Origin of the sequence: Mesorhizobium sp. (genome assembly GCF_965229135.1) — a bacterium.
In the GTDB taxonomy this organism is placed as follows: domain Bacteria; phylum Pseudomonadota; class Alphaproteobacteria; order Rhizobiales; family Rhizobiaceae; genus Mesorhizobium.
Genome location: NZ_OZ245860.1, coordinates 3856583 through 3910731, shown reverse-complemented (window position 1 = coordinate 3910731; position 54149 = coordinate 3856583). Strand labels below are relative to the sequence as shown.

The window sequence follows — 54149 nt, the reverse complement described above, 5'->3', positions numbered from 1 at the left end:
CTCTTGGGCGTGGCCCTCGGCCTTGATCTCGTGCGACTGCGTTCCGTCCGGCGAGATGATAAGCCCCGCGAAGGCAAGCCTGTCGCCCGTGATCATCGCATGGCCGGCGATGGGAGTGCGGCAGGAACCATCGAGCGCCGCCAGGAAGGCGCGTTCGCAGGCCAGCGCCTGCCCGGTCGGCACGTCGTGGATTGCGCCCAGCATCGTTTCCACCTCGCGGTCGCCGATGCGGCTTTCGATGCCGATGGCGCCCTGCCCCGGCGCTGGCGGAAAAATGTCGAGCGGCATCAGGTCGGTGGTCAGATGTTCGAGCCCCAGCCGCTTCAATCCGGCATAGGCCAGGATGGTGCCGGCGGCGATGCCCTCTTCCAGCTTGCGCAGGCGCGTCTGCACATTGCCGCGAAACATCACCACGTCGAGGTCCGGCCGCAGCCGCCGGATCAGCGCCTGCCGCCGCAGCGACGACGAACCGACGATGGCACGCTCCGGCAGATCGGCAATGCTGCGTGCCGCCTTGCCGATAAAGGCATCGCGCGCGTCCTCGCGCGGCAGGAAGGCCGACAGTTCCAGCCCGTCGGGCAATTTCGTCGGCATGTCCTTGGACGAGTGCACGGCAATATCGATGCGACGCGCCAGCAGCGCCTCCTCGATCTCCTTGGTGAACAGGCCCTTGCCGCCCGCTTCCGACAATGGGCGGTCCTGGATGCGGTCGCCGCTGGTCGTGATGACGACGATTTCGAAGGCGTTTTCAGGCATGCCGTGCGCGGCCATCAGCCGAGCCTGGGTTTCGCGCGCCTGTGCCAGTGCCAGCGGGCTGCCGCGTGTTCCTATTCTCAAGAATGTTTGCATGGCGCGCGGTCCGTGATAACCCCCGGCGAGCGAGGCCTTTCCGGTTTCTCCTACCGGGGAAAGCCCGGCTATACAATCATCGAGGACAGCGACCAATTGATCCGCGTTCTGGGCATCGAGACGAGTTGTGACGAGACCGCGGCCAGCGTCGTGGAGTTGGAGGGCGATGCCGCGCCCGAAATCCTGTCCAACATCGTGCTCAGCCAGATCGAGGAACACGCGGCATTCGGCGGCGTCGTGCCGGAGATCGCGGCGCGCGCCCATGTCGAGGCTCTGGACGGCATTGTCGAGGCGGCGCTCGCCGATTCGGGCATCGATCTCGCCGATATCGATGCGATTGCCGCGACCGCTGGGCCTGGTCTCGTCGGCGGCCTGATCGTCGGGCTGATGACGGCCAAGGCGATCGCCGCGGCCGCGAACAAACCGCTGATCGCGATCAACCATCTCGAGGGCCACGCGCTGACGGCAAGGCTGACCGATGGGCTGTCCTTTCCCTATCTGCTGCTCCTGGTCTCGGGCGGTCACACGCAGATCGTCGCGGTGCGCGGTGTCGGCGACTACCAGCGCTGGGCGACGACCATCGACGACGCGCTTGGCGAGGCCTTCGACAAGACGGCCAAGATGCTGGGCCTGCCCTATCCCGGCGGCCCCAATGTCGAGAAGGCGGCAGAGCGCGGCGACGCCAGGCGTTTCGCCTTCCCGCGCCCGATGAAGGGTTCGGCGCAGCCGGATTTCTCCTTCTCGGGACTGAAGACGGCCGTGCGCCAGGCCGCGACGGCGATCGCCCCGTTGAGCGGCCAGGACATCGCCGATATCTGCGCCTCGTTCCAGGCGGCGGTGGCCGATGCGCTGGGCGATCGCGTCTCGAGAGCGCTGACGCGTTTTCGCGAAACATTTCCTGATACGGCGAAGCCGGCTCTGGTCGTGGCCGGCGGCGTCGCCGCCAACAAGACGATCAAGGCGACGCTGGATACACTGTGCCGTGATAACGGCTTCACCTTTGTCGCGCCACCTTTGAAGCTTTGTACCGACAATGCCGCCATGATCGCCTGGGCCGGCATCGAGCGGCTGCGGGCGGGCCTCGCGGATGAGAACGGCAGTGATTTCGTGCCACGCTCGCGTTGGCCGCTGGACAGCATCTCGGCGCCGATGGTGGGCTCGGGCCGGCGCGGAGCGAAAGCATGAACGGCCGCGATTCGGCTGGATGGCGCGTTGCTGTCCTGGGCGGTGGCGCCTGGGGCACGGCGCTGGCGCTGGCCATGCTGCACGCCGGTCATTCGGTCCGGCTGTTCGCGCGCGACGAGGAAACCGTGGCGTCGATACGCCGGGGCGAAAACCCGCGCTACCTGCCCGGCATCGCCATCGAGCCTGGCATGGAGGCGACAAGCGACCTCGGGACGGCCCTCGACGGCGCTGACTGCGTGCTGGCGGTGACGCCGGCGCAGTCGCTGCGCGCGGTGCTGGCGGGCGCGAAGCCTCATATGCCAAGGGGCGTTCCGATCGTTCTTTGCGCCAAGGGCATCGAACGCGACACCGGCGCGCTGCTGTCGGCCATCGTCGAGGAGATCCTGCCGGAGAATCCGGTTGCCGCCCTGTCGGGCCCGAGCTTTGCCACCGACGTCGCCAAGGGCCTGCCGACGGCAGTGGTGGTTGCCGCCCGCGACAACGGCCTGGCCGCGAACCTTGCCGCCCGCTTCTCGGCCCAGAACCTGCGCTGCTATTCGAGCGACGACCTCATTGGGGTCGAGATCGGCGGCGCGCTGAAGAATGTCTTTGCCATTGCCGCCGGCGCGGTCTCGGGCGCGGGGCTCGGCGCCAGCGCCCAGGCGGCGATGGTGACGCGCGGCTTCGTCGAACTGCGCCGCATCGGCACGGCCTTCGGCGCCAGGCCTGAAACGCTGATGGGGCTTTCGGGTCTTGGCGACCTGATGTTGACCTGCTCGTCCGCGCAGTCGCGCAATTTCGCCTATGGGCTGGCGCTCGGACAGGGCAAGCCCCTGGCCGGGCTGCCGCTGGCCGAAGGCGTGCCGACCGCGTCGATCGCCGCCCGCATCGCCGCCGGGCGCGACATAGACGCGCCGATCATCGCCGCGGTATCGGCGATACTGGACGGCACCATCACGATAAGCCAAGCTGTGTCCACATTGATGACCCGGCCGCTGAAGACTGAAACCGACGCCTGAAGCACGATCCCGGATCAGCGGTCTGGATCGTGCTCCGCCTGAATATGGGAGTTTGAGAGAATGCTGTTTGCTTTGCTGTGCAAGGACAAGCCCGGAAGCCTGCAGGTGCGGCTCGACACGCGGCCCGAGCATGTCGCCTTTCTGGAAGGACTGAACGGCGAAAAGAAGCTCGCCTTCGCCGGTCCGTTCCTGGACGCCGACGGCAAGCCCAATGGCAGCCTGGTCGTCGTCGAGGCGCCCGACATGGCCGCTGCGAAGGCTCTGTCCGCGGCCGATCCTTATGCCAAGGCCGGACTGTTCGAGAGCGTCGATATCCGGCAGTGGAACTGGACCTTCAACAAGCCGGCGTAATGCCTCGTCACGCCGGCTTGACGCCTTGTCACGCCGGCGTGACGTTTGTTTAGCCGCTCGGGCGGCGGCGGTGACGCCCAGTGAATGACGACAGGACAACAATGATGAACTACTGGCTGTTCAAATCGGAGCCGTTCAAATTTTCCTTCGACATGCTGAAGGCGAAGGGCAAGGACGGCACGCAATGGGATGGCGTGCGCAACTATGCGGCGCGCAACAACATGAAGGCGATGCGGATCGGCGATCTCGGCTTCTTCTACCATTCCAACGAAGGGCTCAACATCGTCGGCATCGCCGAGGTCTGCGCGCTTGCCCATCATGACACCACCGCCGACGACCCGCGCTGGGAATGCGTCGATATCCACGCCGTCAAGGATGTGCCGACCCCGGTGACGCTGGAACAGGTCAAGGCCAATCCCAAGCTTGCCGATATGGCGCTGGTCCGCCTGGGGCGGCTTTCCGTGCAGCCGGTGACGCCGGCCGAGTGGAAGGAAGTCTGCCGCATGGGCGGCCTGACCCCCGCTCCGTGACCGTACTCACCCCGATCAGCGCGAAGAAATTCATCCTCGACAACACGGCGCTGATGGCGCCGCCGCATGTTCCGGAGATCCGACTGCATCTGGCCGACGAAGCCCATGATCTATGGCAACGCACGGAGGATGAACTCACCGAAATCGGGCTGCCACCGCCCTTCTGGGCGTTCGCCTGGGCCGGCGGACAGGGGCTTGCCCGCTATGTCATCGACCATCCCGCGACGGTGCGGGGAAAGCGCGTTCTCGATTTCGCGTCCGGCTCCGGTCTGGTCGCCATTGCCGCCGCCGGCGCTGGCGCCGCGGAGGTGACCGCCGCCGACATCGACCCGTTTTGCGAGACCGCGATACGCCTCAATGCCGAAGCCAATGCCGTCGGCATCGGATTTGACGGCACCGACCGCATCGGAACAGACGCCGGCTGGGACGTGATCCTGGCTGGTGATGTCTTCTATGACAAGTCCTTCGCCGATCTGCTCATGCCATGGTTCGCGACGCTGAAGGCACGCGGCGCCGAAATCCTCGTAGGCGATCCCGGCCGCTCCTACATGCCCAAGGCGGGCCTTGAGCCGCTGGCGGTCTATGAAGTGGCGGTGACGCGGGCGCTGGAGGATTCCCTCGTCAAGCGCACCACCGTCTGGCGCTTTGCTTGACGCCACCGCCGAACAGGCGTTCCATCGCGCACCCTTCGGGAGGGGGCATTCATGGATTTTTCAGCGGTAAACTGGGTGGCGGTGATTGTCGCCACGGTCGTGGCCTGGCTGTTCGGCGCGGCCTGGTACACGGCCCTGAGCAAGCCGTGGCTCAAGGCTGCAAAACTTGACCCGTCGACCATGAAGAAATCGGCGCTGCCCTACGTCGTCAGCTTCATCGCCGAACTGGTGATGGCAGGCATCATGGCCCTGGTCGTCGGTGCCATGACGGGCGGTGAGCCGACCTTCGTCCCGGGCCTCGTCTTCGGCCTTGTCCTCTGGCTGGGGTTCGTGATCACCACGCTGTCCGTCAACCATCGCTACGGGGGGTTCGGCTGGGAGCTGACCATCATCGATGGCGGCCACTGGCTCGGCGTGCTGCTGATCATGGGCGCGGTGATCGGCTGGTTCGGAGCGGCTGCAAGCTAGATAGCGGCGTCGGTCCGCGTCTTGGCGACTTCCTCGAGGATCCACTCGCGGAAAGCCACGATGCGCGGGTCGTTCGCCTCGGTCTTGGGATAGACCAGGAAATAGGCGAACTCCGCCGCGACCTTGATGCCGAGTTGAAAAGGCCGGACGAGACGGCCCTCCGAAAGGTCGTTCGCCACCATGGCAAAATCGGCGAGCGCCACCGCATTGCCGTCGAGTGCGGCCTGGACCGCGTCGGTGGAGGTTCCGAATACGACGGTGCGGCTGTCGTCGAAATCGTCGATGCCGGCCGCCGCCATCCACATGCGCCAGTTGGGCCACGTTACGCCCTGCCGGGCCCATTCGATGTGGGCAAGCGTATGGTGGAACAGGTCGCGCGGCTCGTTGAGCGGCGGCCCGGACGCCAGCAGGCTGGGGCTGCATACCGGAATGATGATGTTGTCGAACAGGCGATGTGCGCAAAGACCCGGATACTTGCCGGCGCCGAAGCGGATGCCGACATCGACGTCGTCGAGATCGAAATCCCGCAATCCATAGGCGATATCGAACCGCAGCTCGATGCCCGGCTTCTGCTTGCGAAAATCCTCGACACGCCGCATCAGCCATTTTGCCGCGAACTGGGCGTCCAGCGTCACTTTGAGGAATGCCGTGCCGCGCGTCATCTTGTGCGCCCGCGAGACGGCCCGGCCAAGCAGGTCGAGCGCCTCGGTCGAAGCCTCGAACAGCACAGCGCCGGCTTCCGTCAGCCGGATCGTCCGGCTGGTGCGGGTGAACAGCACGATGCCGAGCTGATCCTCGATTTCCTTGATCTGGTGGCTGACGGCGGCGGGGGTCAAGCCGAGCTCGTCCGCGGCGCGCGTGAAATTGAGATGCCTGGCCGCTGCTTCCAGCGTCCGCAGGGCACGGGTTCCCGGCAACAGACGCGCCATCAGAACTGGCTCGAACCAAGGGAGATCACTGTGCCTCTATCTTCAAAGGAAACTTGATGATCGAGCAAGAACTACTCGTTTCCCGTTTGAATTTCAATCGATCATGATGAGGCAATCGAACCACTATCAAACCGGATTTGATATCCGGATGAAACGGAAGTTACCATGGCACACATCGCTCTGCGGCTTGGAAATGTCCAGCCGAACCGCCTGAACGCGGTGTTTGAGTGGCTTCGGCAGGCAAAGGTTGCCGCCAGCCTTCCACGACAGGATGTCGAGGATCTGTCGGACAGCCAGTTGCGCGATATCGGCGCCCGTAGGCAGGACGTCTCGCGCGCCCTTGACCGGGAAATCGGTCGCCTGGGCCTGCTCGACATCGGCTGGCAGCGGCCTCGGAGGTAAGGGGCAGTAGGGAATAGGCATTGGAGAGAGAATCCTACTGCCTACTGCCTACTGCCTACTGCCTACTGCCTACCTCACGACCTTCACCACCGTCCGATCCGACAGCAGCGGCAGCAGCCGCGCCATGGTGCGCGCGCTCACCGCGACGCAGCCTTGCGTCGGCGTGAAGCCCTGCCGCGCCAGATGGAAGAAGATGGCGCTCCCGCGCCCGCGTCGGCGCGGCGAGATGTTCCAGTCGAGCACAAGGCAGACATCATAAAGTGGGTCGTCGCGCAGCATCCGTTCGTGGCTGGCGCCATAGGGGATTTTCACCGGACGGTTGTAGTTGCGGTCCTCGGGCACCTCGCACCAGCCGAGTTCGGGACCGATAGGCGACATCCCCAGGCGGGTTCTACGCCCCCCAGGGAAATGATCGCCCCGAAAATATCCTGACAGGATCCGCATCGCCGCAAGCGGCGTCGCGCCATCGCCTTCACGCTTGTCGGCCGAAATGCCGCCATGCCCGAGCGCGCATGGAAACACCAGCCCGCCGGCCTGCAGGAACCCCTGCGTGGGGTGGCCGGGACGGGCCCGCACGGTAAGCAAACGCAGTCCTTTTCGCAAAATTGCGCCGGCTGCATTGCGATCGTGTTTTTTCTTGTATGATCGTGCCACGGAACAAATCACTGTGATCGGCTATTGTGTCGGCCAGCTTCCGCATAAATACGCAGCGGTCAACTGAATTTACTTTTCAAAACAACGGATTGATCCATGACTTCACGCACCATTCTGATCGTCGACGACGATGACGACCTGCGCGGCACCCTCGTCGAGCAATTGTCCCTCTACGAGGAATTCGATGTCTTGCAGGAATCAACCGCGGCAAAAGGCGTCACCGCGGCGCGCGGCGGCCTCATCGACCTGTTGATCATGGATGTCGGCTTGCCCGACATGGATGGCCGCGAGGCGGTGAAGATACTGCGCAAGGGCGGCTACAAGGCGCCCATCATCATGCTGACCGGTCACGACACCGATTCGGACACCATCCTCGGCCTCGAGGCCGGCGCCAACGACTATGTGACGAAGCCGTTCCGCTTCGCGGTCTTGCTGGCGCGCATCCGCGCGCAGCTGCGCCAGCACGAGCAAAGCGAGGACGCGACCTTTTCGGTTGGCCCCTACACCTTCAAGCCGAGCCAGAAGCTGCTGCTCGACGCGCGCGGCGGCAAGGTGCGGCTGACGGAAAAGGAGGCCTCGATCATCAAGTACCTCTACCGCGCCGATCAGAAGGTGGTGACGCGCGACGTGCTGCTCGAGGAAGTCTGGGGCTACAATTCGGGCGTGACCACGCACACGCTGGAAACCCATGTCTACCGCTTGCGCCAGAAGATCGAACGCGATCCTTCCAATGCGGAAATTCTTGTGACAGAAAGCGGCGGCTACAAGCTGGTTCCTTAAACATTTCATTATCCAATGGGCGGCCGGGCGGGGACGCTTTTCGGGTACGATCCTGGTGCTGGGGCGGCTTGGATCGAACTCGTAGAGGAGGAGTCGGACTGTCGGTTCGGGGACATAGTTAGATGGCGCTGGATGACGATATCCGCATCCTGTCCGCCGTGGGGCTCTTCCAGGGTTTCACGCAGGAACAGCTGCGCCTGCTCGCCTTCGGCGCCGAGACAACCCTGCTTCAGGCCGACCGCAAGCTTTACCGTGAGGATGACGAAGCCGATTCAGCCTATGTCGTCGTCAGTGGTCTCATCGTCCTCTACCGCGAGCACAATGGCGAGCGCATCCCGGTCGGCACCGTCGGTCCCGGCGCGATGCTGAGCGAACTGGCATTGATCGCCGACACCAGGCGGCTGACCAGCGCTTCGGCCGCGAACGATTCGGAAGTGATCCGGCTCAGCAGGAAGATGTTCCGCCGCATCCTGGAGGAATATCCCGAGATTGCGGCCCAACTGCACCAGCGCATCTCCGAGGACTTCCAGGCGATGATCCGCCGCATCGAGGAACTGGCGCCGCGGTTTAGTTAGGGCAGTAGGGAAAACCAACCGCGCCGACACGTATGCCTTGCCCTAGTCCAGGTTGAACCGCGCGATCACCGGCACGTGGTCCGAAGGGCGATCCCAGCCGCGTGCGAGGCGCAGGATCTCATAGCCTGCAAAGCTCGGCACCAGGTTTGGCGAAGACCAGACATGGTCGAGCCGCCGGCCGCGGTTCGACGCTTCCCAGTCCTGCGCCCGATAGCTCCACCAGGTGTAGAGCTTCTCTTCGGGCGGCACGTTCAGCCGCATCAGGTCGACCCAGTTTCCGGCCAGGCGCATCGCCTCGAAGTTTTCGGTCTCGACCGGCGTGTGGCTGACAACGTTGAGCAGTTGCTTGTGCGACCAGACATCGTGCTCCAGCGGCGCGATGTTGAGGTCGCCGACCAGGATCGAGCCGGACACCTCATCATGTTCGGCGCGGATGGCATTCATCTCGGCGACGAAGTCGAGCTTGTGCTTGAACTTCCTGTTGATGACCGGGTCCGGCTCGTCGCCGCCTGCCGGGACGTAGAAATTATGCACCAGGATCGTCTTGTCGCCGGCTTGCACCGTGACCGACAAATGCCGGCTGTCCTCGATCTCGCAGAAGCGGCGCTTTTCGACGATTTCGATCGGCCTGCGCGCCACTGTCGCCACGCCGTGGTAGCCCTTCTGGCCATGGAAGGCGATGTGCTCATAGCCAAGCTTTCGGAAGGCCTTTTCGGGAAACAGTTCGTCGGGAACCTTGGTCTCCTGCAGGCAGAGCACGTCCGGCGCCTGCTCGATGATCAGGCGCTCGACGATGGGCATCCGCAGGCGAACGGAATTGATGTTCCAGGTGGCGATGGAAAAGGGCATGGGCGGAATCCGAAGTGGCGCGGCACCCGTCAGGCCGATGGCCTGGGAGGGGCGCGACGCCTTTGAGAGGCTGGCCCGGGAAACTGCCAGCCACACGCGGCAAAGACAAGCTACGCCGCGCCGTTGACGGCGCCCCATGCCCGAAAGGAGGCGCGAAGGCAGCACTTTCCACAACTATCGCGCGGACGCCATGCATGTCGCACAAGGCGACTTCGGCCGTGGACAGCGACGGGCAGGGGACAGTGGGCCAGGCGCCTGATTGGGCGCCTGGCCCAGGCGGCGGCTTACCGGTTGGAGCCTTTGGTGTTGAGCTCGCGGTTGGCGGCGTAGTCGATGGCGAAGGTGTCGGCGGCGAAGCTCACGCCTTCCTTGACGTTGAAGATCATCACCGTCGTGTCCTTGCCCTGCGCGTCGGTGATGGTCCACTGGCGCAGTTCATAGGATTTCGGATCGAACATCATGGTGATCCTCGAATTGCCGAAGACATTCTTGTCCGCAAGCTGGATCGTGGTCAGGTCGTTCTCTTCCTTGACGCTTTTGACGCGGTCGCCGGAGAGGTCGATCCGGTCCTCGAGCAGCAGCTTCAGCGGCGTCTTCGACAAGGGATAGAGGTCGGACGTGTTCAGTTTCTTGTTGAGGATGACCACCGACGTGCCGTCCGAGATCACCCTGAAATTCGAGGCCCCGTCATAGTTGAAGCGAATCTTGCCTGGCCGCTCCAGGAAGAACTTGCCGCCGGTCTGCTCACCCTTGGGGCCGAACTGAACGAACTCGCCGCTCATCGTCTTGACCGAAGAGAAATGGTCCGCGATCTTCTGGGCCGCCGCGGGCACCGCGGCTTGCGCCGACGCCAGCAACTGGAAGCCCGGCACAACGTTAAGCGCGGCGGCGCCCGCTACCATCACGCCGAGGCCAAGCAGCCTGCGGCGGGTCGGGGTGAAATCGCCTGTGGCGGGAAGGTCGTTTTTCATGCCGGTCACTTTCGTCTGGTTCGTAAGGCGGGTCGGTGCATGAGCCCCCACTAGGGCTGAAGTTTGGCAGCCACGCGACAGCCTGTTCCTAGCAACGCACGGAATAGGCCAAAGTTTCCGTTTTCCGCGCGCTCCTATACCCCGTGGGCCTCGTCAGAACTTGTCCTCTTCCGTCGGCACCAGGATTTCGCGCTTTCCCGCATGATTGGCCGGCCCGACAATGCCTTCCTTTTCCATCTTCTCGATGATCGAGGCGGCCCGGTTATAGCCAATGCCGAGGCGGCGCTGGATGTAGCTGGTCGAAGCCTTGCCGTCGCGCAGCACGACGGAAACCGCCTGGTCGTAGGGATCGTCGGAATCCTCGAAATTGCCGCCGCCACCGCCGCCGGAGCCGGCCTTGCCCGACGGCTCGTCCTCGTCCTCGCCATCATCCTCGGTGATGGCGTCGAGATATTCGGGCACGCCCTGGAGCTTGAGATGGGCGACGATCTTCTCCACCTCCTCGTCGGACACGAAGGGGCCGTGCACGCGCTGGATGCGGCCGCCGCCGGCCATATAGAGCATGTCGCCCATGCCGAGCAGCTGCTCGGCGCCCTGCTCGCCCAGGATGGTGCGGCTGTCGATCTTCGACGTCACCTGGAAGGAGATGCGGGTCGGGAAATTGGCCTTGATCGTGCCGGTGATGACGTCGACCGACGGGCGTTGCGTCGCCATGATGACATGGATGCCGGCCGCGCGCGCCATCTGCGCCAGGCGCTGCACCGCGCCCTCGATGTCCTTGCCGGCGACCATCATCAGGTCGGCCATTTCGTCGATGATGACGACGATGTAGGGCATCGGCTCGAGATCGAGGTCCTCGGTCTCGTAGATCGCCTCGCCGGTCTGCCGGTCGAAGCCGGTCTGCACGGTGCGCGAGATCTTCTCGCCCTTCTTGTCCGCCTGGCTGACGCGCGCATTGAAGCCGTCGATGTTGCGCACGCCGACCTTCGACATCTTGCGGTATCGGTCCTCCATCTCGCGCACGGTCCATTTCAGCGCCACCACCGCCTTCTTCGGATCGGTGACGACCGGAGTCAGAAGATGGGGGATGCCGTCATAGACCGAGAGTTCGAGCATTTTCGGGTCGATCATGATCAGGCGGCACTCTTCCGGCCTCAGCCTGTAGAGCAGCGACAGGATCATGGTGTTGATGGCGACCGACTTGCCCGAACCGGTGGTGCCGGCGACCAGCACGTGCGGCATCTTGGCGATGTCGACGATGACGGCCTCGCCATTGATGGTCTTGCCGAGCGCCAGCGCCAGCTTGGCCTTGGTCGTTTCGAAATCGCGGCTGGCCAGGATTTCCCTGAGATACACTGTCTCGCGCTTGGCGTTGGGCAGTTCGATGCCGATGGCGTTGCGGCCGGGCACGACCGCGACACGGCAGGCGATGGCGCTCATCGAGCGGGCAATATCGTCGGACAGGCCGATCACCCGCGACGATTTGATCCCGGGCGCCGGCTCCAGCTCATAGAGGGTGACGACCGGACCCGGGCGGACGGCGATGATCTCGCCCTTGACGCCGAAATCCTCCAGCACGCCTTCGAGCAGGCGGGCATTCTGTTCCAGCGCGTCCTTGGACAGGCTGGCATCGCGCACGACATTCTTCGGTTCGGACAGGAAATGCAGCGATGGCATCTCGAACGTCTCGGAGCCGATCAGCGACGTCTGCGCTTCGCGCTGGACGCGGGCGCCAGGAGCTGGCCGGGGCGCGGGCGCCTCGACGCGCGTCGCGGCATCCGAGCGGAACTGCTGGACCTTCGCGGTGGGCGCGGCGCGGCGCGGGCTGGGCTCGGGCGCGAAATCGTCGTCGTCCTCGCCATCGAAGACATCGGAATCGTCGGGATCGATCGAAGCGCTGCGGTCGTTGACCATGGCGGCGAAGAATTCCGGCTCGACGCGGGCGCGGCCATCCGCGCTCATTCGCGATTCGGCGAACTCCGCCGATTCGACCCGTTCGGCGGCGCGGCGCCAGGCGCTGGGCCGCGCCTCCATCTGGGGCTCGAGCCCGTCTTCCTCCATGCGGCGCGCGGCACGCCGGCGCAGATAGGCACGCAGCGACAACCACCAATGGGTAACCGCGCCAAGCGCCAGCATACCCCCATTGTCGTCATCCTCGTCACGTTCGAACAGCACCTCGTCCTGGTCGCGGGGGTCGGCGGCTTCAGGCTGCTCGAGGACCGCGAAGCCGTTCTTGCGCGCAATCAGCGCCGCACCATAGGCAAACAGCCATACGGTGGGCGACGCGAGGAGCACCGCAATGATGCTGGCAATGATGCCTGTCGGGTAGCCGCCGATGGCGAGGCCGGGGATCTTGAGCACCATGTCGCCGAACACGCCGCCAAGGCCGGTCGGCAACGGCCAGGTCTTGGGCGGCACCACGCAGCCGGCGATCGCGGCGGCAAGCAACGCGAAGCCGAACCAGCCGAACCCACGCTTCGGCAGCTTGTCGACGCCCCGGGCGGTGAACAGCAGGAACCCCCAGACCACCGCCGGAACCAGGGCCGCGACGGCGGCCAGGCCGAAGAACTGCATGGCGAGATCGGAGAAAACCGCGCCCGGATAGCCCATCGCGTTGGTGACGATATTGGCCGTGGCGTGGGAGAAACTTGGGTCGGCGACATTCCAGGTGGCGAGGCTTGCCACTCCGAAGGCGACAAACGCGAACAACGCAGCGCCGACCAGCCGACCGACCTGGCGCCGGGCGAATGCCTGGATGCCGTGCCCCGTATCGGTCAGCGCGAGCGGTGCTGAAGCCCCTGAACGCATGCTCTTCCCCGTCAGTGATTGCCTGGCCAGGGCGCATGACGCACCCCGGCAGATTCGGACGTCAGACTAAGCGCGTGAAGGTTAAGGGCGCATTAACTATAAGGCCGCCGATAGCTGTCCCCGCGGCACGGAGATTTCGCGGACCCGGCGCCTCATGAAAATGGCGGGCACCGCGGCCCGCCATCCGTTCATGTGGCTGAGGCGTGTTACTTGCTGGCACCGCCAAGGGCTCGCACATTGGCGCAGAACTCGGCATGAGGCTTGCTCATCGCCGCGTCGTTGCATTCCTTCATCATGGCGTCCTGCTTCTCCTTCGGCATGGCCATGAAGGCCGTCTTGAACTCTTCCATCGGCTTCATGGTTTTCATGCCGGAATCGGTGAAGAACGGCGCCATGTTGTCAGGTTCGTCGAGAGCGCCGGCAAATGCCACGCCGCCGACCATGGAAAGAGCGAGCGCTCCCAGACAGATATTCTTGATGTTCATGGTGTGGTTCCTTCCCTGTTGTTTGAACGAGCGCCGAACGACGATCGCCCTCACAGTTCGGAACCGATGCCGCCGATGTTTCACAGCGCCGCCCGATGAAATGACTTATCAAGCGAACGTGATCGGACGCGCGTTGCCGGCACTGCCCCCGGCAAAAAAGAGGCCCGGACAGGTCCGGGCCTCAATGCGTGAGCACCTTTCGGGAGCGTCACGACGGGATTACTGGGCAATTCCAGGGGTGTTTCCAGGAATTGCGTCGATTGACAAGGGACCGGCGGGAGGAGGGTTCCGCCGGCCCCTTGGCGAAGGAGGCCTTATGGCACCACTTCGCCATGCTGGCTGATGTCGAGGCCTTCGACTTCTTCCTGCGTCGTCGGGCGCAGGCCGACCAGGGCCTTGACGATGTAGAGGATCACGAAGGTCGCGATCGCCGTCCACAGGATGGTGAAGACGATACCGTAGAGCTGGATGGCGACCGAGCCGCCCTTGCCGGCCGGGTTGATCAGCGGATCGGCGAGGGCGCCGGTGAGCAGGGCACCGACGATACCGCCGACGCCATGCACGCCGAACGCATCGAGCGAGTCGTCATAGCCGAAGATGTGCTTCACCTTGACCGCCGAGATGTAGCAGATGACGCCCGCAAGGATGCCGATGATGAAGGCGCCGGTCGGGTTGACGAAGCCGGAAGCAGGCGTCACGGCGACCAGGCCCGCGACGGCACCGGAAATGATGCCCAGCACCGAAGGCTTCTTGGCGATGATCCATTCCGCGAACATCCAGGCCAGCGCCGCGGCAGCGGTGGCGACCTGCGTGTTCAGCATGGCGGCGCCCGCAAGGCCGTCGGCCGCCAGTTCCGAACCGGCGTTGAAGCCGAACCAGCCGACCCACAGCAGCGAAGCGCCGATGACCGAGTAGACGAGGTTATGTGGCGCCATGTTGGTGGTGCCGTAGCCTTCACGCTTTCCGAGAACCAGCGCGCAGACCAGGCCGGCAACACCGGCGTTGATGTGGACGACCGTGCCGCCCGCGAAGTCGAGAACGCCTGCCGAGCCGAGGAAGCCGCCGCCCCATACCCAGTGCGCGATCGGCGCGTAGACGACCAGCAGCCACAGCGCCATGAAGATCAGCAGCGCCGAGAATTTCATGCGTTCGGCGAAGGCGCCGGCGATGAGGGCGGGCGTGATGATGGCGAATGTCATCTGGAACATCGAGAAGACGAATTCAGGGATGTTCGAGACCCCGGGCGCCCACAGCGTCGAGACCGTGATGCCGTGGTGGAAGAATTTCGAGAAGCCGCCGAGATAGTTGTTCCAGCTGCCGCCGTCGGAAAACGCGAGCGAATAGCCGAACATGAACCACAGCACCGTCACCAGACAGGTGATGGCAAAGCTTTGCATGACCGTGGCGAGCACGTTCTTCTTGCGCACCATGCCGCCGTAGAACAGCGCAAGGCCCGGAATGGTCATCATCAGCACGAGGGCCGTCGAGGTCAGCATCCAGGCGGTGTTGCCGCTGTCAAGGACAGGCGTCGGCGTGGCGGCCGCGGGAGCAGCAGCGGTCGCTGCCGGAGCCACCGTCTGCGCGAACGCGGCGACCGTGCCCAATGCTGCGAGAGCAAGCGAGCCCAGAAGGGCCGCCCGTCCCGTCGTCTTCAAGGTGGAAGGAATATTCATTGAACTCTCCATTGGAATACGTTTTCGCCGCTCAAAGCGCGTCGGTGTCTGTTTCGCCGGTGCGGATGCGCACCGCCTGGTCGATGCCGAAAACGAAGATCTTGCCGTCGCCGATCTGACCGGTCTTCGCCGCCGCGGTGATCGCTTCGACGGCCTTGTCGACCAGGTCCACGCTGACGGCGACTTCGATCTTGATCTTCGGCAGGAAACTGACCGCGTACTCCGCCCCGCGATAGATTTCCGTATGCCCCTTCTGACGCCCGTAGCCTTTGACTTCGGTGACGGTCAGGCCCTGTATGCCGACGGCGGTGAGCGCTTCGCGCACCTCGTCGAGCTTGAACGGCTTGATGATTGCCATCACGATTTTCATAAGGTTTCACCCTTTGCTGTTGCGGTCCCCCGCGTTTGCACGACTTCACCGAGTCCAATGAGAGCCGGAGAGTGCACACGAGGATTCAAGCTCCGTGCCAGTTGCCGAAGCAGGGTGTTAACCTGTTGTAAACAATGGGAATGGCCCTGCTGGCGCCACCACTTGCAGGCAAGCACGGCACAGCATCAGCCTAAAAATTAGGCAGTTTTTTTGAAATGCTTATTTTGCAGGCTTGTACTGCGGGGCCCTGCGTTATGCCCGCTAGCGCCGCAGCCGGATCAGCCCTTCCTGGGCAACCGAGGCGATCAGCGTTCCGTCGCGGGCATAGAGCGTGCCACGGCTGAAACCGCGAGAGCCGGAGCTCGACGGGCTGTCCTGGACATAGAGCAGCCAGCCGTCGAGCCTGTGCGGCCTGTGGAACCACATCGAGTGGTCGATGCTCGCCGCCTGGATGTCGGGGTCGAAAAGACCGCGACCGTGCGCGAAGGTCGAGGTGTCGAGCAGCGTCATGTCGGAAAGATAGGCAAGCAGAACGGATTGCAGCGCGCGATCGTCTGGAACCAGCCCGGCGAGCCGGATCCAGACATTCTGCCGGGGCGGCAGCTTGTCGCGGCTCTCATAGTGTTCGAGATTGACCGGCCTCAGTTCCAGCGGCCGCTCCCGCGCCCAGAAGCGGCGGATGGCCTCCGGCACGTGCTCGGCCTTCTCGAGCAGCTGCCGCTGTGTCTGCAGCCCTTCCGGCGGCGGCACGCCATCGGGCAGGGTGAATTGGTGTTCGAGACCCTTTTCGTCGACCTGGAACGATGCCTCGAGCGAGAAGATCGCCTGTCCATGCTGGATCGCCAGCACCCGGCGCGTGGTGAAGGAGCCGCCGTCTCGGATGCGGTCGACCTCGTAGATGATCGGCACCTTGATATCGCCGGGCCGCATGAAGTAGCCATGCAGCGAATGGACGTAACGGTCGGGCTCGACCGTGCGCTGCGCCGCTACCAGCGCCTGGGCGATCGTCTGGCCGCCGAACACGCGCTGCCATTCGACCTGGGGGCTGCGACCACGATACAGATTGTGTTCCAGCTTCTCGAGGTCGAGAATATCGAGAAGCTCGTCGATGGCAGCCGTCATGTTTCGTAACCTCGCCGCAAGATGCTATGGCGGGTTTCCGACACGAAGGACGGGCCGTCAAGGGTGCATTACCCGCTCGGCGCGAAGGGATTGACGATGATGGAACGCAAGACGGACGCAAAGACCCTCGACGTTCTGGTCGCCGGCGCAGGCTATGTCGGCCTTGCCGCCGCCGTGTCCCTTAAACAGGCGCGCCCCGGCCTTGGCATTGCCTTGGTCGACGCCGCGCCCGCCGGCGCCTGGCAGAAGGACGGCCGCGCCTCGGCCATCGCCGCCGCCGCCTGCCGCATGCTCGATCAGCTCGGCGTCTGGGCCGAAATCAGCTCGGAAGCCCAGGCGATCACCGAAATGATCGTGACCGATTCGCGCACCTCCGATCCGGTGCGTCCGGCCTTCCTGACCTTCGATGGCGAGGTCGCGCCCGGCGAGCCTTTTGCGCATATGGTGGCCAACAGAGTATTGAACGGCGCCTTGCGCCGCCGCGCGCAAGAACTCGGCATCGACATCATCGAAGGCATGGCGGTGCAGGGTTTCGAGACCAATGGCGCCGGCATCACCGTGCATCTCGCCGACGGTGCGACGCTGAAGGCACGGCTGCTGGTCGCCGCCGACGGCGTCAATTCGAAGCTGCGCGACATGGCCGGCATCAAGACCGTTAAGTGGGAATACGGCCAGTCCGGCATCGTCTGCACCGTCGCGCACGAGCGCCCGCACAATGGCCGCGCCGAAGAGCATTTTCTGCCGGCCGGCCCCTTCGCCACGCTGCCGCTGAAGCCGGACAAGGACGGCACCAACCGCTCGTCGATCGTCTGGGTCGAGCGAGCGGAAGACGCCGAAAGGCTGGTTGCGGGTGACGATCTGGTCTTCGAGCACGAACTCGAGCAACGCTTCGGCTTGAAGCTTGGCGAGATCCGCGTCGCCGATACGCCGCGCGCCTGGCCGCTCGGCCTGACCCTGGCGCGCGCCTTCGTCGCGCCGCGCATCGCCTTGGCCGGCGATGCCGCGCATGGCATTCATCCGATTGCCGGCCAGGGCCTCAATCTCGGCTTCAAGGATGTGGCGGCACTGGCCGAAGTGATTGTCGAAGCAGACCGGCTCGGCCAGGATATCGGCGCGCTCGATGTGCTGGAGCGTTACCAGCAATGGCGGCGCTTCGACACCGTGCAGATGGGCGTCACCACCGATGTCCTGAACCGGCTGTTTTCCAACGACATCGCCCCGTTGCGCGCCGTCCGCGACATCGGACTCGGCCTGGTCGAGCGCATGCCGAAGTTGAAGGCGTTCTTCATCCGCCAGGCGTCCGGGCTTTCCGGCGGAACGCCGCGCCTGCTGAAGGGCGAGGCGATCTGACCCGACCGCGTCGGGTCCGTCAGGACTCCGGTATGTCGTAGATCGCCCGCACCTCGATCGACCCCATTTCAGCCAGCGGGATTCCGGCGGCGATCTCCAACGCTTCGTCGAGACTTGCAGCCTCGACCATGACGAAGCCGAGCAGCTGCTCCTTGGTCTCGGCGAAGGGGCCATCGGTCACCAGCTTCTTGCCGTTGCGCCGTCGCACCAGCTTTGACGTCCGCACCGACCGCAGCGCCTGGGCGACAATCAGATGGCCGCTTGCCTGCAACACCCTGTCATAGGCCAGGGAGTCCGCGTTGAGCTTGGCTCCAGCCTCCGCGGTGAGCGCATGAAGCTGCTGTTCTTCGCCGTAAACCAGGCAGATATATTGCATTGTCTATCTCCTATTCTGGACTGGATCATAGGCTGAGGCGACGGAGGTGTCAGGCTTGCCATGATCGATCGAGGCGGCCTGGTCGAGCAACGCGACCATGACCGCGATGATCGCGAATGCCGCCACCAAGCGGCCGGGGCCGGCCGACGGCTGGTGCCACCAGTCGGCGCTCCCGGCATTGCGGCCGGGTCTTCCCCAGCAGGCAAAAAACAGCATGTCCATGTGACGCTCCATCCAGCCACGTTGCCGTTGGCCAGCCACGCTTGCGGTTGGCCAGCCACGCTTGTCGTGGCTCCCGCAGGACGGGCGAGACGGGCCCGAGTCGACATTTTGGCGCGGGGATATTTTTGTCCGGGCAACATCATCGCGCCCCCCGGGTGGCCTTCGTGCCGGCGCGCGCTATAGTTTCACCGGATGCCGAGCAATGGGCTCACTCACGACAACCAAGGAGAGATTCATGGACCGCACCGCAAACGCCGTCTGGAAGGGCAATCTGACGGAGGGAAAAGGCACGCTCGATACCCAGAGCGGAGCGCTGAAGGCAGCACCCTACTCGTTCAAGATGCGCTTCGAGGATGAAAGCGGCAAATCCGGCACCAACCCGGAAGAGCTGATCGCCGCGGCACATGCCGGCTGCTACGCCATGCAGCTTTCGCATTTCCTCGCCGAGAATGGGACCCCAGCCGCCGAACTCAACGCCAAGGCGGTGGTTACGCTGGTCCCCGGAACCGGCATTACAGGCAGCGCCCTGACGCTGACCGGCAAGGTGCCGGGCATCGACGCCGCCAAATTCAAGGAACTGGCCGAAAAGGCCAAGGCCGAATGTCCAATTTCCAAGGCACTCGGCGCCATCAAGGTTTCGCTCGACGCCAAGCTCGTCTGACAAGCCGCTCAACCACGGACGAACGCCGGTCTTCGGGCCGGCGTTTTGTCGTTTGCCCTCACCAAGCCCCGCCCTTGGCAGCGCCAGGCCGCCCGGAAATGTCGATGCAGGGCCGTTCTGACCGCCTTTGGGGCCGTCTTGTCCAAGCCTCCCCTCTTTGCCGCACCTAGTTTGCGGCGCGCTTCCAAAGCCGGAGCGCCACCGAGGAGGTTCGATGTTTCATCTGCAATTGTTCAAGACGCTGTCGGCGCTTGCCTCGGCGGGCTTCAATCCGCGTGTCTACCTGCTGTCGATCGCACTGGGCAAGACGACCGCCGATCGCCGCGATATGAAGAAGCCGCCGCGCGCCGGGGAGCATCAACCCTGAGAACCAATCGGACTGGCTGACCCTCTGCGTTCAGATGCTGGTCATCGCATCGATGCGGGCGCGCAGCGTTGCAATCTCTTCCTCGAGAGCCCGCACGCGGGCTTCGAGATCTGAAGCTGGCGAGGCCGAGTAGACCGGTAGGGCGGCCTGCTGCACCTGCGGCTGCCCGCTCAGCAGATGGACATAGCGTTCCTCGCGCTGCCCGGGCGCGCGCTCGAGCAGTTGAACCAGCGGCGGCCTGCGGCTGGTCAAAAGGTCGAGTTCGGTGCGCACACCGTCGATCGAGGAAAATTTGGCCATCCGCTCGGCCCGCGCCAGCAATTCATACGCCGTCTGGGGACCGCGCAGCAACAACAGCCCGACCAGCGCGATCTGCGGCGAGGTCATCGAGAAGCGCTGGGCCACGGTATGTTCGTAGCGCTCGACACGCGATCCGAAGACCTGCCTGACCAGGCCTTTCTGTTCGAGTTGGCTGAATGCTCGTCCAACCTCCGGAATCTCCAACGCCATCACCGGCTCGCGCGCCGTCTTCTGGTTGGCCGCGGCATGCGCGGCGTTGAGCGTCAGCGGATAGACGTCCGGCGTCAGCTCCTTCTTCTCGATCAGGCAGCCGAGCACACGTGCTTCGATGGCGGAGAGAAGAGGAAGATCATCACTCATTGGATTACCCTGAAAAAAGCTCTGCCTCGCGGCGATAGAACGCCGTCGCCAGCTGACGATTGCGCGACTGCCGGTCCTCATCCCTGACCAGATCAGCCAGATTCATTTCGTGGTGACCATAGCGCCCTTCCAGATAGCCGGCGATATCCGCGGGGATAAGACCGGACCCCAACTCCCGCGTCCGGCTTTTCTGGTCGATCAGGTGCCGGATCTGGTCCCGGGCGCCGGCTGGCATCTCTATCTCGCCAAGACAATCGACAAGGTTCATGGGAGGAAGTGCCGCGAATCCATGCTGCTCCATCCAGTCCAGCGCCACCAGCGGGCGGATGAGATAGAACAGCTTCTTCAACTTGACCTCGCCAGAGAAACTGCCGGTCTTGGCGACATGCGATCGCGCCAGACCGAGATAGTGGCGCGATACTCTTGCCGGATCAACGATATCGGCCAGGAGATCGAGAAGGCGCCGCCGAAATCCGGCGACCTCCTCATAGACGATCGCCGATTTTGCCCATTCGACGATAACGGCGTTTCCGCCGAGCGCCAGAAGCAAAGCCTTGCGCAAATCCCAGCCGCCGGCGTCGATATCGCCTTCTATGGGGAACTCGATGACATCGCGCGGCTGCTCCAGCACGAGATGATCGGAGACGGATCGAATATAGACGAAACGACAGTCATAATCGCTGTCGGGAGAGGGAAATCCCCAGGCACGGCTGCCGCTTTCGATGGCAAACAGGATCGCCACGCCCTGGGTTCGCGCCAAGTCGAGGCGTGCGCGGATCGCCGCGACGGCCTCCGGCGAAAAATCAACAGGTAGCGGCGATGTCATCCAATGCCTATAGCCGTGGCTGGACGCGCCGTTCAACCCTCAACTTCTCGGTTTCGGCGACATTCGTCACGACCTGCCGTCGCCGGGCAGGGTCGCCGTCGAACCCGCCGCCACGGCGGATGCCGGCGGGACCAAAGGCGTTACCATCCGGCCTTCCTCCGCCTTGTAGAAATACTGGCTGGCCACCAGCCATCCCTTGAGCGGCCGCAGCGGCGGGATGCAGGTCAGAAGCATGAAGGGCAAGGTCGTGAAGAGATGCACCCAGTAGGGCGCCTCGAAGTGGACCTCTATCCAGAGCGCCAGGGCAACGCTCGGCACGCATGCAAAGCAGATCACGAAGAACGCCGGGCCATCGGCGGGATCGGCGAACGAATAGTCGAGGCCGCAGACTTCGCATTTCTTGCGCAGCTTCAGGAAGCCCTCGAACAAGTGCCCCTCGCCACAGCGCGGACAACGTCCCCGTATGCCGGTTTCAATCGGTGAGATGGGAGCCCATTCGCGATCCTGAATCATTTTGCCTTGTCCTTGTCCGCGGCGCCTGGATCGAGACCCATTGCCGTTCCGCGGTCACTCGCCCGCATGCGACGGCTGGAATTCGCCCGGCCTTGCAGCACCATTGATTGCACAATGTATGTGGTTCATATGCATACATTGTCAAGGGCAATCCCTACAAGATCAAACCACCATCGACGATATGGCTGGCGACTGAGACAGAAGGTCCGCGACGATCCGCAGGCTGTCACGCAGTTCCTCCTCGGTCGCGGCCGCGCCAAGTCCCAGGCGGACAGCCTCCGGCGGCGACGCGATGGCGAAGGCGTCGCTTGCCACCACGCCGATGCCGGCCGAGCGAAGACGCGCGGTGAACTCGCCCCGTGTCCAGGGCCCAGCCAGCCGAAGCCAGGCGTGGAAGCCCTCCGGATCGGCCTGACCGAAGCCGGCGGGCAGGATTGCGGAGGCGATGAGCTGACGGCGGCGCGATTCCTCCCGGATCGCGGCAAGTACCGCGTCGGCGGTACCATCCTCGATCCAGCGGGTCGCGATGGCGGCCGTCAAAGGAGAGGCCATGGAAGCGGTCGCCCTTATGGCGCCCGCCACCCTGGCCGCCGAGCGGCCGTCCGGCAGCACCAGATAGGCAATCCGCAAGGCTGGAGACAGGCATTTCGCCAGGCCCGCGACATGATAGACGAGGTCCGGCGCAAGAGCGGCCAGCGGCGGCACGGGATTGGCCGGCAACGCCCCATAGGCATCGTCCTCGATGATGGGCACCCGATGACGGCGGGCAATCTCGATCAGTGCCTCGCGACGCTGAAGAGGCAGGGTCGCCGTCGTCGGATTGTGGAGGGTGGGCGTGCAGTAGAGGGCTTTTGGCCGATGTCGCGCGCACGCCGCTTCGAATCCTTCGGGAACAAGTCCGTGCTCGTCGATCGGCACCGCAACGAGATTGATCCTGAGATGCGCGGCAAGCGATCGGAAGCCGGGGTAGGTCAGGGCTTCCGTGCAGATCGTCTCACCCGGTGCGGCCAGCACGCCGACGAGCGCCAGCAGCGCGCCCTGCGCTCCAGGGCAGACCAGCAGCCGCTCCTCCGGAATCGAACCGAGCCGCGCCGAAAGCCAGCGCGCGCCGCCGGCGCGGTCACGCCCGGTTCCGCCGGCCTCCTGATAGCGCAACAGCAGGCCCAGTCCGTCGTCCGCCCGCAGATCGGCGATCCCATCCCACATCCGCGCGACCAGTCCGGCATCCTCGAACCGGGGCGGCAGGTTCATGCTCATGTCGACAAGACCGGTCGAGGCAGCCCGTGCCTCGACCGGTCGCCTTGCCCGCACATAGGTGCCCTGCCCGACCCGCCCGTCGATCAAGCCGCGCCTGCGCGCCTCCGCGTAGGCGCGGCTGACCGTGGTGAAATCGATCCCCAGGGCATCCGCCAGCGTGCGCTGCGGCGGCAATCTGGAACCGCCAGCCAGCCGGCCGGACACGATGTCGGCCGACAGGGCATCGGCAATGGCGAGGTAGACCGGCCCCTCGCCTTTGCGGATGACCGGTGTCCATGAAGCCTGATTGTCGTCCATCGTCTCGCCTCGCTATCCGAATGTATGGATATTGTATGTTGCGATAGGCGAATGCAAGGACCGTCCACAGGCCGACTGCGGGAACGCTCCCGCGATGAACAATTCGGGGCTTGCCGCCCGAAGAGGCTCAAATGGCCGCCGTCAGACGCGCCGTTCGACCATCATCTTCTTGATCTCGGCGATCGCCTTGGCCGGGTTGAGGCCCTTGGGGCAGGTCTGCGCGCAGTTCATGATGGTGTGGCAGCGATACAGCCGGAACGGGTCTTCGAGATTGTCGAGCCGCTCGCCCTTGGCCTCGTCGCGGCTGTCGATCAGCCAGCGATAGGCCTGCAGCAACGTTGCCGGGCCGAGATAGCGGTCACCGTTCCACCAGTAGCTCGGGCACGAGGTCGAGCAGCAGGCGCACAGGATGCATTCGTAGAGACCGTCGAGCTTCTCACGGTCCTCGTGGCTCTGCAGCCATTCCTTGGCCGGCTGCGGCGACACGGTCTTCAGCCACGGCTCGATCGAGGCGTGCTGGGCGTAGAAATTGGTGAGGTCGGGCACCAGGTCCTTCACCACCTGCATATGCGGCAGCGGATAGACTTTCACGGCGCCCGAAATGTCGTCGCAGCCCTTGGTGCAGGCCAGCGTGTTGGAGCCGTCGATGTTCATGGCGCAGGACCCGCAAATGCCTTCGCGGCAGGAACGGCGCAAGGTCAGCGTCGGGTCGATCTTGTTCTTGATCCACAAAAGCGCATCGAGCACCATCGGACCGCAATCGTCCATGTCGACGAAATAGGTGTCGATGCGCGGGTTCTCGTCATCATCGGGCGACCAGCGGTAGATGCGGTACTCGCGCAGATTGGTGGCGCCTTCCGGCTTCGGCCAGGTCTTGCCCTGCTTGATCTGCGAATTCTTGGGAAGTGTCAGTTCGACCATTACCTGCGGTCCTTTCGGATGACGAGCTTCAGCCCGGACCAGATGTCATTCACGGCGGCGACCTTGACGTCGACAAGGTCGAGCTTCAGCGCTTCGGCACGGACGACGCCCTCGGTGACGTCGGTCGGTACCTTCGAGGCCTTTTTCGGCCAGGAGACCCAGACCATTCCGTCGCGCTTGATCGCCGCCTCGATAGCGCAGAGACGATCCTCGATTTCGGCACGCTGACGGGTGAAGGCGTGGACGGCGTCATATTTCAGGGCGGAACCCGAGATCGCCGACCAATCGGCCAGCCGGTCGACTTCAGCAAAGTCCACGGCATCGGCCAGGTCGCCAAGCTCCGCCGGCAACGCGATGAAGGCGGCGACCATGCCGTCCTTCAGGCCGAGCTTGGCCGGTAGGGGCGTGCCGGAATATCCCGAGGCCGCCGGCGCCATCGTCAGTACACCCGCGCCTTCGGCGCGATCTTGGCGAGGCTGATGCCGCCGTCCTTTTCCGCCAACAGCGGCTCGGTATGCACCGGCCGGTAGGAAAGGCTCACCTTGCCGTCTTCGCTCAGCCGGGCCAGCGTATGCTTGCGCCAGTTGGCGTCATCACGGGCGGCAAAATCCTCGCGCGCATGCGCGCCACGGCTCTCCTTGCGGGCCTCGGCGCTGTAGACCGTGGTGATGGCGTTGGCCATCAGGTTTTCCAGTTCCAGCGTCTCGACCAGGTCGGAGTTCCAGATCATCGAACGGTCGAACACCTTGATGTCCTTGAGCTCGGTCCAGATTTCCGAAATCCGCTTGCAGCCATTCTCCAACGATTCCTGGGTGCGGAACACCGCCGCGTCGTCCTGCATCGCCTTCTGCATCTTCTCGCGCAGCACCGCCGTCGGCGTCGAACCATTGGCGTGGCGCAGTTTGTCGAAGCGATCCATGATCTTCTCGACCGAAGCTTCGTTGGGCGATGGGATCGCCGACTTGCGGTCGATCACCTGGCCGGCGCGGATTGCCGCGGCGCGGCCGAACACGACCAGGTCGATCAGCGAGTTCGAGCCCAGCCGGTTGGCACCGTGCACCGAAGCGCATCCAGCCTCGCCGACCGCCATCAGTCCCGGCGATACCTTGTCGGGGCTCCTCGATGTCGGGTTGAGCACCTCGCCCCAGTAATTGGTCGGCACGCCGCCCATATTGTAGTGGACGGTCGGCAGCACCGGGATCGGCTCCTTTGTCAGGTCGACGCCGGCAAAGATCTTCGCCGATTCTGAAATGCCCGGCAGCCGCTCATGCAGCACCGCCGGATCGAGATGGTCGAGATGCAGGAAGATATGGTCCTTCTTCTTGCCGACGCCACGACCCTCGCGGATCTCCAGCGTCATGCAGCGCGAGACAACGTCGCGCGAGGCAAGATCCTTGGCCGATGGCGCATAGCGCTCCATGAACCGCTCGCCCTCGGAGTTGACGAGATAGCCGCCCTCGCCGCGCGCGCCTTCGGTGATCAGGCAGCCTGCGCCATAGATGCCGGTCGGATGGAACTGCACGAACTCCATGTCCTGCAGCGGAAAGCCGGCGCGCGAGGCCATGCCGCCGCCGTCGCCGGTGCAGGTATGCGCCGAGGTCGCCGAGAAATAGGCCCGGCCGTAACCGCCGGTCGCCAGCACGACCATCTTGGCCGAGAAGCGATGGATGGTGCCGTCGTCGAGGTTCCAGGCAACGACGCCGGTACAGGTGCCGTCGGGCTCCATGATCAGGTCGAGCGCGAAATACTCGATGAAGAACTGGGCGTTGTTCTTCAGCGACTGGCCGTAGAGCGTGTGCAGGATGGCATGGCCGGTGCGGTCGGCGGCAGCGCAGGTGCGCTGCACGGGCGGACCATCGCCATAGTTCATCATGTGGCCGCCGAAGGGCCGCTGATAGATCTTGCCTTCCTCGGTGCGGGAGAAGGGCACGCCGTAATGTTCGAGTTCATAGACGGCGGCCGGCGCTTCGCGCACCAGATACTCCATGGCGTCGACGTCGCCCAGCCAGTCCGACCCCTTGACGGTATCGTACATGTGCCACTGCCAGGAATCCGGCCCCATGTTCGACAGCGAGGCGGCGATGCCACCCTGCGCCGCCACTGTGTGAGAGCGCGTCGGAAACACCTTGCTGATGCAGGCGGTGCGCAAGCCCTGTTCGGCCATGCCGAGCGTGGCGCGCAGGCCGGCGCCGCCGGCGCCGACGACCACCACGTCGAACTTGTGGTCGACATAGGTATAGGCCGAAGCCTTGTTCGCGTCCTTGGCCAAAATGTCAGCCTCCGAATGCCAGTTTGAGCAGGGCGAAGATCGAGACCACGCCAACCGCTACTGTAAAGAATGTGTTGAGGGCGATCAGCACCAGCTTCATGCCCTCGCCATGGATGTAGTCCTCGATGATCACCTGCATGCCGAGCCGCATATGGGTGAGGCCGGAGACAACAACCAGGATGATGATCAGTGCGACGAAAGGATTGGCGAGCGCCGCGCGCACATGCTCGTAGCCGGCGCCGTTCAGGGCGATCAGGAAGCCGACGAAGAACAGCGTCAGCGGAATGTTGGCGATCGCGGTAAGGCGCTGGCGCCAGAAATGCTGCGTACCTTCACGGGCGGAACCGAGACCCCGCACCTTGGCCAGCGGCGTGCGCATGTCGGTATTGTTGCCATTCATGATCAGGCTCCCCGCACCAGGTAGCCGGCGATCCAGATCAGCAGCGTGAGCAGGACCGAGCCGGCGAGCGTCGCCCAGGCGATCTTCGAAGCCGTGTGCTTCTCAAGACCGGCGCCGGTGTCCCAGATCAGGTGGCGCACGCCGCCCAGCATGTGGTGCATCAGCGCCCAGGTGTAGCCGAACAGCACTAGCTGCCCCAGCCAGGAACCGAACGCCCAGTTGACGAGATCGAAGGTCGATTTGGAGCCCGCCGCGGCCATCAGCCAGATGGCGACCAGCAGCGTCCCGAAATAAAGCGCGCCGCCCGTGATGCGATGGATGATCGACATCGTCATGGTGATCGGCGGCCGGTACACGCTCAGATGCGGCGAAAGCGGCCGTTCACGTCTGGCAAATTCGCGGGTGGCTGGTGATTTGCTCATGGCTCCCCCAGTTCGGCGTCTCCCGCCTCAGGTGGAAATGCGGCATGACCGCTTCCGGAAGCGACTTCGGACAGCCGGTTTCTAATGCTCTTTTTGCACCGCGTCAAAGCCGGAAAACCGTTTCGAAAACGTAATTTAGTCTGAATAAAGGGCTGATTTCGCTTCAATCGATTAGGCCAATGGTCTCAAGCCGGCTCGATATCGCTGCAGTGCGGTATATTCGCATGGGCCAGCAGCCGGGATCAGACAGGATTCGGGTCAGGCCAAGCCCGTTTGCGGGCCGGCGGAAGCTGAATCCAAAATCATCCTGATCAGCGCGTACAGGTCAGCGGCGTCTTGCCGCCCTTCATCACCAGCGCCTCCCGACCATCGATCACGATCGCGTCATGGGCTTGGCCGTAGCGGCTGTTCTGGTTGGCCGGCGAGGCCGGCAGATCCTCGCTGGCGCCGTCCGCCTCGACGACGTGCACAGAAGAACCGAGATTCTCGATGGTCATTGTTGCGCCGTCCGCGCATCTGTAGGTGGCGCTGCGGGGCTGTGGCGAGGACAGCTCGGTGGTGGTGGCGGTGGGAGCAAGCGAAACAGCCGGGGCGACCTTGTTGCCTGTATTCGGTGCGCTCGTCTTCGGTGCGCTCGTCTCCGGCACGCAGGCCGCTGCAATCAGCGCAGGCAACAGCACAAGCGCCACCCGAAACCACCGGCGTAACGCCATGTGCTGTCCTCCCCACGCATCAGCCTAGTCGCGATGCTCGCTCAAGATCAAGGTTCCCCGGCATCACTTCGCGACCACGCGCAACGCCTGGCGCGATGGTGCGGTCAAGCATGGCCGAATGATGGCCAGCGACAATCGCCGCCGACAGAAATTAACCATGTTTGAAAGGACATGACGAGGAAACGGGCGCCCCTCTTAACAAAGGTTAATAAAAGGTTAATTTCTGATTCGCACTCGTTCCAGACCATGATCTCGCGAAACCGCCTTTCCGCGATCAAGGGTCAAACAGGAAGTTGGAGGACGCAATGCGTTCGATATCGACCCGCCAGCGCCTTTGCGCGCTCGTCATCTCAGCCATGGCCGTTGGATTCGCGGCGCCTGCCGTGGCAGGTGCACGCCATCAGGACCGCGTCTACGCTGATTCGTTTGGCAATCTCGTCATCGAGAGCGCCGCCGGCTACAAGCGCATCCTCGTTGGCGAGGGCAAGCTGGCCAAGGAGCTTTCGGCCTACACCAGCGCCGGCCAGCCCAAGGTTCTATACGAACACGAATCGGACAGCGTCATCAGCGGCAATGACTGCTACCGGCCACCGGCTTTCGTGAAAGGCCGCGGCTACATGTACGGCCTGTCCGACGGTGAGATGCCAGACCTCACTCCCTGTCGCTGAGGCCTCTATCCGGCGTTTGCGACTGTTGCAGCCCGCCTGCTTGTCGGCCCGGGCGAGACCCGCACGCAATCGCGCCCGCCGTTCTTGGCCTGATAGAGGGCTTCGTCGGCACGCCGCATCAGATCGGCAAAGCCTTCTCCCGCATAAAGTTCGGCAACGCCGAAACTTGCCGTGCAGCGATGCTCCGGCGGAAGTCCGTCAACAGGCAGCGCGCCGAACGCGCTGCGCGTCCCCTCGGCGAAGAGCCGGGCGGCGGCGAGGTTCGTTCCCGGCAGGATGATGGCGAATTCCTCGCCGCCGACCCGGCCGGCAACATGATGGTCGGCCGCGGCATCGCGCAGGAAGCCGGCGAACGTCTCGATGACCCGGTCGCCGGAGGCATGGCCGAAACTGTCGTTGATACTCTTGAAATGATCGAGGTCGGCGATCACCAGGGCGACAGGCACGCCCTGGCGCGCGGCGCCGCGCAGCGCCAGCTCCGCATGGCGCTCGAAGCCGCCACGATTGAGCAGCCGCGAGAGCGTGTCCGTCTCCGACTTCGACATCACCTCGGCCAGCAGGTCGCGAACCAGAATGACCAGGATCAGCAGCGCGATCGCCAGGCCGAACATGGTGCCGAGCGACTGCGACACCAGCGCGTAGCTGCTCCGCAGATAGAACTGCGGGTTGGCGCCCCAGCCGCCCAGCGCATGCGCGATGAACGGCTTGCTCAGGAACTGCAGGGCGCTGGCCGCCAAGACGGCCATTAGCACATGGTCGAGGCGATCACGCCTGTGCCTCGACGACCAGACGATGCCAAGGCCGACGAACTGCATGGCGGCATAGGGGAATTGGTAGGCCATCATCCGGATGAACGACTGCCGCGGCAGATCCTGCACGAGATAGACGGCGACCGAGGCGGCGAGCAGGAAGGAGAGCATCTGTGGCCAGGGCGGCACAACGCCGTACTTGTGGGCAAGCCCGCCATTGAAGGCGATGGTGGCGCCCAGGAAGGCGGCAAAGGCGGCAACCACCATGGGCCGCGCGTCGTCGAAGGCCGGAATGCTGAATTCGATGGCGAAATAGGCCATGCCCAGCAGATAGCCGAAGGCCAGCCAGCGCGCCGAGACACGCCCGGCGTCATGGACGGCGATCGTCAAGAAGGCCGCAGCCAGCAGGGCTGCAACGACCAGGTTGATCGCGAGGATGTAATTTGCGCTGTCCATTGGCTCCGGAGTCCGTCCGGCACCAAATCACCGGCGGGCGAAAAAGACGTTAACGTGCGGCGGCTTTCCCCAAATCGGCTGGCCTTTGCGGCTCCGCGACGAAGACCGTCTCCGGCCGCTCGTAGGACAGCCGCACGCTGTCGCGGCCATTCTTCTTGGCTTTGTAGAGGGCCTCGTCGGCGCGTCGCATCAACGGTTCCAGCCCCTCCTCGCCGGTGCGGGCCGCGACGCCGAAGCTGGCGGTCACCCTGGTGCCCGGAGGAAGCCCATCCACGCCACCGGCCGAATGGAGGACACGGATGGCCTCGGCGAACAGTCGCGCCGCGCCAAGATCGGTCAGCGGCAGCAGCACCGCGAATTCCTCTCCGCCGACGCGGCCGGCAACCCCTCGGGCACCGGCGGCCGTGCGAAGCTTGGAGGCAAAGTGGGCGATCACCCGATCCCCGGCGGCGTGCCCATGAACGTCGTTGAGCGCCTTGAAATGATCGAGGTCGGCCAGCACCAGCGCCACCGGAAACTTCGCCAGGGCGCAGCGATGCAGAAGCAGGCCCGCGCGTTCCTCGAAACCACGACGGTTGAGAAGGCCCGACAGCGGGTCCGTAAAGGTTTCGGTCTTCAGCGCCTTCATCACGTCGAGCGCGGCGGCGGTGAACAGGCAGAGAGCGATCAGCAGCGACAGCAGCGCATGCGACAGGAGTGCCGTCGTCCAGTAGGACGACGCATAGAAGCCGTCGTAGGTGGTGAAGGGTCCGTGGATTGCCACGATGACGATGGTCCGCACGAAGAAATTGGCTCCCGACACCAGCGACAGCACGAACAGGATCATTTCCGTCGGACCGTTGTTGCGAACTGGGCGCAATTCGGCGGCGGCAACCAGACTGAGGCCGCCGAAGGCAAAGTTCATCGCATAGATGCGCCACGTCAGGTCGGGCTGGACGAACATGAACCAGCTGAACGCGGCCAGGCCACCGACCATCAACATGCTGATCACCGCATAGGGCACTCTGCGGCCATAGCGCGCGACGATCGCCGCGACGAGACATCCTCCGGCAGCGGCGAAGCACAGGTTTGAAAACAGCTTGGAGAGCGCGATGCCGAATGGCAGCGTGAAATACTGCAGCAGGAAGCCGCCGGCCGATACGGAGTAGCTGGCACCCAATACTGCCAGATAGGGCCTATGACGCTGATAGGACCAAAGCACGAGGAAGGCGGCGCCGAGGGCGATCGCGATCGTCGGGTTGAGCAGCGCTATGAACAGTCCGACGTCCAAAAGACCCTACTTCCCCTCGCTTCCGTCAGGGAAGACCATACGGCGCAAGCCCAAACAAGCCGTTAAGCACAACCGGAAAGGCACTGCGCATGCGGCCCGAACCAGGCCGTTTCAGTGGATCCCGGTGTTCACGATCGCGTGCGGAGGAGCAAGGTTCCCGCACGAACGGCCGGCCATGAAAAAGGCCCGAACCGCCATGCGGTCCGGGCCTCCTGTCGCGGGCATCGAAAGCCCAAGCTATTTCCAGTCGCGGATATCCACGAAATGGCCGGCGATTGCCGCCGCCGCCGCCATCGCCGGCGAAACCAGATGGGTGCGGCCCTTGAAGCCCTGCCGGCCCTCGAAATTGCGGTTCGAGGTCGAGGCGCAGCGCTCGTGCGGCTTCAGCCGGTCGTCGTTCATGGCAAGGCACATCGAGCAGCCCGGCTCGCGCCAGTCGAAACCGGCGGCCAGGAAGATCTTGTCGAGGCCTTCCGCTTCCGCCTGTTCCTTGACGAGCCCCGAGCCCGGAACGATCATCGCATCGACATGCGCGCTGACGGTCTTGCCTTCGACTACCTTGGCGACGGCGCGCAGATCCTCAATGCGGCCGTTGGTGCAGGAGCCGATGAAGACGCGGTCGACAGCGATATCGGTGATCCTGGTTCCCGGGGTCAGGCCCATATACTCGAGCGCGCGCTGCTTGGAGGTGCGCTTGTTCTCGTCGGTGATGTCGTCGGGGTTCGGCACGATGCCTTGCACGGAGACGACATCCTCGGGCGAGGAACCCCAGGAGACGATCGGCGGCAGCTTGGCCGCGTCTAGAACGATCACCTTGTCGAAATGCGCGCCTTCGTCGGACTGCAGCGTCTTCCAATATTCGAGCGCGGCATCCCAGGCAGCGCCCTTCGGCGCGCGCGGCTTGTCCTTGACATAGGCGAAGGTTGTCTCGTCGGCCGCGATCAGGCCGGCGCGGGCGCCGCCCTCGATCGACATGTTGCAGATGGTCATGCGGCCTTCCATCGACAGCGAGCGGATCGCCTCCCCGGCATATTCGATGACATAGCCGGTGCCGCCGGCGGTGCCGATCTCGCCGATGATGGCCAAGATGATGTCCTTGGCGGTGACGCCTTCCGGAAGCTGCCCGTCGACGCGCACCAGCATGTTCTTGGCCTTGCGCTGAATCAGCGTCTGCGTCGCCAGCACATGCTCGACCTCCGACGTGCCGATGCCGTGCGCCAGCGCCCCGAAAGCGCCATGCGTCGAGGTATGGCTGTCACCGCACACGATGGTCATGCCGGGCAGCGTAAAGCCCTGTTCCGGGCCGATGATGTGGACGATGCCCTGGCGGATATCGTTCTCGGAGTAGTACTCGACGCCGAAATCCCTAGCGTTCTTGGCCAGCGCCTCGACCTGGATGCGGCTTTCCTCGTTCTTGATGCCGAACTTGCGCTCGGGCGAGGTCGAGACATTGTGATCGACCACGGCCAGTGTCTTTTCCGGGTGACGAACCTTGCGGCCGCTCATGCGCAGGCCTTCGAAGGCCTGCGGACTGGTCACTTCATGGACGAGGTGGCGGTCGATGTAGAGCAGGCAGGTGCCGTCGTCCTGGCGGTCGACGATATGGTCGTCGAAAATCTTGTCGTAGAGGGTGCGCGGTGCGCTCATGTGCGTAAATCCGTCGATTTGAAATGGGAAGAGAGACGCCGGAGGCCTTCGCCCGGCAAAACCGGCCTTAGCTAAGTCGGCTGGTCAGCGCGCCGGACACGCGCGCGGAAAAGCGCGACGGCAGGCGTTTTCTGTCCTGCAGCACGAACCCCTTGTAGGCCGGATCGCCAAAAAGCTCTTCCATGGCGTGGCTCATACCAATGTTTTGCGTTTTCGGCAATTGTGGCGTGCGGGTCGCGACAGGACCTGGTTCCTCGCTCTCACTTCCACACCTTCAGGGGAGGAAGGGCACCAAGGGTCGGCGAACTCGCGCCCTTCCTCTCCCCCGTCGATCGGGGGAGAGGAAGGGAGCCAAGGTCGGGGAATTCGCAGCTCACAGCACCTCGAACACGAACGTCTTCACCAGCGCGTCGGGCTCGGCGATCGCATAGCAGCGGAACCACGGACTTTCCTCGACGCGCCGCCATTTCCCTGCCCGCGCCAGTTCATCGAACACCGCCTGGAAGCCGCCGCTCTCGAACACCTGGTCACGCACGGTGAAGATGGCGTGGCCGCCCTTCTTCGTGATGCGCACCAGTTCGTGCAGGCCGGATGCCGGCGCATGGCTGATGGTGAACACGCCGGTCGAGAAGAAGGCGCGGAAATGCCCGTCCGGCCACGGCAGCGGCCCGCCCAGCATCGCCTGCTTCAGCTCGCCATAGGCATTGCGGCCGCCGGCGATCCTCAGCATCTCGTCCGACAGGTCGAGCCCGGCGATGTCGCCATAGCCCAGTGCCTTCAGCGATGGCCCCGACAGACCCGTGCCGCAGCCGGCATCGAGCAGCGGCCCTTCGCTGGATGGTACATGGCGCGCTACCCAGGCGGTGATCAGGAACGGCAGGAGGTAGCCCAGCGAAGCGGTCTCGCCGTCATAGGTCGCGGCCCATGCGGCATAGGCTTGCGCCAGCGTTTCCGGCGTGTCCGCGCCATAGACGGAATCCAGAGCCGCATTGGCTTTGTCGACGATCATCGGTCGTGCTTCTCCCGGCTATGCATGTCGCCAACTTCACGCAGCGGATAACGATACACATGATCCAGGATAGCGCCGTCTTTGTTCGAGCGCTATTGCTCGTGCTGGTGGCGCAGCCGCCGTTCCAGCGCCCTGAGCGCCAGCGACAGGCTGACGGTCAGGATGAGATAGATGTAGGCGACGATCGAATAGGTCTCGAAGAAGCGGAAGGAGCCGGCGGCGTAGACCTTGCCCATCTGGGTGATATCGGCGACGCCGAGCACGGAGACCAGCGAGGAATCCTTGACCAGGGCGACGAAATCATTGCCGAGGGGCGGCAGGATGGTGCGGATCGCCTGCGGAAACACGATCAGCCGGAAGCGCTGCACACGGGTCAGTCCGAGCGCCTTGGCCGCCTCGATCTGGCCTTTCTCGACTGCCTGGATACCGGCCCGGAAAACCTCCGAGATGAAGGCCGAATAGCCGATGGTCAGCGCCATGATGGCGCGCCACAGCAACGACACGTCGCGCACCAGGAGCTCGCCCAGATAACCCGCGCCCTGCAGTGGCGCCGTCAGCGCGTTCCAGGCCGCGACGAAGGCAGGGGCGCCGACGAAGGCGATCCAGAACAACAGCACAAGGATCGGCACGCCGCGGATGATCTCGACATAGAAGCGCGCGATCTGCCGCAGCCACCGCGAGCCCGACAGCCCCATCAGCGCGATGCAGAGCCCGATCGTCGAAGCCAGCGCGAAGGCGACCACCGTGACCAAGACGGTGACGCCGATGCCCTTGGCGACGGTGGCGAAGACCTGGGCGTAGAGATCGCTGGTCGCGACGAATACGGCCACCGCGACCGCGAGGGCCACGGCGACGACAAGCCACCACGGAAAGTCGGCCTTGGAGGAGGACGAAGCCGGTATTGCCATCAGGCGACACCGTCAGGGAGGATACGGCGAAGGCACGGCAAATCAGCGCCTTCGCGCACGCAAGGATCAGGCAATGCCTGCACCAACAGGGCTCATTGCCCCATCTTGTAGTCGAGGAACCACTTCTTGTTCAGCGCGTCGAACGTGCCGTCGGCCTTGAGCGCCGCGATCGCCGCGTTGACCGGCTTCACCAGGTCGGAACCTTTGGGGAAGATGAAGCCGAAATCCTCGCTGCCGAGCGGCCCGCCGATCAGCTTGAGCTTGCCGCCGGAAGCATCGACATAGCCTTTGCCGGCGGTGCCGTCGGTCAGCACCACATCGACGTCGCCGGACTTCAGTGCCTGCACCGTCGCGCCGAACGTCTCGAACAGCTTTATGCGCGGGTTCTGTTCATTGCCGTCGAGCACGCTGTAGACGGCGGTGTAGAACGGTGTCGTACCCGGCTGCGCGCCAATCAGTCCATCCTTGAAGGCCCCAAACGTCTTGGCGTCGGTGAAGCGGCTTTCATCGCCGCGCACCAGCATGAACTGTTCGGAGCGCATGTAGGGGTCGGAGAAATCCACCTTCGCCTTGCGGTCGTCCTTGATGGTGATGCCGGTCATGCCGATATTGTACTGGTTGTCGGAAACCGCCTGGATCATCGCGTCCCAGGAGGTGTTCTGGTACTCGACCTTGAAATTCAGCCGCTTGGCGATCTCGTTCATCGCGTCATATTCCCAGCCGATCTGCTTTCCCGTCTTGGCATCGATGAACTGCAGCGGCGGGTAGGCATTCTCGGTAACCACCACAACCTTCTTGCCGGCAAGGTCGGGCAACGCCTGCGCGAAGGCGGCGACGGGCGCGAGAAGGCAAGCCAGCAGGCCTGCCAACAGCAGCTTCGATTTGGTCATGACATACCCCCAGAAATTGACCGCCCGGGCACAGTCCGGGCTTGCAGGAAAATCCGGCGCCGACTTTAGCTTTCCGCAAGCGTCATGCAAGACGCTCCGCTGCGTCAGCGGGCGCGAAATCGAATTCCAGTGTCGTCAATTCCAGGGTTTGAGAACGATCCTTGCGATCTGCCGTCAATCGCGGTCCGGCGCGGTGGTAGTCGCTTCACGCAACCCATCGATTAGCCGGGTCAAGGTCTGATGCAGGGATTTGAGCTCCTCGCCATCGAGCGGCGAATGGCAACGCATCGCTGCCGAGACCTCCTTGGCGCTCTCGCGCAGTGCACGACCCTGCTGTGTCGGTTCGACCAGCACACGGCGTTCGTCGGCCGGATCGCGCCGGCGCGTGACAAGGCCGTTGGCTTCCAGGCGTTTGAGCAGAGGCGTCAGCGTCGCCGAATCGAGCCCCAGCGTTTCGCCGAGTTCGCCAACCGTGCGCGGCGCATGTTCCCACAATGCCAGCATGGTGAGATATTGCGGGTAGGTCAGGCCAAGCGGCTCCAGCAGCGGCCGGTAGAGCCGCGTCATCAGCCCGCTCGCCGAATAGAGCGCGAAGCACAGATGCTGGTCGAGCCTGGGTATCCCGGCGAAATCCGCCGGGACGTCCATGGGTGCGGGTGTGGTCTTGATGGTCATGCCGCCTTTGCCGAAAGCGCCACTTCGATATTGCCCTTGATGGCGTTGGAATAGGGGCAGACCTGATGCGCCGCCGATACAAGCGCTTCCGCCGCCGCCTGATCAAGGCCTTTCGTCTCCGCCGCCAGGGACACGCCGAGCCGGAAGCCGCCCTCGCCGTTAGGATGCAGGCTGACATTGGCCGTCACCGAGGCGTCCTGTAGAGGCAGTTTCTGCTTGCCGGCGATGAAGCGCATGGCGCTTTCGAAGCAGGCGGCATAGCCGGCGGCGAAAAGCTGTTCGGGATTGGTGGCGCCGCCCTTGCCGCCAAGTTCCTTGGGCATGGCAAGGTCGACGCTGAGCAGGCCATCATTGCTCTGGACATGGCCGGCGCGGCCGCCGACGGCACGGGCCTGGGTTGAATACAGTGCGGACATTTCAGCTCTCCATTTATCTTGTACGCGATCGATTAGTACACGATTTAATAGGAGTCAATTCACGCTTCGTTGAATGCTTCATGCGACCGTGCTTCAGCCGCGTTTCGTCGCGCCGATCGAAAAGGACATCGGGATTCGTGGATAACCGTCCGGCAGTTCGAACTGATCCTCGCCGGTCTCCACGACGAAGGGAAACGCCTTCCAGACGATGATCTCGTGCTCGTTGAGAAAATCGAGGGAAAGCTCCGCCGACAGGATCGCGTTGACCACGTCCGACAGCGGATGGATCCACTCATAATTGCGCGTATGCGACAGCGGTCGCTCGTCTCCGGTATAGGTGTGGGCCTCGTCGAACACGAGCGGCCGCTCAAGCGGCGTGCGCCAGCCATATTCGAGGTCGAGCCGGCCTTCCCTCGCCTCGAACTGCAGCATCGTCGGATGGCCTTCGAGCAGATAGAGCTTGCCGCCGGGCCTGAGCAGGGCGGCCACCACCTTGGCCCAGGCAAGGATATCCGGCAGCCAGTTGATCGCGCCCCAGGTGACGAACACCATGTCGTAGGTCTGGCCCAATGCGGCGACGGCGTCATGGACCGACGCCTCGACAAACCGCGCCTCGGTTCCAGCCCTCGCGGCGAAATCGCGTGCCGCCGTGATCGCCTTTGTCGAGAAATCGAGCCCGGTCACGCTTTTCGCACCGAGATGCTTCAGGCTGAGCGTATCCAGGCCGATATGGCATTGCAGGTGAACGATGTCCTTGCCCGCCAGATCGCCTATCTCGCCGGCTTCCAGCGCATGCAACGCCGAACCGCCGCCCAGCACCGCGGCGATGCGGTAGCTTCCGGTCGTGTCGGTCGAATGCAGTTCCGCCCGGTTGTCCCAGTTCAGCCGGTTGGCGTCGAAGAAACTGTCCATCCTGTCCTCCAAACAAAAAAGGCGGCCGAAGCCGCCTTTTCGAAAACCTTGTCGTCGAAAGCTTATTCGGCGGGGGTCGCTTCGGCGGCCTTGGCTGCTGCTTCGGCCTCGGCGGCGGCCTTCTTCTCGGCGGCTTCCTGTGCTGCCTTCTCGGCGGCCAGCGCCTGGGCGGCCGCGACCTTCTCGGCCTCGATGCGGGCCTTCTCGGCGTTCAGCGCATCGCGCTCCTCGTCGTTCAGCTTGCGGGCGCGCACGCCGGTGTTTTCCGAAATACGGGCCGACTTGCCGCGACGATCGCGCAGGTAATAGAGCTTGGCGCGGCGCACCTTGCCGCGACGCACGATCTCGACGCCCTCGACCATGGGCGAGTAGACCGGAAACACGCGCTCGACGCCTTCGCCGTAGGAAATCTTGCGGACGGTGAAGCTCTCCTGGAAACCTGCGCCGGAGCGGGCGATGACGACGCCCTCATAGGCCTGGACGCGGGTGCGGGTGCCTTCGGTCACGCGGACCTGGACGCGCACGGTGTCGCCGGGCTGAAATTCGGGAAGCTTGCGCTTGGCTTCGATCTTGGCGGCCTGTTCGGCCTCGAGCTGACGGAGGATATCCATCGTGTAATCCACTTCTTGTTCTTCGACAGTCAGAGCGTCCGGCACTCGCCTTGCAGTTCCTATGACCGCTCGGCTATGCCCTTAGTCGGAAGACATCGGGCAGGGGCGACTACACCGCCATTGTTGACGGGTCCGGCAGATTCTTCTTCCGGTACGGGCGGGCACATACAGCTATTTCGATGCTTTGTCACGCCTTGGCGCGAGTCTTTTTTGCTCGCGCGCCGCCATCGCAATCATGCGGTTCGGGGTTGCGCCTTGGCTCCAAGCTTCCTAAGCCGCTCTGAGTATCCTTTTTCGGCGCGATCCGCATGTCCGTTTTCGACATCGTCCTGCTTTTCCTGGCGGGCTTTCTGTCCGGCGCGGTCAACGCCGTCGCCGGCGGTGGCACCTTCATAACCTTCGGCGCCATGACGCTGGCCGGCCTGCCGCCGATCGTCGCCAACGCGACCTCCTCGGTGACCCAGTTTCCCGGCTACATCACCTCGACACTCGCCTACTGGACCGACATCCGGCATTTCTGGCGCGGCGCGCTGCTGCTGTGCCTCATCTCCGCCGTGGGCGCGCTGGCCGGCGCGCTCATCCTGCTGGCGCTTTCCAATCCGTCGTTCCGCGCTCTGGTGCCGTGGCTGCTGCTTGCCGCCACCGCTTTGTTCGCAGCCGGGCCATGGCTGAAGCCTGCGCCGAGGCCAGGCGATGAAACATCCGTGGGCTCGCTGGCCGGCTCCGCGGCGCAGCTCCTCACCGCCATCTATGGCGGCTTCTTCGGCGCCGGCATGGGTGTGATGATGCTGGCAACGCTCGGCCTGACGCAGGCTGGCGACTACCACCGGCTGAACGCGCTCAAGAACATGCTGGCCGTGGTCATCGCGGCCGTGGCGATCATCGTCTTCGTTTCGGGCGGTGTCGTGGCCTGGCCACAGGCGCTCGTCATGATCCCGGGCGGCGCGCTCGGCGGCTATGCCGGCGTCTGGATCGCCAAGCGCGTGCCGCAGGACGCGGTGCGCGGCTTCGTCATCGCGGTCGGCCTGTTCCTGGCTTTTTACTACTTCGACAAGGGCTGAGAATCAGCATCAAGCAGATCCGGCCGGCGATCCCTGGTCAGCGCCTCCGACTGGGCGCGCCGCCATTGCGCGATCTTCTTGTGGTTGCCCGAGGTCAGCACCTCGGGGATCGGCCGGCCCTCGAATTCCTGCGGCCGCGTGTAATGCGGATGTTCGAGCAGGCCGTTCTCGAAGCTCTCTTCCTCGCCCGACTCCGCATTGCCCATCACGCCCGGCAGCAGCCGCACCACGGCGTCGAGCAGCACCAGGGCCGCCGGCTCGCCGCCGGACAGGATGAAGTCGCCGATCGAGACCTCTTCCAGGCCGCGCGCGTCTATCAGCCGCTGGTCGACGCCCTCGAAACGGCCACACAGGATGATGGCGCCCGGCCCGGCCGCCAGTTCGCGCACGCGGGCCTGCGCCAGCGGCTTGCCGCGCGGGCTCATCAACAGCCGTGGCCGCGCATCGCCTTCGGGCGAGGCGTGGTCGATGGCCCTGGCCAGCACGTCCGCGCGCATCACCATGCCGGCGCCGCCTCCGGCCGGCGTATCGTCGACGGTGCGGTGGCGATCCGTTGCGAAGTCGCGGATCTGGATGGCTTCCAGCGACCATGTGCCCGCTTCCAGCGCCCGGCCGGCCAGCGACACCCCCAGTGCACCTGGAAACATCTCCGGATAGAGCGTCAGTACAGACGCCTTGAACGTCACCGGTTGCCCCCGGCATCCCTCGGCCCGCGCGGCCGGCCCTTCGGGTCGAAGTCTTCCTCGCGCGGCGCATCGCCGTCCTCGTCCTCGACAAGTCCCGCCGCCGCCGGATCGACGCGGACGAACCCGTCGGCGATCGACACCTCCGGCACGGCGGCCTGCGTGAAGGGAATAAGCACGCCCTTGCGGCCCCCCAGCGTCACATCGAGTATGTCGCCGCCGCCGAAATTATGGACGGCCACCACCTTGCCGATGGCCGTACCGGTATCGTCCCGAACCTCCAGGCCGACGAGGTCGGCGTGGTAGAACTCGTCTTCCTCGCCGTCATCGGGCAGCATGGAGCGGTCGACGAACAGTTCCGTACCGGCCAGGGCCTCGGCGGCATTGCGATCGCTGACACCCTTGAAGCGCACGACGACGACCGTGTTGGCGGGACGGATATCGATGATCTGGAAAGCGCGGCCGTCCCTGGCATAGAGCGGCCCGTAATCGGCCAGCGCCAGCGGCTCGCCGGTGAAGGTTTTCACGCGCAATTCGCCCTTGATGCCATGGGCGGCGCCGATCACGGCCATCTGGACGGGGTTTTGGAGCTTGGTCATGGCGAAAATGTCCTTTGCCCTGCTCTAGCTCTCCACCGCCGGCATTTCAATGACGCCTCTTCACCGCTTCCTAACCTCGCCATCGCAGGATGGCGTCACGACAAGCGAAAGGGCACCATGCAGGAATTCCTCATCCCCGCCAAACCCGACCTCCAGGCAGCGCGCGAAGCCTGGCTGAAGATGCTGGCCCGCGAGCGCCGGCTGTCGGCCGAAACCGTGGAGGCCTATGAGCGCGACACCAGGCAGTTCCTGCACTTCCTCACCGGCCATTGCGGTGGCGCCCCCGGTATTTCGGACATCGCCAATCTGCGGCCAGCCGATCTGCGAGGCTTTCTCGCCGCGCGCCGCAATGACGGCGCCGGCGCGCGCACGCTCGGGCGCGGACTTGCCGGCATTCGTTCGCTGCTGCGCTTCCTCGAGCGGCGCGGCCTCGTCAATGCCGCCGGAGCAGCCGCATTGCGAGCGCCGCGTCAGCCGAAATCCCTGCCCAAGCCGCTCACGGCCGCCGATGCAAGGCGTGTCGTATCCGTCGACGGTCAGTTGGCGGAAGAACCGTGGATCGCCGCCCGTAACGCGGCGGTGTTGACGCTGCTCTATGGCTCGGGCCTGCGCATCTCCGAGGCGCTGGGCTTATCGGGCGCCGACCTGGCATCGGAGGCCGACACCGTGTTGCGCGTCACCGGCAAGGGCGGCAAGACACGGCTGGTGCCCGTGCTGCCGGTGGCGTTGCGCGCCATCGCCGAATATCGCCGCCTCTGCCCCTATCATCTCGACCCCAAGGGATTGTTGTTTCGCGGTGCCCGCGGCGGCCCGCTCAACCCGGCGATCATCCAGCGCGACATGGCCAGGTTGCGCTCGGCGCTCAACCTGCCGGACACCGCGACGCCGCATGCGCTGCGCCATTCCTTCGCCACGCACCTGCTCGGGCGCGGCGGCGACCTGCGCACCATTCAGGAGCTGCTGGGACACGCCAGCCTGTCGACGACGCAGATCTACACCGGCGTCGACACTGCCAGGCTGCTCGAAATCTATGAGTCCGCCCATCCCCGCGCATGAACGATCGCGGCATCCATGACAATTTTGGAGCGTGGGTTAACCGTTTCGCCGTTTTTCTGTCCTAGGAAAGCCCCATGAAACGCGTCATCGCCATCGCAGACCGCGCGGCAGCAGTGTCCCTGAAGCTGCTGGTGGCCGCAAACATCCTGTTTTTCCTGTCCTTCCTCGCGATCTTGCTGCTGATGGGGGGCAAGGCACGCGCCGAAGTGTCCTGCGGCGGAACGGACATCCTGTCGGCCCTGCGGGCGAGCGACCCGGCCGCCTACCGGAAGATCGAGGCGGAAGCCGCTGCTATCCCCAACGGCAAGGGTCTGCTGTGGAAACTGGAAAAGCCCGGCGAAAAACCGTCCTACCTGTTCGGCACCATGCATATGACCGATCCGCGCGTCACCACGCTGCCGGCCGCCGCGCAGAAGGCCTTCGATGCGTCCGACACGGTCATCATCGAAACCACGGAAGTGCTCGATCAGAAGAAGATGATGGCCGCGCTCCTCGAGGAGCCGGACCTGATGATGTTCACCGACAACACCACGTTGTCGTCGCTGCTGTCGCCGGACGATGCGGCGGCCATGAACAAGGCGCTCGACGCGCGCGGCATTCCGGCGGCGAGCGTCGCCAAGATGAAGCCCTGGATGCTGTCGTCCATGGTGGCGCTTCCGGCTTGCGAGCTGGCCCGCAAGGCCGGCGGCGCCCCCGTGCTTGACGTCAAGCTCGCCGAGGACGCCAAGGCCTCCGGCAAGGATGTCGAGGGGCTGGAGACCGTTGCGGGCCAGCTCCGTGCCATGGCCTCGCTGCCGCTCGCTCTCCACATGAAGGATCTGGTCGACACGCTGAAACTTGGCGACAAGGTCAACGATGTCAACGAGACCATGATCGTGCTCTACCAGCGCGGCGACACCGGGCTGTTCTGGCCGCTGTTCCGTGCGGCGATGCCTGCCGAGCAGGACGATCCGGCCGGCTATGCCGCGTTCGAGGAAACCATGATCACCAGCCGCAACAAGGTGATGGTCGATCATGCCCAGCCGATCCTCGCCAAGGGCAATGCCTTCATGGCGGTCGGTGCGCTGCACCTTCCGGGCCCGCAGGGTCTTGTCGAGGATTTCCGCAAGGCCGGCTACACTGTAACGGCCGTCGGGCTTTAACTCTATTCGGTCAAGACTTGAGCCAGCATCGCCGGAACGATGATCCGGTGAAAGGGCTTGATGACGGCGAGATAGGTCCGCCCGAGCGAGTTGTGCGTCTTCACGATCGTCGAGGCCGCCACTTGCTGCCGGCCTCCGCCGAGGTCGTTCACCTCCACCAGGATCCGAAAATCGAGGTGTCGGTCGTCCAGCCCAAGGACAACCCTGCCCGGAGCCTGGCTGATGAGCGGGAATATGCCAATCCTGCCCTGCGTCGGTGCGTCGGGTTCTTGCCCTGTCTTCAGCCCGAATGGCCTGACGGCAAGGTTGCGCATACGCATGAGCCAGCTGACCCATAGCGGTGTTCGCGACAGAATGCGTTCGGCCGCGCCAATTGCGGTCAGTGCAAGGCCATCGGCTATCAGAACGTAGCGGTCGGCGAACTGGGCGCCGGCAAGGGCGCCTTCGGGGTTGGGGAATGTTTGTGCAGTGATGGGCATGCCGGCAAATCCCTCGCGACCAATGATAGCATCGGCCAGTCCGGCTCGCGGCGTGGCGAAACGACGCCGGACAGGGCTCAAGCGCCTCGTTCCTGGCGTTTTCGATACGTGACGTGAAACCTGTTCAGGGATCGCGCGTTAATGGATGTTGATTGATGATTTTCATCCACGGAGGACACTTTTATGGCGAACCCACCTAACGACCCCAACGATCCTTTCAACCCCACCCCACCCTTGGGCACAACGGCCGATCCGCGTGTCGACCGCACCACGGTCGTACAGTCGAGCGGTGGCGGCAGCACCTGGTTGATTGCATTGGTTGTCATTATCCTGGCGATTGTCGCCTACTATGTCTTCGGGAGAAGCGCCGAGCATCCGGCAGCCCCTGCCGACACGCCGGCAGCCAGTACGCCCGCACCGGCGCCCGCGCCCGCTCCCGCTCCCGCTCCCGCCATGAAGCCCGCCGAACCGGCTCCCGCGACCCCGGCACCTGCCACGCCGGCACCGGCGCCCGCGCCGGCGACGCCCGCACCGGCCCCCGCGCCAGCACCGGCACCCGCCGCCCCGGCCAACTGATCGGCTCGATATCGAATACGAACGGCCCGCCAAAAGGCGGGCCGTTTTGTTTATGGAAGCACCTGAAAGGTTCTTGAAAACCTTAGACGGTTGCCGGAGCAGGATTTCCGAAACGCTCTAAATGTGGATCGGCTTGAAGAAGGTGGCCAGCGCCGCTTCCTTCACCGCCTCCGACATGGTCGGGTGTGCATGGCAGGTTCGCGCGAGGTCTTCCGAGGAACCGCCGAACTCCATCAGCACAGCGGCCTCGTGGATCATCTCGCCGGCGCCGAAGCCGACGATATGCACGCCGAGAACGCGGTCGTTCTGCTTGTCGGCTAGGATCTTCACGAAGCCGTCGGTGTGCAGCATGGCGCGCGCGCGGCCATTGGCGCTGAATGGAAACTTTCCAACCTTGTAGTCGATGCCGGCCTTCTTCAATTCCTCCTCGGTCTTGCCGACGGAGGCGACCTCCGGGCTGGTGTAGACAACGCTTGGGATGACATCGTAGTTCACGTGGCCTGCCTGCCCGGCGATGGTTTCCGCCACCGCCACACCCTCGTCCTCGGCCTTGTGCGCCAGCATCGGCCCGGCGATGACATCGCCAATGGCGTAGATGCCAGGCACGTTTGTCCTCAGATGCCCATCGGTCTTGACCCGGCCGCGCTCGTCGACCTCGACGCCAGCTTCCTTCAGGCCGAGACTGTCGGAAAAGGCCCGGCGCCCGGTGGCGATCAGCACCACGTCGGCGTCGATGGTCTCGGCGGCGCCGCCCTTCACCGGCTCGAAGGTGACCGTCGCCCCCTTCTTGGCCTTGGCGACGCCGGTGACCTTGGCGCCGAGCTTGAACTCAAAACCCTGCTTGGAGAGCAGCCGCTGGAATTGCTTGGAGACCTCGCCATCCATGCCGCCGAGGATGGTGTCGAGGAACTCGACGACGGTGACCTTGGCGCCAAGCCGTGCCCACACCGAGCCGAGCTCGAGGCCGATGACGCCGCCGCCGACCACCACGAGATGGCCAGGCACCTTGTCCAGCGACAGCGCGCCGGTGGACGACACGATGACCTTCTCGTCGATATCGACCTTGACGCCGGGGATGCCCGCGACATCAGAGCCCGTGGCGATGACGATGTTCTTCGCCTCGATCTCCTCGACCTTGCCGTCCTCGCCGGTCACCGAAACCTTGCCGGCCGCGATCACCTTGCCGGTGCCGCGAAAGCTGTCGATCTTGTTCTTCTTGAACAGGAAAGCGACGCCGTTGACGTTCGACGCCACCGTCGTGTCCTTGTGCGTCATCATCTTCTTCAGGTTCAGTTTCGGCGCGTTGACCTCGATGCCGAGCGTATCGAAGGCGTGGCCGGCCTCCGAGAACATTTCCGACGCGTAGAGCAGCGCCTTGGACGGGATGCAGCCGATGTTGAGGCAAGTGCCGCCGAACGTCGGGCTCTTCTCGACCACCGCCGTCTTCAGACCGAGTTGCGCCGCCTTGATCGCGCAGACATAGCCGCCCGGCCCCGATCCGATGATAACGACGTCATACGCCATGATTTTATCCTTCTCGTGTGGCCGTCATCGGCCGCCGCTTACATTCAAGATGGCGCCCGTCGTGTAGGACGCCGCGTCGGATAGAAGATAGAGAATCGCCCGCGCGACTTCATCGGCCGTGCCGGCTCTTTTCATCGGCAGCGCATCCTGTATGCGCGCTACCCTGTCTGGCTCGCCGGTCGAGGCATGCATTTCGGTGTCGATGATGCCGGGGCTGACCGCGTTTACCCGGATGCCCTCGCCGGCGACTTCGCGCGCCAGGCCTATGGTGAAACTGTCGATGGCGCCCTTGGACGCGGCATAGTCGACATACTGGTTGGCACCGCCGATATGCGCGGCCATCGAGGACAGGTTGACGATGGCGCCGCCCTTGCCGCCATGCTTCGCCGACATGCGCTTCACCGCTTCTCGGGCGCACAGCATCGAGCCGACCACGTTGACGCGCATGATGCGTTCCATGCGCGCCGCGCTGATGCCGTCGAGGCGCGACATCACATCGAGAACGCCAGCATTGTTGACCAGCGCGTCGAGGCGGCCGAAGGCGCGATCGACCTCATAGAACATCGACAGGATCTCGGCTTCGTTGCCGACATCGGCCTTGATGGCGATGGCCGTGCCGCCGGCCTGCTCGATGTCCTGGACGAGGGCGCCGGCCGCGGCCTCGTTCGACGCATAGTTGACCACGACCCGGTAGCCGGCATCGGCGGCAAAACGGCAGGTCGCGGCACCGATGCCGCGGCTGCCGCCCGTGACCAGGATAACCCGTGCCCCGCTCATTCCTGGCAACCCTTCATGACGAACACATCCGCAGGCACTTTCGAAAAACCCTTGCCGCCATAGGCCAGGGAATGCCGCAGCGATGGCCCGAGATCAGGCAGGATCAGGGTCTTCGGCGCTTCGATGCCTTCCGTCGGCAACAGCCCGATCGAGCCCTTGTCATCGGATGTGTAGATGACGCCGCTCCAGAGCGTGCAGGCCGCGAGTTCGCCGCCCGTGACGTCGCCCTCGGGGCATTTGTACATCAGCGAGCCATTCGGCCGCGCCTCGCCCGTGCTCCACATGACGATGCCGTTGAGCACGACATTGTTGTCGAGGATCATCCTGAACGTGTTGGTGACGGTCGCCGAGGTGCCGGTCGGGGTGAAGTCGATCTCGCTGCCGCTCTGGGGATCGCCATAGACGGAAAGCTCGATCGGACAGGCCGCAAGAGCCGTCGCCGGCGCAAGCAAGCCGATGGACAGCAACAGGGAGAAGATGCGTGCCGGGCGCATGTCAGGGATGCTCCCCGAGCGCCTTGCCGACATCGCCGGCAAGCGCGTAGGAGGCGGACGCCGCATAGCGGTCCATCCACCCAGCTTCCGGTCGTCCTGGGCTGCCGCCGGTCCCGCGACGCACAGCAGGCCACTGAAAGCCATTGCAACGATTTTCGCGGAACTGGCCTGCCATCACGCCATCAACCTGATCAGCATCAGCACGAGACCGATGATGGAGATTATCCAGACAAGAGTGCGAACCCCCGGAATGCCGAAAGCGAAGACCGGCACATAGACAAGGCGCGCGAGGAACCAGATCAGCGCACCGGTGGCGCCGAGCCCTCCGGTCTTGCCGGTGACGGCCAGTGCCAGGACCAGGGCCACGAAGGCACCGTAGGTCTCGACGAAATTTCTCAATCCGCGCGTGAGCCGGTCCGTCACCAGCGAGATTCCAACCTCGCCGTCACGATTGCTCATCGCATAACCCGGCCCACCATCCTTCATGAGGGACAAGGATTGCACGACGATGTGGACGAGGAGCAGGATGACGCTCCAGCCCAGAACCATGATTTCCGTGGATGCGGCGGCAACTTCCATTTGGCGTTTCCTCCATGGGTCGACCCAAACGATCGCCCTGCGGAACTCTAATGCATCTCACCCAAAACCGCGCAGCGGTTTCGGGACGACCCCATGCATAAAACCAAAGGCTTGGAGCACGCCATGTGAATCCTGTCGGACACGACGCGCTTCAGGCCGGATTCCCCGAACGGGGAAATCCAATCAGAGGTCGAGCACCAGCCGTTCCGGATCCTCCAGGCTTTCCTTGACCCGCACCAGGAAGGTCACCGCTTCCTTGCCGTCGACGATGCGGTGATCGTAGCTCAGCGCCAGGTACATCATCGGCCGGATCACGATCTGGCCGCCGACCACCACCGGCCGGTCCTGGATCTTGTGCATGCCGAGAATGCCCGATTGCGGCGCGTTGAGGATCGGCGTCGACATCAGCGACCCGTAGACGCCGCCGTTGGAAATCGTGAACGTGCCGCCCTGCATGTCGGCGACCGACAGCTTGCCGTCGCGCGCGGCGATGCCCAGCCGGCCGATATCCTTCTCGATCTCGGCGATCGACATCTGGTCGGCATTGCGCACCACCGGCACGACGAGGCCCTTTTCGGTGCCGACGGCGACGCCGATATGAGCGTAGTTCTTGAAGATGATATCGGTGCCGTCGATCTCGGCATTGACCGAGGGGATTTCCTTCAGGGCATGCGTCACGGCCTTGGTAAAGAAGCCCATGAAGCCGAGCTTCACGCCGTGCTTCTTCTCGAACACGTCCTTGTATTTGGTCCGCAGCGCCATCACCGCCGACATGTCGACCTCGTTGAAGGTGGTGAGCATGGCGGCGGTCGACTGCGCTTCCTTGAGGCGGCGCGCGATGGTCTGGCGCAGCTTGGTCATGCGCACGCGCTCCTCGCGGGACGCATCGTCACCGAACGACGGCGCACGCACGGCAACCGGTGCGGGCGCGGGTGCGGGCGAAGCCCTGGGCGTTTCAGCCGGCTGCGAGGGCGCACCCTTGGAGATGGCGTCGAGAACGTCTCCCTTCAGCACCTGGCCGCGCTTGCCAGAGCCGGAGACCTGGTCGACCGACAAATTGTTCTCCGCGATCAGTTTCGCCGCGGCCGGTGCCGGCGGCATGCCGCGCGGCTCGATCGGCCCGGCGTCGCCGGCGATCTTGGCGTTCTCCGCCGCCGCCTGCTTGACCGTATGCGCCGCGTCGGGGCTGGACGCCTGCGCCACCGCCTGCGGCTTGGTCGCCGGGGCGGCAGCCGCGCCGCCTGCGGAAATCGAACCCAGCAGGGCGCCGACGCCAACCGTCTCGCCTTCCTTGACGGTGATTTCGCTGAGCGTGCCGGCGGCGGCGGCGGGCACCTCCACCGTCACCTTGTCGGTTTCGAGCTCGAGCAAGGGCTCGTCGGCGGCAATGGCATCGCCGACCTTCTTGAACCATTTGCCGACAGTCGCTTCGGTGACGGATTCGCCGAGAGTGGGAACGCGGATTTCGGTAGCCATTGTGCCTGTCCGTTTCTTTAGGTTCTGTTCTTTATTCGCCCGGATCCGCTCTATTCACCAAGCGCGTCTTCGAGCAGGGCGGCGAGCTGGGCGAGATGCTTCGACATCAATCCGGTCGCGGGCGACGCGGCCGCCGGACGGCCGGTGTAGCGCACCCGCTGATGCTTGGCGTCGATATGCGCCAGCACCCATTCCAGATACGGGTCGATGAACGACCAGGCGCCCATGTTCTTGGGCTCCTCCTGGCACCACACCATCTCGGCATTGCGGAAGCGCGACAGTTCGGTGATCAGCGCCTTGGCCGGGAACGGATAGAGCTGCTCGACACGCAGCAGGTAGATGTCGTTGATGCCGCGCTTCTCGCGCTCCTCGTAAAGGTCGTAATAGACCTTGCCCGAACACAGCACGACGCGGCGGATCTTGGAATCCTTGACCAGCTTGATCGCCTGGTTGGGCAGGAGCTGGGCGTCGTCCCACAGCAGCCGGTGGAACGAGCTTTCGCCCGACATTTCCGGCAGCGTCGACACCGCCCGCTTGTGGCGCAGCAGCGACTTCGGCGTCATCAGGATCAGCGGCTTGCGGAAATCCCGCTTCAACTGCCGGCGCAGGATGTGGAAATAGTTCGCCGGGGTGGTGCAGTTCGCCACCTGCATGTTGTCTTCGGCGCAAAGCTGCAGGAAGCGCTCGAGCCGGGCCGACGAATGTTCGGGACCCTGGCCTTCATAGCCATGCGGCAGCAGGCAGACGAGGCCGGACATGCGCAGCCACTTGCGTTCGCCCGACGAGATGAACTGGTCGAACACCACCTGGGCGCCGTTGGCGAAGTCGCCGAACTGCGCTTCCCACAGCGTCAGCGCCTTCGGCTCGGCAAGGCTGTAGCCATATTCGAACCCCAGCACCGCCTCTTCCGACAGCATCGAGTTGATGACTTCGTAGCCAGCCTGTGCCGCCGACAGGTTGTTGAGCGGGATGTAGCGGGTCTCGTCGCGCTGGTCGTAGAGCACGGAATGGCGCTGCGAGAAGGTGCCGCGTTCGGAATCCTGGCCGGACAGGCGGATCGGGTTGCCGTCGAGCAGGATGGCGCCGAAGGCCAACGCCTCGGCCGTCGACCAGTCGATGCCTTCGCCCGAGTCGATCGCCTGGCGGCGGTTTTCGAGGAAGCGGATGATCGTCTTGTGCGCCTCGAAATCCTTCGGCACCTCGGTCAGCTTCTTGCCGATTTCCTTCAGCGTCTTGGCTGGCACGGCGGTCTTGCCGCGCCTTTGTTCGTCCTGGTTGTCCGCCGTGCGCAGGCCTGACCAGGCGCCGTCCAGCCAGTCCGCCTTGTTGGGCTTGTAATGCTGGCCGACTTCCCATTCCGATTCCAGATGCGCGCGCCAGTCGGCCTTGAGCTTGTCGAGTTCCGCCGGGGTGATATGGCCCTCGGCGATCAGCCGCTCGCCATAGATCTGCACCGTCGTCTTGTGGTTGCGTATGTTGCGGTACATGATCGGCTGGGTGAAGGCCGGTTCGTCGCCCTCATTGTGGCCGAAGCGGCGATAGCAGAACATGTCCACCACCACCGGCTTGTGGAACTTCATGCGGAATTCGATCGCCACCTTGGTGGCGTGGACAACGGCTTCCGGGTCGTCACCGTTGACGTGGAAGATCGGCGCCTCGATCATCTTGGCGACGTCCGACGGATAGGGCGACGAACGCGAGAAGCGCGGATTGGTGGTGAAGCCGATCTGGTTGTTGATGATGAAATGCAGCGTGCCGGCGACGCGGTGGCCGCGCAGGCCGGACAGGCCGAGGATCTCGGCGATCACGCCCTGGCCGGCGAAGGCGGCGTCGCCATGCAGCAGCAGCGGCAGCACCTTGGCGCGCTCTTCCAGCGGCACGATCTCCTCGCGGCCGCGTCCGAACAGATAGTCCTGCTTGGCGCGCGCCTTGCCCATCACCACCGGATCGACGATCTCAAGGTGCGAAGGGTTGGCCGTCAGCGACAGGTGCACCTTGTTGCCGTCAAACTCGCGGTCCGACGATGCGCCAAGATGGTACTTCACGTCGCCCGAGCCCTCGACCTCGTCCGGCGCGGCCGAGCCGCCCTTGAACTCGTGGAAGATGGCGCGGTGCGGCTTTGCCATCACCTGGGAGAGCACGTTCAGCCGGCCGCGATGCGCCATGCCAAGCACGATTTCCTTCAGGCCGAGCTGGCCGCCACGCTTGACGATCTGCTCCAGCGCCGGGATCAGCGCTTCGCCGCCGTCGAGCCCGAAGCGCTTGGTGCCCTTGTACTTGACGTCGATGAACTGCTCGAATCCTTCGGCCTCGACCAGCTTCTGCAGGATCGCCTTCTTGCCGGTGGCGGTGAAGGAAATTTCCTTGTCGGCGCCTTCGATGCGCGCCTGGATCCAGGCCTTTTCCTCGGGATCGGAAATATGCATGAACTCGACGCCCAGCGTCGAGCAATAGGTGCGGGTCAGTATATCCAGCATCTGCCGGATGGTGCCGAATTCAAGCCCAAGCACATTGTCGAGAAAGATCGGCCGGTCGTAGTCGGCTTCGGTGAAGCCGTAATTCTCCGGCGACAGTTCGTTATAATCCTCGAGCGTGGCGATGCCGAGTGGGTCGAGATTGGCGTGCAGGTGGCCGCGCATGCGGAAGGCGCGGATCATCATGATGGCGCGCACGGAATCGCGCGTCGCCTGGTGCACGTCGGCATCGGAAAGCACGACACCGTTGGTGACAGCCTTGTCCTTGACCTTCTTTTCCAGATGCTTCTCGACGATGCCCCAGTTGCCGTCGAGTGCCGACACCAGCTCGCCATTGGCCTGCAGCGGCCAGGAGGGCTTGGCCCATGAAGCGCCCTTGGCATTCCTGCGCACATCGCCGGCGTCGTCCTTCAGCCCGGCGAAGAACTCCTGCCATTCTGGATCGACCGAGGCGGGATCGTCCTCATAGGCGGCATAGAGCGCGTCGATATAGTCGGCATTGCCGCCATAGAGGAACGAGGTGAGCGAGAATTGGTCGTTGGCCTGATCTTGTCTTGCCATTTTTGTCCGCGGAGCCTGGCTCCGTCTCCTTTTGTGGAGGGGAGTAGGACAGTGGGGAGTAAGGCAGGAGGGAAGCAGGCAGATGCCGCATCCGTTCTTCCTATTCCCTTACTGCCATACTGCCTTAATCCCTTACTGCCTTAACCCTTGATCGCCTCGACCAAGGTCGTGCCGAGCCGTGCCGGCGACGGCGAAACTTTTATACCGGCCGATTCCATCGCCGCGATCTTGTCCTCGGCGCCGCCCTTGCCGCCGGAGATGACCGCGCCCGCGTGGCCCATGGTGCGGCCGGCAGGCGCCGTGCGTCCGGCGATGAAGCCAGCCATCGGCTTCTTGCGGCCACGCTTGGCCTCGTCCTTGAGGAACTGCGCGGCGTCTTCCTCGGCCGAACCGCCGATCTCGCCGATCATGATGATCGACTTGGTCTCGTCGTCGGCCAGGAACATCTCGAGCACGTCGATGAACTCGGTGCCCTTGACGGGGTCGCCGCCGATGCCGACGGCCGTCGTCTGGCCGAGGCCGACATTGGTGGTCTGGAACACTGCCTCATAGGTAAGTGTTCCAGAGCGCGAAACAACGCCGACCGAGCCCTTGCGGAAGATGTTTCCCGGCATGATGCCGATCTTGCATTCGTCAGGCGTGAGCACGCCCGGGCAGTTCGGGCCGATCAGCCGCGAGGCCGAGCGGTCGAGCCGCGCCTTGACCTTGATCATGTCCATCACCGGGATGCCCTCGGTGATGCAAACGATCAGCGGGATCTCGGCCTCGATGGCCTCGATGATCGCTTCGGCGGCGCCTGCCGGCGGCACATAGATGACGGAGGCATTGGCGCCGGTCTTTTCCTTGCCCTCGGCGACCGTGGCGAAGATCGGCAGGCTCTCGCCCTTCGATCCGGTCCATGTCTCGCCGCCCTTCTTGGGGTGGATGCCACCGACCATCTTGGTGCCGTGATAGGCCAGCGCCTGCTCGGTGTGGAACGTGCCGGTCTTGCCGGTCAGGCCCTGCACCAGCACCTTGGTGTTCTTGTCGACGAGAATGGACATGGGAGCCCTTTTTTAAAAACCGTTGATCGAGGAAGGTGAAACGCGCTGGTAGACGCCGCTCACCATGTCTTGCCAGACATCTCTGCCGGCAGGTTTGAAACGCAGTCGCATGCGGTAGCTATCGGCACCGCCAAAAATATAAGCCACGCGCGCCGAGCCGCGCGGTGACGACCGATCCAGGGTGAGTTCGTCGCCGTTCCAGGCACCGGACGCGGGCGAGTTCGGAACAAACCCCATCGAGTCGAACTGGTGCATGGTGACGACGCTGTCTTGCTGGTCGAAGCCGAAGACATTGTGCGCGCCGAATGAGATCGTGCCGTCGCGGCGCTGGCGATAGCGCTGCACGACGAACAGGCCGCCGAACTGTGCCTCCGCCAGCACTTCCGCCGTCGCCGTGCCGCCATCGGCCCATTGCGTGGCCGACACCTCTTCCTCGCCGCGCCACGCGCCGACCAGCGCCTGCAGGCGCTGGTGACCGTCCGAGAGCGAAGAGAATGACGCCGCGTTCATGATCAGAGCCGCTTCAGGTCGGAGACGGTGAGGTCGCTCCTGGCATTGCCGGTGTTGAGCGTCGTCGCCGGCTCGAACATCAGCACGACAGGTTCGGCTGTGAGCGAGCGCGGGCGATGCTCGACGCCATGCGGCACGACAATGAAGTCGCCTTCGCCGAGTTCGACCGGACCGTCGCGGAAATCGATGGCGATACGCCCGCGCAGCACGAGGAAGGCCTCGTCCTCATTGTCATGCGCGTGCCAGTCGAACATCTCGCCGAACTTGGCGACCTTCGCCTGGCTGTCGTTCACGTCGCCGGCGATATGCGGATCGAAGACCTTGGTGATCTTCGCGTCCGCCGCCTCGACGAGATTTATCTTGCGCGGAGGCATCCGCTCAGCCCTTCACCGCCGCCACGATCTTCTTGGCGGCGTCGTCGAGATCGTCAGCCGACACGACGTTCAGGCCGCTGTCGTTGATGATCTTCTTGCCGAGTTCGGCATTGGTGCCTTCGAGACGCACCACCAGCGGCACCTTCAGGCCGACTTCCTTGACCGCGGCGATCACGCCCTCGGCAATGATGTCGCACTTCATGATGCCGCCGAAGATGTTGATCAGGATGCCCTTGACCGCCGGATCCTTGGTAATGATCTTGAACGCCGCCGTGACCTTCTCCTTGGACGCACCGCCGCCGACGTCGAGGAAGTTGGCGGGCTCGGCGCCATAGAGCTTGATGATGTCCATCGTCGCCATGGCAAGGCCGGCGCCATTGACCATGCAGCCGATATTGCCGTCGAGCGCGACATAGGCGAGGTCATATTTCGACGCCTCGATTTCCTTCTCGTCCTCTTCGGTGGTGTCGCGCAGTTCGAGCACGTCGGGGTGACGGAACAGCGCGTTGTTGTCGAACGACACCTTGGCGTCGAGCACGCGCAGCCGGCCGCTCTTCATGACGATCAGCGGGTTGACCTCGAGCAGGCTCATGTCCTTCTCGACAAAGGCCTTGTAGAGGATCG

At 64.1% G+C, this 54149-nt stretch carries 62 protein-coding genes (2 of these 62 running past the window's edge); 16 read left to right on the top strand and 46 right to left on the bottom strand.

Annotation, left to right across the window (positions count from 1 at the left end):
• Positions 1–849, bottom strand: partial view of a hydroxymethylbilane synthase gene (hemC, locus tag ACO07C_RS18600; protein WP_421915617.1) — the 5' portion only. 78 nt of this gene lie to the left of the window's left edge; only the first 849 of its 927 coding nucleotides appear in the window; its start codon is at positions 847–849; its stop codon lies beyond the left edge, outside the window.
• Between the two features lie 99 nt (positions 850–948).
• Between hemC and tsaD the strand changes: the two genes are divergently transcribed.
• The 6 genes from tsaD to ACO07C_RS18570 all read left to right on the top strand — a co-directional run bounded on the left by tsaD (position 949) and on the right by ACO07C_RS18570 (position 5034).
• A complete protein-coding gene (tsaD, locus tag ACO07C_RS18595; protein WP_421917564.1) occupies positions 949–2034 on the top strand; it encodes a tRNA (adenosine(37)-N6)-threonylcarbamoyltransferase complex transferase subunit TsaD in 1086 nt (361 codons plus the stop codon).
• Positions 2031–3032 (top strand): NAD(P)H-dependent glycerol-3-phosphate dehydrogenase, encoded by a 1002-nt coding sequence (locus ACO07C_RS18590; protein WP_421915615.1) that lies wholly within the window; start codon positions 2031–2033, stop codon positions 3030–3032. The genes tsaD and ACO07C_RS18590 overlap by 4 nt, the downstream gene beginning before the upstream one ends.
• Before the next feature lie 60 nt (positions 3033–3092).
• The gene (locus ACO07C_RS18585; RefSeq protein ID WP_421915614.1) at positions 3093–3383 is read left to right on the top strand and encodes a YciI-like protein; all 291 of its coding nucleotides are present in this window, start codon (positions 3093–3095) and stop codon (positions 3381–3383) included.
• Positions 3384–3487: 104 nt separating this feature from the next.
• Positions 3488–3913, top strand: coding sequence for an EVE domain-containing protein (locus tag ACO07C_RS18580; RefSeq protein WP_421915613.1), 426 nt, complete (start codon positions 3488–3490; stop codon positions 3911–3913).
• Positions 3910–4566 (top strand): class I SAM-dependent methyltransferase, encoded by a 657-nt coding sequence (locus tag ACO07C_RS18575; protein WP_421915612.1) that lies wholly within the window; start codon positions 3910–3912, stop codon positions 4564–4566. The genes ACO07C_RS18580 and ACO07C_RS18575 overlap by 4 nt, the downstream gene beginning before the upstream one ends.
• A 51-nt stretch (positions 4567–4617) precedes the next feature.
• Positions 4618–5034 carry a DUF1761 domain-containing protein gene (locus ACO07C_RS18570; protein ID WP_421915611.1) on the top strand — a complete coding sequence of 139 codons (417 nt, stop codon included), beginning with the start codon at positions 4618–4620 and terminating at the stop codon, positions 5032–5034.
• Here ACO07C_RS18570 and gcvA read toward each other — a convergent pair.
• From gcvA to ACO07C_RS18555, 3 genes are all read right to left on the bottom strand, one after another.
• The gene (gene gcvA / locus ACO07C_RS18565; RefSeq protein ID WP_421915610.1) at positions 5031–5963 is read right to left on the bottom strand and encodes a transcriptional regulator GcvA; all 933 of its coding nucleotides are present in this window, start codon (positions 5961–5963) and stop codon (positions 5031–5033) included. The two genes, ACO07C_RS18570 and gcvA, sit on opposite strands and share 4 nt — an antisense overlap.
• A gap of 126 nt (positions 5964–6089) precedes the next feature.
• Entirely contained in the window at positions 6090–6386 is a 297-nt protein-coding gene (locus ACO07C_RS18560; protein ID WP_421915609.1) for a hypothetical protein, read from the bottom strand.
• Positions 6387–6434: 48 nt separating this feature from the next.
• Positions 6435–6971, bottom strand: a complete 537-nt coding sequence (locus ACO07C_RS18555) for a L,D-transpeptidase family protein (protein ID WP_421917563.1) — start codon at positions 6969–6971, stop codon at positions 6435–6437.
• A gap of 144 nt (positions 6972–7115) precedes the next feature.
• Between ACO07C_RS18555 and ACO07C_RS18550 the strand changes: the two genes are divergently transcribed.
• Together ACO07C_RS18550 and ACO07C_RS18545 are read left to right on the top strand one after the other, a co-directional pair.
• Entirely contained in the window at positions 7116–7799 is a 684-nt protein-coding gene (locus ACO07C_RS18550) for a response regulator transcription factor (RefSeq protein ID WP_421915608.1), read from the top strand.
• A 122-nt stretch (positions 7800–7921) separates the two neighbouring features.
• Entirely contained in the window at positions 7922–8374 is a 453-nt protein-coding gene (locus ACO07C_RS18545) for a cyclic nucleotide-binding domain-containing protein (RefSeq protein ID WP_421915607.1), read from the top strand.
• 42 nt (positions 8375–8416) lie between these two features.
• Here ACO07C_RS18545 and ACO07C_RS18540 read toward each other — a convergent pair whose 3' ends face one another.
• From ACO07C_RS18540 to tesB, 7 genes are all read right to left on the bottom strand, one after another.
• On the bottom strand, positions 8417–9223 hold the full coding sequence (locus tag ACO07C_RS18540; RefSeq protein ID WP_421915605.1) for an exodeoxyribonuclease III: 807 nt from the start codon (positions 9221–9223) through the stop codon (positions 8417–8419).
• Positions 9224–9507: 284 nt separating this feature from the next.
• Positions 9508–10194, bottom strand: coding sequence for an outer membrane lipoprotein carrier protein LolA (locus tag ACO07C_RS18535; RefSeq protein ID WP_421915603.1), 687 nt, complete (start codon positions 10192–10194; stop codon positions 9508–9510).
• 153 nt (positions 10195–10347) lie between these two features.
• Complete coding sequence (locus ACO07C_RS18530) at positions 10348–13002, bottom strand: DNA translocase FtsK (RefSeq protein WP_421915602.1); 2655 nt, start codon at positions 13000–13002, stop codon at positions 10348–10350.
• Positions 13003–13208: 206 nt separating this feature from the next.
• Positions 13209–13487: a hypothetical protein gene (locus ACO07C_RS18525; RefSeq protein ID WP_421915601.1), complete on the bottom strand. Its 279-nt coding sequence runs from the start codon at positions 13485–13487 to the stop codon at positions 13209–13211.
• Positions 13488–13801: 314 nt separating this feature from the next.
• Positions 13802–15160: an ammonium transporter gene (locus ACO07C_RS18520; RefSeq protein ID WP_421915600.1), complete on the bottom strand. Its 1359-nt coding sequence runs from the start codon at positions 15158–15160 to the stop codon at positions 13802–13804.
• 31 nt (positions 15161–15191) lie between these two features.
• Positions 15192–15530, bottom strand: a complete 339-nt coding sequence (locus ACO07C_RS18515) for a P-II family nitrogen regulator (protein ID WP_421915599.1) — start codon at positions 15528–15530, stop codon at positions 15192–15194.
• Between the two features lie 261 nt (positions 15531–15791).
• The gene (gene tesB, locus ACO07C_RS18510) at positions 15792–16652 is read right to left on the bottom strand and encodes an acyl-CoA thioesterase II (protein ID WP_421915598.1); all 861 of its coding nucleotides are present in this window, start codon (positions 16650–16652) and stop codon (positions 15792–15794) included.
• Between the two features lie 99 nt (positions 16653–16751).
• Between tesB and ACO07C_RS18505 the strand changes: the two genes are divergently transcribed.
• The gene (locus tag ACO07C_RS18505; protein ID WP_421915597.1) at positions 16752–18002 is read left to right on the top strand and encodes a ubiquinone biosynthesis hydroxylase; all 1251 of its coding nucleotides are present in this window, start codon (positions 16752–16754) and stop codon (positions 18000–18002) included.
• A 19-nt stretch (positions 18003–18021) separates the two neighbouring features.
• Here the strand turns inward: ACO07C_RS18505 and ACO07C_RS18500 are convergent, their stop codons facing one another.
• Together ACO07C_RS18500 and ACO07C_RS18495 are read right to left on the bottom strand one after the other, a co-directional pair.
• A complete protein-coding gene (locus tag ACO07C_RS18500) occupies positions 18022–18378 on the bottom strand; it encodes a YciI family protein (protein WP_421915596.1) in 357 nt (118 codons plus the stop codon).
• A gap of 3 nt (positions 18379–18381) precedes the next feature.
• Positions 18382–18600 carry a hypothetical protein gene (locus tag ACO07C_RS18495; protein ID WP_421915595.1) on the bottom strand — a complete coding sequence of 73 codons (219 nt, stop codon included), beginning with the start codon at positions 18598–18600 and terminating at the stop codon, positions 18382–18384.
• A gap of 235 nt (positions 18601–18835) precedes the next feature.
• Here ACO07C_RS18495 and ACO07C_RS18490 point away from each other — a divergent pair, with 235 nt between their 5' ends.
• Positions 18836–19261 carry an OsmC family protein gene (locus ACO07C_RS18490; protein WP_421915594.1) on the top strand — a complete coding sequence of 142 codons (426 nt, stop codon included), beginning with the start codon at positions 18836–18838 and terminating at the stop codon, positions 19259–19261.
• Between the two features lie 214 nt (positions 19262–19475).
• Positions 19476–19628, top strand: coding sequence for a hypothetical protein (locus ACO07C_RS18485; RefSeq protein WP_421915593.1), 153 nt, complete (start codon positions 19476–19478; stop codon positions 19626–19628).
• Positions 19629–19658: 30 nt separating this feature from the next.
• Here ACO07C_RS18485 and ACO07C_RS18480 read toward each other — a convergent pair whose 3' ends face one another.
• From ACO07C_RS18480 to ACO07C_RS18435, 10 genes are all read right to left on the bottom strand, one after another.
• On the bottom strand, positions 19659–20288 hold the full coding sequence (locus ACO07C_RS18480) for a YceH family protein (protein WP_421915592.1): 630 nt from the start codon (positions 20286–20288) through the stop codon (positions 19659–19661).
• 4 nt (positions 20289–20292) lie between these two features.
• Positions 20293–21114: a DNA polymerase beta superfamily protein gene (locus tag ACO07C_RS18475; RefSeq protein WP_421915591.1), complete on the bottom strand. Its 822-nt coding sequence runs from the start codon at positions 21112–21114 to the stop codon at positions 20293–20295.
• Positions 21115–21180: 66 nt separating this feature from the next.
• Positions 21181–21624: a DUF983 domain-containing protein gene (locus tag ACO07C_RS18470; protein ID WP_421917562.1), complete on the bottom strand. Its 444-nt coding sequence runs from the start codon at positions 21622–21624 to the stop codon at positions 21181–21183.
• 165 nt (positions 21625–21789) lie between these two features.
• Positions 21790–23181 carry a PLP-dependent aminotransferase family protein gene (locus ACO07C_RS18465; protein ID WP_421915590.1) on the bottom strand — a complete coding sequence of 464 codons (1392 nt, stop codon included), beginning with the start codon at positions 23179–23181 and terminating at the stop codon, positions 21790–21792.
• A 141-nt stretch (positions 23182–23322) separates the two neighbouring features.
• Complete coding sequence (locus ACO07C_RS18460; RefSeq protein ID WP_097575611.1) at positions 23323–24102, bottom strand: succinate dehydrogenase iron-sulfur subunit; 780 nt, start codon at positions 24100–24102, stop codon at positions 23323–23325.
• Positions 24102–24539, bottom strand: a complete 438-nt coding sequence (locus ACO07C_RS18455; protein ID WP_421915589.1) for a DUF3052 domain-containing protein — start codon at positions 24537–24539, stop codon at positions 24102–24104. Before ACO07C_RS18455 ends, ACO07C_RS18460 begins: the two co-directional genes overlap by 1 nt.
• 2 nt (positions 24540–24541) lie before the next feature.
• Positions 24542–26371: a succinate dehydrogenase flavoprotein subunit gene (sdhA, locus tag ACO07C_RS18450; RefSeq protein WP_421915588.1), complete on the bottom strand. Its 1830-nt coding sequence runs from the start codon at positions 26369–26371 to the stop codon at positions 24542–24544.
• A 4-nt stretch (positions 26372–26375) separates the two neighbouring features.
• Positions 26376–26771, bottom strand: coding sequence for a succinate dehydrogenase, hydrophobic membrane anchor protein (gene sdhD, locus ACO07C_RS18445; protein WP_421915587.1), 396 nt, complete (start codon positions 26769–26771; stop codon positions 26376–26378).
• Between the two features lie 2 nt (positions 26772–26773).
• On the bottom strand, positions 26774–27193 hold the full coding sequence (sdhC, locus tag ACO07C_RS18440; protein WP_421915586.1) for a succinate dehydrogenase, cytochrome b556 subunit: 420 nt from the start codon (positions 27191–27193) through the stop codon (positions 26774–26776).
• 311 nt (positions 27194–27504) lie between these two features.
• Positions 27505–27906 (bottom strand): hypothetical protein, encoded by a 402-nt coding sequence (locus ACO07C_RS18435; RefSeq protein WP_421915585.1) that lies wholly within the window; start codon positions 27904–27906, stop codon positions 27505–27507.
• A gap of 305 nt (positions 27907–28211) precedes the next feature.
• Between ACO07C_RS18435 and ACO07C_RS18430 the strand changes: the two genes are divergently transcribed.
• On the top strand, positions 28212–28574 hold the full coding sequence (locus tag ACO07C_RS18430; protein ID WP_421915584.1) for a hypothetical protein: 363 nt from the start codon (positions 28212–28214) through the stop codon (positions 28572–28574).
• 5 nt (positions 28575–28579) lie between these two features.
• Here ACO07C_RS18430 and ACO07C_RS18425 read toward each other — a convergent pair whose 3' ends face one another.
• The 10 genes from ACO07C_RS18425 to rplS all read right to left on the bottom strand — a co-directional run bounded on the left by ACO07C_RS18425 (position 28580) and on the right by rplS (position 38117).
• The gene (locus ACO07C_RS18425) at positions 28580–29779 is read right to left on the bottom strand and encodes a GGDEF domain-containing protein (protein ID WP_421915583.1); all 1200 of its coding nucleotides are present in this window, start codon (positions 29777–29779) and stop codon (positions 28580–28582) included.
• Positions 29780–29828: 49 nt separating this feature from the next.
• Positions 29829–31049: a diguanylate cyclase gene (locus ACO07C_RS18420; RefSeq protein ID WP_421915582.1), complete on the bottom strand. Its 1221-nt coding sequence runs from the start codon at positions 31047–31049 to the stop codon at positions 29829–29831.
• A 237-nt stretch (positions 31050–31286) separates the two neighbouring features.
• On the bottom strand, positions 31287–32696 hold the full coding sequence (leuC, locus tag ACO07C_RS18415; protein WP_421915581.1) for a 3-isopropylmalate dehydratase large subunit: 1410 nt from the start codon (positions 32694–32696) through the stop codon (positions 31287–31289).
• A gap of 373 nt (positions 32697–33069) precedes the next feature.
• Positions 33070–33705 carry a class I SAM-dependent DNA methyltransferase gene (locus ACO07C_RS18410; RefSeq protein ID WP_421915580.1) on the bottom strand — a complete coding sequence of 212 codons (636 nt, stop codon included), beginning with the start codon at positions 33703–33705 and terminating at the stop codon, positions 33070–33072.
• Between the two features lie 92 nt (positions 33706–33797).
• A complete protein-coding gene (locus ACO07C_RS18405) occupies positions 33798–34613 on the bottom strand; it encodes an amino acid ABC transporter permease (protein WP_421915579.1) in 816 nt (271 codons plus the stop codon).
• A 92-nt stretch (positions 34614–34705) separates the two neighbouring features.
• Entirely contained in the window at positions 34706–35503 is a 798-nt protein-coding gene (locus ACO07C_RS18400; RefSeq protein ID WP_421915578.1) for a transporter substrate-binding domain-containing protein, read from the bottom strand.
• Between the two features lie 174 nt (positions 35504–35677).
• Positions 35678–36178 (bottom strand): MarR family winged helix-turn-helix transcriptional regulator, encoded by a 501-nt coding sequence (locus ACO07C_RS18395; protein ID WP_421915577.1) that lies wholly within the window; start codon positions 36176–36178, stop codon positions 35678–35680.
• Complete coding sequence (locus ACO07C_RS18390; RefSeq protein WP_421915576.1) at positions 36175–36594, bottom strand: organic hydroperoxide resistance protein; 420 nt, start codon at positions 36592–36594, stop codon at positions 36175–36177. The genes ACO07C_RS18395 and ACO07C_RS18390 overlap by 4 nt, the downstream gene beginning before the upstream one ends.
• A 93-nt stretch (positions 36595–36687) precedes the next feature.
• Positions 36688–37506, bottom strand: a complete 819-nt coding sequence (locus ACO07C_RS18385) for a class I SAM-dependent methyltransferase (RefSeq protein WP_421915575.1) — start codon at positions 37504–37506, stop codon at positions 36688–36690.
• Positions 37507–37568: 62 nt separating this feature from the next.
• Positions 37569–38117 (bottom strand): 50S ribosomal protein L19, encoded by a 549-nt coding sequence (gene rplS / locus ACO07C_RS18380; protein WP_354462064.1) that lies wholly within the window; start codon positions 38115–38117, stop codon positions 37569–37571.
• A 308-nt stretch (positions 38118–38425) separates the two neighbouring features.
• Here rplS and ACO07C_RS18375 point away from each other — a divergent pair, with 308 nt between their 5' ends.
• Positions 38426–39178, top strand: coding sequence for a sulfite exporter TauE/SafE family protein (locus ACO07C_RS18375; protein WP_421915574.1), 753 nt, complete (start codon positions 38426–38428; stop codon positions 39176–39178).
• Here ACO07C_RS18375 and trmD read toward each other — a convergent pair.
• Together trmD and rimM are read right to left on the bottom strand one after the other, a co-directional pair.
• Positions 39160–39864 carry a tRNA (guanosine(37)-N1)-methyltransferase TrmD gene (gene trmD / locus ACO07C_RS18370; RefSeq protein ID WP_421915573.1) on the bottom strand — a complete coding sequence of 235 codons (705 nt, stop codon included), beginning with the start codon at positions 39862–39864 and terminating at the stop codon, positions 39160–39162. The two genes, ACO07C_RS18375 and trmD, sit on opposite strands and share 19 nt — an antisense overlap.
• Positions 39861–40460 (bottom strand): ribosome maturation factor RimM, encoded by a 600-nt coding sequence (rimM, locus tag ACO07C_RS18365; protein WP_421915572.1) that lies wholly within the window; start codon positions 40458–40460, stop codon positions 39861–39863. Before rimM ends, trmD begins: the two co-directional genes overlap by 4 nt.
• A gap of 117 nt (positions 40461–40577) precedes the next feature.
• Here rimM and ACO07C_RS18360 point away from each other — a divergent pair, with 117 nt between their 5' ends.
• Together ACO07C_RS18360 and ACO07C_RS18355 are read left to right on the top strand one after the other, a co-directional pair.
• Positions 40578–41516: a tyrosine recombinase XerC gene (locus ACO07C_RS18360; protein ID WP_421915571.1), complete on the top strand. Its 939-nt coding sequence runs from the start codon at positions 40578–40580 to the stop codon at positions 41514–41516.
• A gap of 74 nt (positions 41517–41590) precedes the next feature.
• Positions 41591–42658, top strand: a complete 1068-nt coding sequence (locus tag ACO07C_RS18355) for a TraB/GumN family protein (protein WP_421915570.1) — start codon at positions 41591–41593, stop codon at positions 42656–42658.
• A gap of 2 nt (positions 42659–42660) precedes the next feature.
• On the opposite strand, the gene ACO07C_RS18350 is transcribed toward ACO07C_RS18355, so the two are convergent.
• Complete coding sequence (locus ACO07C_RS18350; RefSeq protein WP_421915569.1) at positions 42661–43137, bottom strand: DUF2867 domain-containing protein; 477 nt, start codon at positions 43135–43137, stop codon at positions 42661–42663.
• A gap of 183 nt (positions 43138–43320) precedes the next feature.
• On the opposite strand from ACO07C_RS18350, the gene ACO07C_RS18345 reads away from it, so the two are divergent.
• Positions 43321–43713: a hypothetical protein gene (locus ACO07C_RS18345; RefSeq protein ID WP_421915568.1), complete on the top strand. Its 393-nt coding sequence runs from the start codon at positions 43321–43323 to the stop codon at positions 43711–43713.
• A 117-nt stretch (positions 43714–43830) separates the two neighbouring features.
• On the opposite strand, the gene lpdA is transcribed toward ACO07C_RS18345, so the two are convergent.
• From lpdA to sucC, 10 genes are all read right to left on the bottom strand, one after another.
• The gene (lpdA, locus tag ACO07C_RS18340; RefSeq protein WP_421915567.1) at positions 43831–45237 is read right to left on the bottom strand and encodes a dihydrolipoyl dehydrogenase; all 1407 of its coding nucleotides are present in this window, start codon (positions 45235–45237) and stop codon (positions 43831–43833) included.
• 24 nt (positions 45238–45261) lie between these two features.
• Entirely contained in the window at positions 45262–46014 is a 753-nt protein-coding gene (locus ACO07C_RS18335; RefSeq protein ID WP_421915566.1) for an SDR family oxidoreductase, read from the bottom strand.
• On the bottom strand, positions 46011–46508 hold the full coding sequence (locus tag ACO07C_RS18330; protein WP_421915565.1) for a hypothetical protein: 498 nt from the start codon (positions 46506–46508) through the stop codon (positions 46011–46013). Before ACO07C_RS18330 ends, ACO07C_RS18335 begins: the two co-directional genes overlap by 4 nt.
• A gap of 174 nt (positions 46509–46682) precedes the next feature.
• Positions 46683–47087, bottom strand: coding sequence for an MAPEG family protein (locus tag ACO07C_RS18325; RefSeq protein WP_421915564.1), 405 nt, complete (start codon positions 47085–47087; stop codon positions 46683–46685).
• A gap of 183 nt (positions 47088–47270) precedes the next feature.
• Positions 47271–48563 (bottom strand): 2-oxoglutarate dehydrogenase complex dihydrolipoyllysine-residue succinyltransferase, encoded by a 1293-nt coding sequence (gene odhB / locus ACO07C_RS18320; RefSeq protein WP_421915563.1) that lies wholly within the window; start codon positions 48561–48563, stop codon positions 47271–47273.
• Positions 48564–48613: 50 nt separating this feature from the next.
• Entirely contained in the window at positions 48614–51598 is a 2985-nt protein-coding gene (locus tag ACO07C_RS18315; RefSeq protein ID WP_421915562.1) for a 2-oxoglutarate dehydrogenase E1 component, read from the bottom strand.
• A gap of 140 nt (positions 51599–51738) precedes the next feature.
• The gene (gene sucD, locus ACO07C_RS18310; RefSeq protein ID WP_421915561.1) at positions 51739–52641 is read right to left on the bottom strand and encodes a succinate--CoA ligase subunit alpha; all 903 of its coding nucleotides are present in this window, start codon (positions 52639–52641) and stop codon (positions 51739–51741) included.
• Positions 52642–52653: 12 nt separating this feature from the next.
• Positions 52654–53151, bottom strand: coding sequence for a DUF1579 family protein (locus ACO07C_RS18305; RefSeq protein ID WP_421915560.1), 498 nt, complete (start codon positions 53149–53151; stop codon positions 52654–52656).
• A gap of 2 nt (positions 53152–53153) precedes the next feature.
• Positions 53154–53525, bottom strand: a complete 372-nt coding sequence (locus ACO07C_RS18300) for a cupin domain-containing protein (RefSeq protein WP_421915559.1) — start codon at positions 53523–53525, stop codon at positions 53154–53156.
• 4 nt (positions 53526–53529) lie between these two features.
• Positions 53530–54149 carry the 3' portion of an ADP-forming succinate--CoA ligase subunit beta gene (gene sucC, locus ACO07C_RS18295; RefSeq protein ID WP_421915558.1) on the bottom strand. 574 nt of this gene lie beyond the right edge of the window, so only the last 620 of its 1194 coding nucleotides appear in the window; the start codon falls outside the window, past its right edge — the gene reads right to left on this strand; its stop codon occupies positions 53530–53532.

Excerpts from the sequence above, each read along its gene's own strand:
- ACO07C_RS18590 (WP_421915615.1), top strand. The coding sequence starts at position 2,031 with ATGAACGGCCGCGATTCGGCTGGATGGCGCGTTGCTGTCCTGGGCGGT.
- ACO07C_RS18585 (WP_421915614.1), top strand. The coding sequence starts at position 3,093 with ATGCTGTTTGCTTTGCTGTGCAAGGACAAGCCCGGAAGCCTGCAGGTG.
- ACO07C_RS18580 (WP_421915613.1), top strand. The coding sequence starts at position 3,488 with ATGAACTACTGGCTGTTCAAATCGGAGCCGTTCAAATTTTCCTTCGAC.
- ACO07C_RS18570 (WP_421915611.1), top strand. The coding sequence starts at position 4,618 with ATGGATTTTTCAGCGGTAAACTGGGTGGCGGTGATTGTCGCCACGGTC.
- gcvA (WP_421915610.1), bottom strand. The coding sequence starts at position 5,963 with ATGGCGCGTCTGTTGCCGGGAACCCGTGCCCTGCGGACGCTGGAAGCA.
- ACO07C_RS18560 (WP_421915609.1), bottom strand. The coding sequence starts at position 6,386 with ATGCCTATTCCCTACTGCCCCTTACCTCCGAGGCCGCTGCCAGCCGAT.
- ACO07C_RS18550 (WP_421915608.1), top strand. The coding sequence starts at position 7,116 with ATGACTTCACGCACCATTCTGATCGTCGACGACGATGACGACCTGCGC.
- ACO07C_RS18545 (WP_421915607.1), top strand. The coding sequence starts at position 7,922 with ATGGCGCTGGATGACGATATCCGCATCCTGTCCGCCGTGGGGCTCTTC.
- ACO07C_RS18540 (WP_421915605.1), bottom strand. The coding sequence starts at position 9,223 with ATGCCCTTTTCCATCGCCACCTGGAACATCAATTCCGTTCGCCTGCGG.
- ACO07C_RS18535 (WP_421915603.1), bottom strand. The coding sequence starts at position 10,194 with ATGAAAAACGACCTTCCCGCCACAGGCGATTTCACCCCGACCCGCCGC.
- ACO07C_RS18530 (WP_421915602.1), bottom strand. The coding sequence starts at position 13,002 with ATGCGTTCAGGGGCTTCAGCACCGCTCGCGCTGACCGATACGGGGCAC.
- ACO07C_RS18525 (WP_421915601.1), bottom strand. The coding sequence starts at position 13,487 with ATGAACATCAAGAATATCTGTCTGGGAGCGCTCGCTCTTTCCATGGTC.
- ACO07C_RS18520 (WP_421915600.1), bottom strand. The coding sequence starts at position 15,160 with ATGAATATTCCTTCCACCTTGAAGACGACGGGACGGGCGGCCCTTCTG.
- ACO07C_RS18515 (WP_421915599.1), bottom strand. The coding sequence starts at position 15,530 with ATGAAAATCGTGATGGCAATCATCAAGCCGTTCAAGCTCGACGAGGTG.
- tesB (WP_421915598.1), bottom strand. The coding sequence starts at position 16,652 with ATGACGGCTGCCATCGACGAGCTTCTCGATATTCTCGACCTCGAGAAG.
- ACO07C_RS18505 (WP_421915597.1), top strand. The coding sequence starts at position 16,752 with ATGGAACGCAAGACGGACGCAAAGACCCTCGACGTTCTGGTCGCCGGC.
- ACO07C_RS18500 (WP_421915596.1), bottom strand. The coding sequence starts at position 18,378 with ATGCAATATATCTGCCTGGTTTACGGCGAAGAACAGCAGCTTCATGCG.
- ACO07C_RS18495 (WP_421915595.1), bottom strand. The coding sequence starts at position 18,600 with ATGGACATGCTGTTTTTTGCCTGCTGGGGAAGACCCGGCCGCAATGCC.
- ACO07C_RS18490 (WP_421915594.1), top strand. The coding sequence starts at position 18,836 with ATGGACCGCACCGCAAACGCCGTCTGGAAGGGCAATCTGACGGAGGGA.
- ACO07C_RS18485 (WP_421915593.1), top strand. The coding sequence starts at position 19,476 with ATGTTTCATCTGCAATTGTTCAAGACGCTGTCGGCGCTTGCCTCGGCG.
- ACO07C_RS18480 (WP_421915592.1), bottom strand. The coding sequence starts at position 20,288 with ATGAGTGATGATCTTCCTCTTCTCTCCGCCATCGAAGCACGTGTGCTC.
- ACO07C_RS18475 (WP_421915591.1), bottom strand. The coding sequence starts at position 21,114 with ATGACATCGCCGCTACCTGTTGATTTTTCGCCGGAGGCCGTCGCGGCG.
- ACO07C_RS18465 (WP_421915590.1), bottom strand. The coding sequence starts at position 23,181 with ATGGACGACAATCAGGCTTCATGGACACCGGTCATCCGCAAAGGCGAG.
- ACO07C_RS18460 (WP_097575611.1), bottom strand. The coding sequence starts at position 24,102 with ATGGTCGAACTGACACTTCCCAAGAATTCGCAGATCAAGCAGGGCAAG.
- ACO07C_RS18455 (WP_421915589.1), bottom strand. The coding sequence starts at position 24,539 with ATGGCGCCGGCGGCCTCGGGATATTCCGGCACGCCCCTACCGGCCAAG.
- sdhD (WP_421915587.1), bottom strand. The coding sequence starts at position 26,771 with ATGAATGGCAACAATACCGACATGCGCACGCCGCTGGCCAAGGTGCGG.
- sdhC (WP_421915586.1), bottom strand. The coding sequence starts at position 27,193 with ATGAGCAAATCACCAGCCACCCGCGAATTTGCCAGACGTGAACGGCCG.
- ACO07C_RS18435 (WP_421915585.1), bottom strand. The coding sequence starts at position 27,906 with ATGGCGTTACGCCGGTGGTTTCGGGTGGCGCTTGTGCTGTTGCCTGCG.
- ACO07C_RS18430 (WP_421915584.1), top strand. The coding sequence starts at position 28,212 with ATGCGTTCGATATCGACCCGCCAGCGCCTTTGCGCGCTCGTCATCTCA.
- ACO07C_RS18425 (WP_421915583.1), bottom strand. The coding sequence starts at position 29,779 with ATGGACAGCGCAAATTACATCCTCGCGATCAACCTGGTCGTTGCAGCC.
- leuC (WP_421915581.1), bottom strand. The coding sequence starts at position 32,696 with ATGAGCGCACCGCGCACCCTCTACGACAAGATTTTCGACGACCATATC.
- ACO07C_RS18410 (WP_421915580.1), bottom strand. The coding sequence starts at position 33,705 with ATGATCGTCGACAAAGCCAATGCGGCTCTGGATTCCGTCTATGGCGCG.
- ACO07C_RS18405 (WP_421915579.1), bottom strand. The coding sequence starts at position 34,613 with ATGGCAATACCGGCTTCGTCCTCCTCCAAGGCCGACTTTCCGTGGTGG.
- ACO07C_RS18400 (WP_421915578.1), bottom strand. The coding sequence starts at position 35,503 with ATGACCAAATCGAAGCTGCTGTTGGCAGGCCTGCTGGCTTGCCTTCTC.
- ACO07C_RS18395 (WP_421915577.1), bottom strand. The coding sequence starts at position 36,178 with ATGACCATCAAGACCACACCCGCACCCATGGACGTCCCGGCGGATTTC.
- ACO07C_RS18390 (WP_421915576.1), bottom strand. The coding sequence starts at position 36,594 with ATGTCCGCACTGTATTCAACCCAGGCCCGTGCCGTCGGCGGCCGCGCC.
- ACO07C_RS18385 (WP_421915575.1), bottom strand. The coding sequence starts at position 37,506 with ATGGACAGTTTCTTCGACGCCAACCGGCTGAACTGGGACAACCGGGCG.
- rplS (WP_354462064.1), bottom strand. The coding sequence starts at position 38,117 with ATGGATATCCTCCGTCAGCTCGAGGCCGAACAGGCCGCCAAGATCGAA.
- ACO07C_RS18375 (WP_421915574.1), top strand. The coding sequence starts at position 38,426 with ATGTCCGTTTTCGACATCGTCCTGCTTTTCCTGGCGGGCTTTCTGTCC.
- rimM (WP_421915572.1), bottom strand. The coding sequence starts at position 40,460 with ATGACCAAGCTCCAAAACCCCGTCCAGATGGCCGTGATCGGCGCCGCC.
- ACO07C_RS18360 (WP_421915571.1), top strand. The coding sequence starts at position 40,578 with ATGCAGGAATTCCTCATCCCCGCCAAACCCGACCTCCAGGCAGCGCGC.
- ACO07C_RS18355 (WP_421915570.1), top strand. The coding sequence starts at position 41,591 with ATGAAACGCGTCATCGCCATCGCAGACCGCGCGGCAGCAGTGTCCCTG.
- ACO07C_RS18350 (WP_421915569.1), bottom strand. The coding sequence starts at position 43,137 with ATGCCCATCACTGCACAAACATTCCCCAACCCCGAAGGCGCCCTTGCC.
- ACO07C_RS18345 (WP_421915568.1), top strand. The coding sequence starts at position 43,321 with ATGGCGAACCCACCTAACGACCCCAACGATCCTTTCAACCCCACCCCA.
- lpdA (WP_421915567.1), bottom strand. The coding sequence starts at position 45,237 with ATGGCGTATGACGTCGTTATCATCGGATCGGGGCCGGGCGGCTATGTC.
- ACO07C_RS18335 (WP_421915566.1), bottom strand. The coding sequence starts at position 46,014 with ATGAGCGGGGCACGGGTTATCCTGGTCACGGGCGGCAGCCGCGGCATC.
- ACO07C_RS18330 (WP_421915565.1), bottom strand. The coding sequence starts at position 46,508 with ATGCGCCCGGCACGCATCTTCTCCCTGTTGCTGTCCATCGGCTTGCTT.
- ACO07C_RS18325 (WP_421915564.1), bottom strand. The coding sequence starts at position 47,087 with ATGGAAGTTGCCGCCGCATCCACGGAAATCATGGTTCTGGGCTGGAGC.
- odhB (WP_421915563.1), bottom strand. The coding sequence starts at position 48,563 with ATGGCTACCGAAATCCGCGTTCCCACTCTCGGCGAATCCGTCACCGAA.
- ACO07C_RS18315 (WP_421915562.1), bottom strand. The coding sequence starts at position 51,598 with ATGGCAAGACAAGATCAGGCCAACGACCAATTCTCGCTCACCTCGTTC.
- sucD (WP_421915561.1), bottom strand. The coding sequence starts at position 52,641 with ATGTCCATTCTCGTCGACAAGAACACCAAGGTGCTGGTGCAGGGCCTG.
- ACO07C_RS18305 (WP_421915560.1), bottom strand. The coding sequence starts at position 53,151 with ATGAACGCGGCGTCATTCTCTTCGCTCTCGGACGGTCACCAGCGCCTG.
- ACO07C_RS18300 (WP_421915559.1), bottom strand. The coding sequence starts at position 53,525 with ATGCCTCCGCGCAAGATAAATCTCGTCGAGGCGGCGGACGCGAAGATC.